This window comes from Rhizorhabdus sp. P4_G5, assembly GCF_056401065.1.
In genome coordinates, this window is record NZ_JBFUKB010000005.1 from 1 (window position 1) to 57,671 (window position 57,671).

Annotated in this window: 42 protein-coding genes, 2 tRNA genes and 1 pseudogene; 28 read left to right on the forward strand and 17 right to left on the reverse strand. The window is 65.3% G+C overall.

The annotated features are described in order from the left end of the window. The 3 genes and pseudogenes from AC1DQK_RS09835 to AC1DQK_RS09845 form a co-directional block, all read left to right on the forward strand. Positions 1-156 (forward strand): annotated as a pseudogene (locus AC1DQK_RS09835) (S-(hydroxymethyl)glutathione dehydrogenase); the annotation flags it as partial. A 17-nt stretch (positions 157-173) separates the two neighbouring features. Continuing rightward, on the forward strand, positions 174-1,010 hold the full coding sequence (gene fghA, locus AC1DQK_RS09840; protein WP_477870835.1) for an S-formylglutathione hydrolase: 837 nt from the start codon (positions 174-176) through the stop codon (positions 1,008-1,010). A 204-nt stretch (positions 1,011-1,214) separates the two neighbouring features. Then, the gene (locus AC1DQK_RS09845) at positions 1,215-4,637 is read left to right on the forward strand and encodes a GAF domain-containing protein (protein ID WP_477869912.1); all 3,423 of its coding nucleotides are present in this window, start codon (positions 1,215-1,217) and stop codon (positions 4,635-4,637) included. A 39-nt stretch (positions 4,638-4,676) separates the two neighbouring features. Here the strand turns inward: AC1DQK_RS09845 and AC1DQK_RS09850 are convergent, their stop codons facing one another. Next, complete coding sequence (locus tag AC1DQK_RS09850) at positions 4,677-5,156, reverse strand: Lrp/AsnC ligand binding domain-containing protein (RefSeq protein WP_477869914.1); 480 nt, start codon at positions 5,154-5,156, stop codon at positions 4,677-4,679. A 106-nt stretch (positions 5,157-5,262) separates the two neighbouring features. Here AC1DQK_RS09850 and putA point away from each other — a divergent pair, with 106 nt between their 5' ends. The 5 genes from putA (at position 5,263) to AC1DQK_RS09875 (ending at position 12,542) form a co-directional block, all read left to right on the forward strand. Then, positions 5,263-8,361 (forward strand): bifunctional proline dehydrogenase/L-glutamate gamma-semialdehyde dehydrogenase PutA, encoded by a 3,099-nt coding sequence (putA, locus tag AC1DQK_RS09855; RefSeq protein ID WP_477869916.1) that lies wholly within the window; start codon positions 5,263-5,265, stop codon positions 8,359-8,361. Positions 8,362-8,535: 174 nt separating this feature from the next. Then, the gene (locus AC1DQK_RS09860) at positions 8,536-9,285 is read left to right on the forward strand and encodes a prepilin peptidase (RefSeq protein ID WP_477869918.1); all 750 of its coding nucleotides are present in this window, start codon (positions 8,536-8,538) and stop codon (positions 9,283-9,285) included. A 105-nt stretch (positions 9,286-9,390) separates the two neighbouring features. Continuing rightward, complete coding sequence (locus AC1DQK_RS09865; protein WP_477869920.1) at positions 9,391-11,406, forward strand: alpha/beta hydrolase family protein; 2,016 nt, start codon at positions 9,391-9,393, stop codon at positions 11,404-11,406. Positions 11,407-11,415: 9 nt separating this feature from the next. Continuing rightward, on the forward strand, positions 11,416-12,060 hold the full coding sequence (locus AC1DQK_RS09870) for a helix-turn-helix domain-containing protein (RefSeq protein WP_477869922.1): 645 nt from the start codon (positions 11,416-11,418) through the stop codon (positions 12,058-12,060). A 32-nt stretch (positions 12,061-12,092) separates the two neighbouring features. Further along, positions 12,093-12,542 (forward strand): SRPBCC family protein, encoded by a 450-nt coding sequence (locus tag AC1DQK_RS09875; protein WP_477869924.1) that lies wholly within the window; start codon positions 12,093-12,095, stop codon positions 12,540-12,542. A 113-nt stretch (positions 12,543-12,655) separates the two neighbouring features. Here AC1DQK_RS09875 and AC1DQK_RS09880 read toward each other — a convergent pair whose 3' ends face one another. The 6 genes from AC1DQK_RS09880 to pstC (AC1DQK_RS09905) form a co-directional block, all read right to left on the reverse strand. After that, complete coding sequence (locus tag AC1DQK_RS09880) at positions 12,656-13,024, reverse strand: hypothetical protein (protein ID WP_477869926.1); 369 nt, start codon at positions 13,022-13,024, stop codon at positions 12,656-12,658. 177 nt (positions 13,025-13,201) lie between these two features. Next, positions 13,202-14,710 carry an OprO/OprP family phosphate-selective porin gene (locus tag AC1DQK_RS09885; RefSeq protein ID WP_477869928.1) on the reverse strand — a complete coding sequence of 503 codons (1,509 nt, stop codon included), beginning with the start codon at positions 14,708-14,710 and terminating at the stop codon, positions 13,202-13,204. A 37-nt stretch (positions 14,711-14,747) separates the two neighbouring features. Continuing rightward, entirely contained in the window at positions 14,748-15,761 is a 1,014-nt protein-coding gene (locus tag AC1DQK_RS09890; protein WP_477870837.1) for a substrate-binding domain-containing protein, read from the reverse strand. Between the two features lie 219 nt (positions 15,762-15,980). Further along, entirely contained in the window at positions 15,981-16,760 is a 780-nt protein-coding gene (gene pstB / locus AC1DQK_RS09895) for a phosphate ABC transporter ATP-binding protein PstB (RefSeq protein ID WP_477869930.1), read from the reverse strand. An 8-nt stretch (positions 16,761-16,768) separates the two neighbouring features. Then, positions 16,769-18,058, reverse strand: coding sequence for a phosphate ABC transporter permease PstA (pstA, locus tag AC1DQK_RS09900; RefSeq protein ID WP_477869932.1), 1,290 nt, complete (start codon positions 18,056-18,058; stop codon positions 16,769-16,771). Then, positions 18,051-19,430 carry a phosphate ABC transporter permease subunit PstC gene (gene pstC / locus AC1DQK_RS09905; protein ID WP_477869934.1) on the reverse strand — a complete coding sequence of 460 codons (1,380 nt, stop codon included), beginning with the start codon at positions 19,428-19,430 and terminating at the stop codon, positions 18,051-18,053. Before pstC (AC1DQK_RS09905) ends, pstA (AC1DQK_RS09900) begins: the two co-directional genes overlap by 8 nt. Positions 19,431-19,692: 262 nt before the next feature. Here pstC (AC1DQK_RS09905) and pstS point away from each other — a divergent pair, with 262 nt between their 5' ends. From pstS to AC1DQK_RS09925, 4 genes are all read left to right on the forward strand, one after another. Continuing rightward, positions 19,693-20,730 (forward strand): phosphate ABC transporter substrate-binding protein PstS, encoded by a 1,038-nt coding sequence (gene pstS, locus AC1DQK_RS09910; RefSeq protein WP_477869936.1) that lies wholly within the window; start codon positions 19,693-19,695, stop codon positions 20,728-20,730. Between the two features lie 75 nt (positions 20,731-20,805). Then, a complete protein-coding gene (pstC, locus tag AC1DQK_RS09915) occupies positions 20,806-21,774 on the forward strand; it encodes a phosphate ABC transporter permease subunit PstC (protein ID WP_477869938.1) in 969 nt (322 codons plus the stop codon). Positions 21,775-21,785: 11 nt separating this feature from the next. Then, positions 21,786-22,625: a phosphate ABC transporter permease PstA gene (pstA, locus tag AC1DQK_RS09920; RefSeq protein ID WP_477869940.1), complete on the forward strand. Its 840-nt coding sequence runs from the start codon at positions 21,786-21,788 to the stop codon at positions 22,623-22,625. After that, positions 22,622-23,494 carry a phosphate ABC transporter ATP-binding protein gene (locus AC1DQK_RS09925; protein ID WP_477869942.1) on the forward strand — a complete coding sequence of 291 codons (873 nt, stop codon included), beginning with the start codon at positions 22,622-22,624 and terminating at the stop codon, positions 23,492-23,494. The genes pstA (AC1DQK_RS09920) and AC1DQK_RS09925 overlap by 4 nt, the downstream gene beginning before the upstream one ends. A 96-nt stretch (positions 23,495-23,590) precedes the next feature. On the opposite strand, the gene AC1DQK_RS09930 is transcribed toward AC1DQK_RS09925, so the two are convergent. From AC1DQK_RS09930 to AC1DQK_RS09945, 4 genes are all read right to left on the reverse strand, one after another. After that, positions 23,591-24,523: a sensor histidine kinase gene (locus AC1DQK_RS09930; protein ID WP_477869944.1), complete on the reverse strand. Its 933-nt coding sequence runs from the start codon at positions 24,521-24,523 to the stop codon at positions 23,591-23,593. A 200-nt stretch (positions 24,524-24,723) separates the two neighbouring features. Next, complete coding sequence (locus AC1DQK_RS09935; protein ID WP_477869946.1) at positions 24,724-26,358, reverse strand: tetratricopeptide repeat protein; 1,635 nt, start codon at positions 26,356-26,358, stop codon at positions 24,724-24,726. Positions 26,359-26,818: 460 nt separating this feature from the next. Then, a complete protein-coding gene (locus tag AC1DQK_RS09940; RefSeq protein ID WP_477869948.1) occupies positions 26,819-27,625 on the reverse strand; it encodes an SDR family oxidoreductase in 807 nt (268 codons plus the stop codon). Between the two features lie 530 nt (positions 27,626-28,155). Beyond that, positions 28,156-28,229, reverse strand: a tRNA-Cys gene (locus AC1DQK_RS09945). A 170-nt stretch (positions 28,230-28,399) separates the two neighbouring features. On the opposite strand from AC1DQK_RS09945, the gene AC1DQK_RS09950 reads away from it, so the two are divergent. The 6 genes from AC1DQK_RS09950 to AC1DQK_RS09975 all read left to right on the forward strand — a co-directional run bounded on the left by AC1DQK_RS09950 (position 28,400) and on the right by AC1DQK_RS09975 (position 37,536). Beyond that, a complete protein-coding gene (locus tag AC1DQK_RS09950; RefSeq protein WP_477869950.1) occupies positions 28,400-29,044 on the forward strand; it encodes a protein-L-isoaspartate O-methyltransferase family protein in 645 nt (214 codons plus the stop codon). Between the two features lie 5 nt (positions 29,045-29,049). Continuing rightward, positions 29,050-30,546: a TolC family outer membrane protein gene (locus tag AC1DQK_RS09955; protein WP_477869952.1), complete on the forward strand. Its 1,497-nt coding sequence runs from the start codon at positions 29,050-29,052 to the stop codon at positions 30,544-30,546. Positions 30,547-30,587: 41 nt separating this feature from the next. Next, positions 30,588-31,130 carry a DUF2497 domain-containing protein gene (locus AC1DQK_RS09960; protein ID WP_477869954.1) on the forward strand — a complete coding sequence of 181 codons (543 nt, stop codon included), beginning with the start codon at positions 30,588-30,590 and terminating at the stop codon, positions 31,128-31,130. A 68-nt stretch (positions 31,131-31,198) separates the two neighbouring features. Then, positions 31,199-33,229: a dipeptidyl-peptidase 5 gene (locus tag AC1DQK_RS09965; protein ID WP_477869956.1), complete on the forward strand. Its 2,031-nt coding sequence runs from the start codon at positions 31,199-31,201 to the stop codon at positions 33,227-33,229. Positions 33,230-33,396: 167 nt separating this feature from the next. Beyond that, entirely contained in the window at positions 33,397-36,132 is a 2,736-nt protein-coding gene (locus AC1DQK_RS09970) for a valine--tRNA ligase (RefSeq protein WP_477869958.1), read from the forward strand. Between the two features lie 6 nt (positions 36,133-36,138). Beyond that, on the forward strand, positions 36,139-37,536 hold the full coding sequence (locus AC1DQK_RS09975; RefSeq protein ID WP_477869960.1) for an MATE family efflux transporter: 1,398 nt from the start codon (positions 36,139-36,141) through the stop codon (positions 37,534-37,536). Positions 37,537-37,552: 16 nt separating this feature from the next. Here the strand turns inward: AC1DQK_RS09975 and AC1DQK_RS09980 are convergent, their stop codons facing one another. Further along, on the reverse strand, positions 37,553-38,452 hold the full coding sequence (locus AC1DQK_RS09980; protein ID WP_477869962.1) for a diacylglycerol/lipid kinase family protein: 900 nt from the start codon (positions 38,450-38,452) through the stop codon (positions 37,553-37,555). Positions 38,453-38,567: 115 nt separating this feature from the next. Here AC1DQK_RS09980 and hemB point away from each other — a divergent pair, with 115 nt between their 5' ends. The 5 genes from hemB to AC1DQK_RS10005 all read left to right on the forward strand — a co-directional run bounded on the left by hemB (position 38,568) and on the right by AC1DQK_RS10005 (position 43,128). Further along, entirely contained in the window at positions 38,568-39,560 is a 993-nt protein-coding gene (gene hemB / locus AC1DQK_RS09985; RefSeq protein ID WP_477869964.1) for a porphobilinogen synthase, read from the forward strand. Then, positions 39,557-40,090: a GNAT family N-acetyltransferase gene (locus AC1DQK_RS09990; RefSeq protein WP_477869966.1), complete on the forward strand. Its 534-nt coding sequence runs from the start codon at positions 39,557-39,559 to the stop codon at positions 40,088-40,090. Before hemB ends, AC1DQK_RS09990 begins: the two co-directional genes overlap by 4 nt. Further along, positions 40,087-40,620, forward strand: coding sequence for a gamma carbonic anhydrase family protein (locus AC1DQK_RS09995; RefSeq protein ID WP_477869968.1), 534 nt, complete (start codon positions 40,087-40,089; stop codon positions 40,618-40,620). Before AC1DQK_RS09990 ends, AC1DQK_RS09995 begins: the two co-directional genes overlap by 4 nt. A gap of 70 nt (positions 40,621-40,690) precedes the next feature. Beyond that, on the forward strand, positions 40,691-42,496 hold the full coding sequence (locus AC1DQK_RS10000; protein ID WP_477869970.1) for an aminopeptidase P family protein: 1,806 nt from the start codon (positions 40,691-40,693) through the stop codon (positions 42,494-42,496). Positions 42,497-42,606: 110 nt separating this feature from the next. Continuing rightward, a complete protein-coding gene (locus AC1DQK_RS10005; protein WP_477869972.1) occupies positions 42,607-43,128 on the forward strand; it encodes a CAP domain-containing protein in 522 nt (173 codons plus the stop codon). Here AC1DQK_RS10005 and AC1DQK_RS10010 read toward each other — a convergent pair. Beyond that, positions 43,122-43,298, reverse strand: a complete 177-nt coding sequence (locus AC1DQK_RS10010; RefSeq protein WP_477869974.1) for a hypothetical protein — start codon at positions 43,296-43,298, stop codon at positions 43,122-43,124. The two genes, AC1DQK_RS10005 and AC1DQK_RS10010, sit on opposite strands and share 7 nt — an antisense overlap. A gap of 123 nt (positions 43,299-43,421) precedes the next feature. On the opposite strand from AC1DQK_RS10010, the gene AC1DQK_RS10015 reads away from it, so the two are divergent. Beyond that, positions 43,422-43,496 (forward strand) — tRNA-Thr (locus AC1DQK_RS10015). Between the two features lie 279 nt (positions 43,497-43,775). On the opposite strand, the gene AC1DQK_RS10020 is transcribed toward AC1DQK_RS10015, so the two are convergent. Continuing rightward, complete coding sequence (locus AC1DQK_RS10020; RefSeq protein ID WP_477869976.1) at positions 43,776-46,379, reverse strand: TonB-dependent receptor; 2,604 nt, start codon at positions 46,377-46,379, stop codon at positions 43,776-43,778. Positions 46,380-46,669: 290 nt separating this feature from the next. After that, the gene (locus tag AC1DQK_RS10025) at positions 46,670-48,916 is read right to left on the reverse strand and encodes a hypothetical protein (RefSeq protein ID WP_477869978.1); all 2,247 of its coding nucleotides are present in this window, start codon (positions 48,914-48,916) and stop codon (positions 46,670-46,672) included. A 207-nt stretch (positions 48,917-49,123) separates the two neighbouring features. Between AC1DQK_RS10025 and AC1DQK_RS10030 the strand changes: the two genes are divergently transcribed. The 3 genes from AC1DQK_RS10030 (at position 49,124) to AC1DQK_RS10040 (ending at position 54,003) form a co-directional block, all read left to right on the forward strand. Continuing rightward, positions 49,124-50,299, forward strand: a complete 1,176-nt coding sequence (locus AC1DQK_RS10030; RefSeq protein WP_477869980.1) for a sensor histidine kinase — start codon at positions 49,124-49,126, stop codon at positions 50,297-50,299. Positions 50,300-50,448: 149 nt separating this feature from the next. Beyond that, positions 50,449-52,659 (forward strand): TonB-dependent receptor, encoded by a 2,211-nt coding sequence (locus AC1DQK_RS10035; protein ID WP_477869982.1) that lies wholly within the window; start codon positions 50,449-50,451, stop codon positions 52,657-52,659. Between the two features lie 81 nt (positions 52,660-52,740). Further along, positions 52,741-54,003: an MFS transporter gene (locus tag AC1DQK_RS10040; protein WP_477869984.1), complete on the forward strand. Its 1,263-nt coding sequence runs from the start codon at positions 52,741-52,743 to the stop codon at positions 54,001-54,003. A gap of 111 nt (positions 54,004-54,114) precedes the next feature. Here the strand turns inward: AC1DQK_RS10040 and AC1DQK_RS10045 are convergent, their stop codons facing one another. Then, the gene (locus tag AC1DQK_RS10045; protein ID WP_477869986.1) at positions 54,115-55,584 is read right to left on the reverse strand and encodes a protein adenylyltransferase SelO; all 1,470 of its coding nucleotides are present in this window, start codon (positions 55,582-55,584) and stop codon (positions 54,115-54,117) included. Positions 55,585-55,797: 213 nt separating this feature from the next. On the opposite strand from AC1DQK_RS10045, the gene AC1DQK_RS10050 reads away from it, so the two are divergent. Next, positions 55,798-56,019 (forward strand): hypothetical protein, encoded by a 222-nt coding sequence (locus AC1DQK_RS10050; protein WP_477869988.1) that lies wholly within the window; start codon positions 55,798-55,800, stop codon positions 56,017-56,019. Here AC1DQK_RS10050 and AC1DQK_RS10055 read toward each other — a convergent pair. Then, complete coding sequence (locus AC1DQK_RS10055; protein WP_477869990.1) at positions 56,016-56,996, reverse strand: YihY/virulence factor BrkB family protein; 981 nt, start codon at positions 56,994-56,996, stop codon at positions 56,016-56,018. The two genes, AC1DQK_RS10050 and AC1DQK_RS10055, sit on opposite strands and share 4 nt — an antisense overlap. Positions 56,997-57,671: the final 675 nt, after the last annotated feature.

The following is a 57,671-nucleotide window of genomic DNA, read 5'->3' on the forward strand; positions in this document are numbered from 1 at the left end:
GGCCGGACCGATGTGCCGAAGATCGTCGACATGTACATGGCCGGCAAGATCGAGATCGACCCGATGATCACACACGTCATGGGTCTCGAGGACATCAACAAGGGCTTCGACCTCATGCACGCCGGCGAAAGCATCCGCAGCGTGGTGGTGTTCTGAGCCGCGCCGACATGAGCCTGGAAACCGTCAGCACCGCACGTGCCTTCGACGGCGTGCAGGGCGTCTATCGGCATGCTAGCGCCGCGACCGGAACGCCGATGACCTTCAGCGTTTTTGTGCCGCCGCACGCCGAGGGCGCCAGGCTACCAGTGGTCTTCTACCTGTCGGGGCTCACCTGCACCCATGCCAACGTCACCGAGAAGGGCGAGTATCGCCGCGCCTGTGCCGAACTCGGCCTGATCTTCGTCGCGCCCGATACCAGCCCGCGCGGCGACGGCGTGGCCGACGATCCGGACGGCGCCTATGATTTCGGCCTCGGCGCAGGCTTCTATGTCGACGCGACACAAGACCCCTATGCCCGGCACTACAAGATGTGGAGCTATGTCACCGACGAGCTGCCGGCGCTGATCGCCGCGCATTTTCCCGCCGACATGGGCCGGCAGTCGATCATGGGCCATTCTATGGGCGGCCATGGTGCGCTGACCATCGGGCTGACCTTCCCCGACCGCTACCGCGCTATTTCCGCCTTCGCGCCGATCGTCGCGCCGGGTCAGGTGCCCTGGGGCCACAAGGCGTTGGCGGGCTACCTCGGCGAGGACCGCGCGGTCTGGCGCAGGCATGACGCGGTCGCGCTGATCGAGGATGGCGCGCGGGTGAAGGATCTGCTGGTCGACCAGGGCGACGCCGACAGCTTTCTGGCCGAACAGCTGCGGCCCGAACTGCTGGCGACGGCGTGCTCAGCGGCGGGGATCGACCTGACCCTGCGGCTGCAGCCGGGCTATGATCACAGCTATTATTTCATCTCGACGTTCATGGAAGATCATCTGCGCTGGCATGCGGAACGGCTGGGGTAGCGGACGGCGCATCCCGACGAGTGTACTCTGCGCCGATCTCAGGCGCATATGGATTGTGCTGAAGGCCGGGCTGCCGTCGTCCTTTAGTGCCGCTTCATCCTTTTCGGGCGTCGTCCGGATTGACGATGGCATAGTGAACCCGATCGGTGCATTCTGCACGAACGAGCGATCGAGATGTCCGCCCGAAACAAGTGCGGGACGCGCATGATGAACGAGTGGCTAGATGGTGGCGGCGAGATGGGGGAACTCATCCGCGCTCGCGACTGGACGGAAACGTCGCTCGGGCCGATGGAGGACTGGCCGCAGAGCCTCAAGACGGCATTGAGCATGCTGCTCGCCATCGACCGTCCGGCGGCGCTTGCATGGGGGCCGGAACTCTTCCTGTTCAACAACGATGCGTGGCTCCGCCTGTTCGGCCCAGACATACGCTCTTCGCTTCTCGCGCCCCTGGCAGCGCAGCCTTCCGGGATTTGGAGCGCCCTCCGCCCGGGCTGTGAGCAGATCATGGCCGGCAGCGCTCCGAAACGATGCGAAAGCCGGCTGATCTCGATCGAGCGACACGGGCGCGTGGAGGATGTCCACTGGACCTACAGCCAAAGCGCTATAGCTGACGCGGGCACGGCAAATGGCGTCGGCGGGGTGCTCACACTTATCTCGCAAGCTGACGATATGGTCGCGACGCTGCGCGTGGCCGATGAGCGGCAGCTGTTCTTGTCGAAGCTCAATGACACGCTGCGGCCGCTGAATGATCCGCGCGAAATCATGTTCACTGCCGCCGAAGCGATAGGCCGCCATCTTGGGGTCGTACAGGTAGGTTATGCCGAAGTTGATCCTTCGGTCGAGTTCCTGACCGTTCAAAGAGAGTGGAATGATGGCTCCATCCCGAGCAACGTTGGACGGTATCGGCTTGCAGAGTTCGGGCACCGCTTTAGCGCGGATCTGAAGCGGGGTTGCACAGTTGCCATCGACGACGTGGCGCATGACGTGCGGACATCGTCGACGAAGGCGCTCGCATCCTTCGCGCGCATCTCGATCGCCGCGCTCATCGACGTTCCGCTCATCAAGTCAGGTCACCTCGCGGCGGCGCTTGTAATCCACAGCCATGTCCCACGCCTCTGGTCGGCGGATGACATCGAACTGGCTGAAGAGGTGGCCGAGCGCACCTGGGCGGCGGTGGAGCGCGCGAGGGCGGAAACGGCGCTACGTGAAAGCGAGGCTCGGTTCCGGCTGATGGCGGACGCCGTGCCCCAATTCGTCTGGATCACCGACGCGAAGGGCGGGCTCGAATTCGTCAACCGGCAGTGGATGACCTATGCCGGCTGGTCCTGCCCGTCCACGACGGTGAGCGATGTCGTGACAGACTATATTCATCCCGATGACCTTGAGCGCACCATGGATGTGTTCCAGGCGGCACGGGTGACCGGTAGCGTTTCTGCCGTAGAGAGCCGACTTCGCGACAACGATGGTAATTATCGATGGTTTCTCCTTCGCGCTGAACCTTATCTAGATGAGGTGACCGGCAAGATCGTCCGTTGGTTCGGCACCTCCACCGATATCGAGGATCGCAAGCGCGAAGAAGCGCTCATGCTCGAGAGGGAAGAGCGACAGGCGCTCGTTCTGGAGCTCAGTGACGTGCTGCGGTCGCTCGGCGATGCGGGACAGATCACGTTCGCGGCATGCCAGGCACTCGGGCGCTACCTGGACGCCGGACAGGTCGGCTACGCGGAGATCGACGCGTCGGGCGAGTTCGTGACGGGCTTGGCGGGATGGACGAATGGAAAAGTGCCCAACTTGGCCGGGGGGCGTTTTCGAATAGAGGATTTCGGCAATTATGGTTTCGATTTTCGGGAGACCGCAGCCGTCGTGATCGACGATGTCGCGCTGGATGAACGCACGTCTTCACCCCATCACCGGGCCGCTCTCGCACGGAAAGGGATAGCCGCCAGCGTTGCGGTGCCCCTGATCAAGGCACGGGGTTTTCCGGCCCTTCTCTACGTCACCAATTCCACCCCACGTCACTGGCGGGAAACTGACGTCGAACTGATCCGTAATGTTGCCGAACGCACCTGGGCCGCGGTGGAACAGAGCCGGGTGGAGGCAGCGCTAAGCGCGAGCGAGAAACGCTGGCACGGCTTGTTCGAGCGCATGCACGAAGGCTTCCTGCACTGTGAAATGGTATTCGGGCCGGACGGCGAGCCCGTCGACTATGTGGTCCTGGAAACCAACACGGCGTGGCGGCGAATGGTCGGCCGGCCGAACGAAGAAGTTCGAGGGCTGCGCGCCAGCGAACTCTTTCCTGGTCGGGAGTCTTATTGGGTCGAAATGTTCGCTCTGGTGGTCAAGACCGGAGAGGCGATCCATTTCGAGCGCGAGGTCCCCGCCCTCGGGAACTGGCTCGAAGCGATAGCATATCCTACCGAACCGGGTCGCTTTGCCGCGCTCTTCCTGAACATCACGAAGCGGAAGCAGGCTGAGCAGCGCCACGCCTTTTTGCTGAAACTCAGCGATGCCTTGCGACCATTGACCGATCCGATCGCAATTGAGGGCGAGGCCTGCCACCTTCTGGCGCAACGACTTGGCGTGAGCAAGGCCTTCTATGCCGAGAAGGGCGCGAACGATAGCCTTGTCTTTACGACCGAGGAGTCTGTCGACGGTCAGCGGCTCTCGGTGGTCGGCGAGCGTTCGACGTCCGACCTTGACTGGATAATGCACGACCTCGATCGCGGGCGGCACGTCATTCTCTCCGATGCAGGAACCTCCGAATTGGTATCCGCGGCCCTGAGGGAGCGCCTCGCCGCCTCGCAGGTTGTCTCCTTTTGTGCTTTCCCTCTGGTCAAGGACGGGAGGTGGGTCGGAGTGCTGGCAGCAGCCGACGACGCCCCCAAGGTGTGGACCGAGGCGGATATCCAGCTGGTGCAAGAGACTGCCGAGCGCGTCTGGGATTCGGTCGAACGCGCGCGGGCCGAGGCGGCGCTGCGGGAAAGCGAGAGTCGTCTGCAGGTGCTCGTCCACGAGCTGCAACACCGCACCCGCAACCTGATGGGGGTAGTGCGATCGACGGCGTCGAAGACACTGAAGACGAGCTCGGACCTGGCGGATTTCGACATCCGATTCCAATCCAGGATCGATGCCCTGGCCCGCGTGCAGGGGCTACTCTCCCGACTCGACGAATATGAGCGGGTCACCTTCGACGAGTTGATCCGTACCGAACTGCAAGCGATGGGCGCTCCCGGCGACGCGGTCATGCTTGACGGCCCTTCGAAGGTCAGGCTGCGCTCCAGTGCCGTTCAGATACTTGCCATGGCGATGCACGAGCTGGCCACCAACGCACTGAAATACGGAGCACTCGGCCAGCCGGGAGCCCAGCTGTCGATTCTCTGGCGGGTGGAGCAGGAACCGGAGAGCGGCGCTTCTTGGCTGCGCATCGAGTGGAAGGAGACGGGCGTCGAGATGCCCGAGCCGAGTTCGATCGTCGGTCGGCGCGGCCAAGGCCGTGAGTTGATCGAGCGGGCTATGCCATATCAGCTGAGCGCAAGGACCAGCTTCGAACTGGGTGACGATGGCATCTGCTGTACCATCGAGTTGCCGGTCTCGACCATGGACGAGAAGGGCGTCACCCGTGGGTAGCCAGAGGCTTGTGGGCCGCTGGATCCTGTTCGTCCTGCTTCACACCGCCAGCTTCGTCGTCAGCTTGACCTCCTCCAGCACTGCATAGGTGCGCGTCTCGCGGACGCCGGGCATGGCCGTCAGGATGTCGCCCAGGAAGCTGCGATAGGCGGCCATGTCGGACACGCGGACCTTGAGGAGATAATCGAAGCCGCCTGCGACCATGTGGCATTCCATCACCTGCGGCACGCGGCGGACATGTTCGGAAAAGGCGGTGAAGACATCGTCCGTGGTGCGGTCGAGCAGCACCTCGATGAAGATCATCAGCGCCTGGTCGAGCTTCTCCGGATCGAGCAGCGCGGTGTAGCCGGTGATCACCCCGCGCTCGCGCAGCCGCTTGACCCGGTCGAAGCAGGCGGCTGGCGAAAGGCTGCAGCGCTGGGCGAGCGCCTGGTTCGTGATTCGGCCATCCTCCTGCAGCACGCGCAGCAGCCGGCGATCGGTTTCGTCGATTGGAACATGCTTCGGTGCGGTTGCCATGATTTATCCATCCCTTCGGATATCAGGTCATTAATATGAAGCACCTTCGGCCTGATCCGCAATATCATCTAGATTGCTCGGGTATTTCGGCGGCGATGGAGAATATATGGCAAGCGTGCTTTCGAACTGGGACATCATCGACGCCGGCAAATATGCCGATGAAGGTGACGTCGTGCGCGGGCTGCTCGATCGCCAGCCGCTGGGGGCTCAGGACCGGGCCGATATCGTCGCCGAGGCGGTCGCGCTGGTCGAGGAGGCGCGGCGCTCCACCCGCAAGCAGGGCGTCGTCGAGAGTTTCCTCCAGCAATTCTCGCTCGGCACGCGCGAGGGGCTCGCGCTGATGTGCCTGGCCGAGGCGCTCCTGCGCACCCCCGACGCCGAGACGCGCGACCGGCTGATCGCGGAGAAGATCGGCTCGGCCGACTGGGCGAGTCATCTGGGCCAATCCGACAGCCTGTTCGTCAACGCCTCGACCTGGGGGCTGATGCTCACCGGCCGGTTGATCGATGTCGACGACGAGGCGAAACACGACCTCGGCGGTTTTCTCAAGCGGATGACCGCGCGGCTGGGCGAACCGGTGATCCGCCAGGCGGTCGCGGCCGCGGTTCGCATGATGGGCGAGCAGTTCGTGCTCGGCCGCACCATCGGCGATGCGCTCGGCCGCGCCCGGCGCGAGAATTATCTCTGCTCGTTCGACATGCTCGGCGAAGGCGCCCGCACCGCCGCCGATGCCGCGCGTTACGAGACGATTTATGCCAACGCGATCGAGGCGGTTGGCACGGCGTCGAACCGCGCGGGGCCGGAGCTCGGGCACGGCGTGTCGGTCAAGCTGTCGGCGCTGTCGCCCCGCTATGAGGCGGTGCAGGAAGCGCGCGTCTGGGACGAGCTCTATCCGCGCGTGAAGCGGCTCGCCCTGATCGCGGCCCGCCACGACCTGAACTTCGCGATCGACGCCGAGGAGGCCGATCGGCTGGTTGTCTCGCTGAAGATGATCGAGCGGCTGGTCAAGGAGCCGGAACTGGGCGGCTGGACCGGCCTCGGCGTCGTCGTCCAGGCCTATCAGAAGCGCGGCTTGGCGGTGATCGAGGCGCTTCGCGCGCTAGCGGAAAGCAGCGGGCGGCGGATCATGGTGCGGCTGGTCAAGGGCGCCTATTGGGACAGCGAGATCAAGAAGGCCCAGGTCGCCGGCCGGCCGGATTATCCGGTCTTCACCACCAAGGCGGCAACCGACCTGTCCTATCTGGTCTGCGCAAAGGCGCTGATCGACGCCAGCCCGGCGCTTTACCCGCAATTCGCCAGTCATAATGCCCATACCCTCGCAGCGGTGCGCGGCATGGCCGACGGCGCCGGGGTGACGATCGAGCACCAGCGGCTGCATGGCATGGGCGAGGCGCTCTATGCGGCCGCGGCCAATCGCTACGGGCCGCTGCGTCTGCGCGCCTATGCGCCGGTCGGCGGGCATGAGGAGCTGCTACCCTATCTGGTGCGCCGCTTGCTGGAAAATGGCGCGAACACCAGCTTCGTCCACGCCCTGCTCGACGAGCAGGTGCCCGCCGAACTGGTGGTGGCCGACCCCATCGCGACGGCCGCCGCGCATCCGGCGCGCCATGCGCGGATCGCGCTGCCCGCCGACATCTATGGCGCCGCGCGCAAGAATCCGCTCGGCCGCGACTATACGCTGGTGGACGCGCGCGAACGGGCTGCACGGGCGGCGCGGCTGATCGCCGGCGAGCGCGAGACGGCCGGCGCGATCGTCGAGGGACGACTGGTCGCCGCACATCCCGGGCCAGTCACCAGCCCCGCAGATCGCGGCCGCGTGATCGGCTATGCGTCGGAGGCAGGCATTGCCGACATCGACCGCGCGATGATCGCGGCGCGCAAGGCGCAGCCGCGCTGGAATGCGCTGCGCGGCAGCGGCCGGGCGGCGATCCTGCGCGCGATGGGCGATGCGCTCGAAGCGGAGATGGACGCGCTGGTCGCCCTTCTGTCGCTGGAAGCGGGCAAGACGCTCAACGACGGCGTCGCGGAGGTGCGCGAGGCGGTCGACTTCTGCCGCTATTATGCCGAGCAGGCGGAGCGGCTGTTCGGCGCGCCGACGATACTTCCCGGCCCGGTCGGCGAGATCAACCAGATGGAGCTGGCCGGGCGTGGCGTGTTCGCCTGCATCAGTCCCTGGAACTTCCCCCTCGCGATCTTCACCGGCCAGATCGCTGCGGCGCTGGCCGCCGGCAATGCCGTGCTCGCCAAGCCCGCCGAGCAGACCCCGCTGATTGCCGCGCGCGCCGTCCGCCTGTTCCACAAGGCGGGGCTCGATCCCGCGCTGCTGGCGCTGCTGCCCGGCGATGGCGCGGCGATCGGCGGCGCGATCGTCAACCACCCCGGCATCGACGGCGTCGCGTTCACCGGTGGCACCGAGACGGCCTGGGCGATCAATCGCCAGCTCGCCGCGCGCAATGGACCGATCATCCCCTTTATCGCCGAGACGGGCGGCCTGAACGGCATGTTCGTCGATACGACCGCGCTCAGGGAACAGGTGGTCGACGATGTGATCCTGTCGGCCTTCGGATCGGCCGGGCAGCGCTGCTCGGCGCTGCGCCTGCTGTTCGTGCCGAACGACAGCGCCGACGAGCTGATCGCGACGATCAGGGGCGCGATGGAGGCGCTGGTCATCGGCGACCCTGCTGATCCGGCGACCGATGTCGGCCCGGTGATCGATGCCGACGCCAAGGCCGCGCTTGCGGCGCACCGCGAGCGGCTGAAGCGCGAGGCGATTATCCTGCACGCCTGCGCCGGACCGGAGGCCGGCGATTTCTTCGCACCGCTGCTGGCGGAGATTCCGTCGGCTGGCTTCCTCGAACGCGAGGTGTTCGGCCCGATCCTGCACGTCGTGCGCTATGATCCGGCCGATCTGCCGGCGGTAGCCGGGGAGCTCGCGGCGCGCCGCTATGGGCTGACCCTGGGCATCCACAGCCGGCTCGAACGCTTCGCCGAAGAGGTGCGGGCGCTGGTGGCGGCGGGCAATGTCTATGTGAACCGCTCGATCATTGGCGCGGTGGTGGGCGTCCAGCCGTTCGGCGGCGAAGGGCTTTCCGGTACCGGCCCGAAGGCCGGCGGCCCGCATGCGCTGCTGCGCTATGCGACCGAGCGGGCGCTGTCGGTCAACATCACCGCGCAGGGCGGCGATCCGGCCTTGCTCAATCTTTGAGGAGGGGCCGACCGGACCGCGTTGCGGGTCGCGAAGATCAGCAGTCGCCCGAGCAGGCCGCAGCCGCAGGTTCCGATATTGCGCATCACGATCCCCACTATTCTTGCCCCCCGGGCTATTGCATGAGTGCGTGACGCCCTCATGACAGGGGGCCGGACAGGGATGGCACCAGCGATGCTGATTTGGGCCGGCGCGGTGCTGGGGGCGATCATCGGCAGTTTCCTCGCCACGCTGGTCGTTCGATGGCCGCAAGGGCGCTCGATAGCGCGAGGCCGCTCCAGCTGTGACCTTTGCGGCGTGCCGATCGGGGCCGCGCGGCTGATCCCGATCCTCAGCTTTGCCTTGCAGCGTGGGCGCGCCGCCTGTTGCGGCAGCCGGATCAACGGCCTCCATCCCCTTGCCGAGATCGCCGCGGCCGGCATCGGCGCGCTGAGCTTCGCCATTGCCGCGGATCCGGCCGAGGCGCTGGCCGGTGCGTTGTTCGGCTGGCTGCTGCTCGCGCTTGCCTTGTGCGATGCCCGCCATCTCTGGCTCCCCGATCGGCTGACGGGAGCGTTGGCGCTGGGAGGGCTCGCAGTGGGCGTCGCTGGCATTGCACCGCCGTTGGCGGACCGCCTGATCGGCGGCGCTGCGGCGTTCGCCGCTTTCGCGACGATCCGCCACGGCTACCGCCTGCTCCGCCACCGCGAGGGCATGGGCGGCGGCGACGTGAAGCTGTTCGCGGCGATCGGGCTGTGGCTCGGCTGGCGGATGCTGCCACTGGTGCTGCTGGGCGCGGCGCTGACAGGGCTGCTATGGTGCATCGTCGAACTCGCGCGCCGCCGGCCTCTGGGCGCTGGATCGAGTGTCCCCTTCGGGATGTTCCTGGCCTTGGCCGCGTGGGCCGCATGGATTGCGAACGCGATGGATTTGATGCCTCTGTAGGGTAGGCCACCGCGCCGAATCGCCGCTAAAATGGACAGGATCGCGCTTGCAGGCCTCCTGCGGCGGCATAGAAGAGACCCCGAATGCATTTCGGGGATAGAGACTATGCTGGCAAGGATCGCGGCGGCTGCGGCAATGACATTGCTGATCGCGGCCGGTACGCCGCCACCCAAGGAAGCTGAAGCTCTGGTCTTCGGCGCCCGCGAAACGCTTGCAGACGTAAGCCTTTCGCCCGACGGAACGCATATCGCCTTTGTCGGGCCAACCGGAGGCGCGACGTCAACGCTCTTTACGACATCGCTCGAACCGGGGGCGCAGCCCGTTGCGGTGCTTCAGTCGAGCGGCGATCCCGAGCGGCTTTTCGGTTGCGACTGGGTTTCGAACGACCGTCTCGTCTGCACGATCTACGCCGTGACGCGAGACACTGAGTACACCAATGCGCTGCTGCCGCTGAGCCGAGTGATCGCGGTTGATGCGAAAGGTGGCAATGTCACGATGCTGAGCAAGCCGCTCAATAGCCGGACGCGCGGCTATTATCTTGGAGGCGGTGAGGTCATTGACTGGCTGCCGGAACAGGATGGAAAGGTCCTCATGACTCGGCAGAAGCTGCCGGACTCGAAAACGGGCTCGCATCTGGGCAGCGAGGAGGAGGGGTTATCGGTCGAGCTGCTCGATACGCGAACGCTATCGGCTGCGACTGTCGAGCGGCCCCGCGCCGATATCGCCGAATATATCAGTGACGGTCATGGCACCGTGCGGATCATGGGGATAAATCTCAACCGCGGAGGAACGGGGCAGCTCAGCGGGGTCATACGCTATTCATATCGCCCGCGGGACCAGCGGGAATGGAAGGAGCTTGGCGACTTCAACTATATAAGCAGGGAAGGCTTCAATCCCTATGCGATCGATTACGAGCGCAACGCGGTTTATGGATTGCGCAAGAAGGACGGACGCACGGCCCTGTATCGGATCTCGCTTGATGGATCGATGAAGGAGGAACTGATTTTCTCCCGCCCCGACGTCGACGTAGATGGATTGATCTATCTCGGGCGGCGGCATCGAGTGATTGGCGTGAGTTACGTAACGGACGTCCGGCAAAGAATATATTTCGATGCGGACATCGCCAAACTGGTGTCGTCGCTCGGCAAGGCGCTTCCAAACCAGCCGTCCGTCGAGATCGTCGATGCTAGTGCGGACGAGAAGAAGCTGCTGATATGGGCTGGCAGCGATGATGATCCTGGCGTCTATTATGTCCTCGACAGGGCTACGCGGCACATGGCGATCTGGCAGGCCGTCCGCCCCGCGCTTGAGGGGCGCAAGCTCGCTACGGTGCGACCGATCACCTATCCAGCTGCGGACGGCACGATGATTCCCGCTTATTTGACAATGCCGCCGGGAGCGGAGGCAAAAAACATACCGGCTATAGTGTTGCCGCATGGCGGCCCGAGCGCCCGCGACGAATGGGGATTCGATTGGCTTTCGCAATTCTACGCGGCGCGTGGCTTCGCTGTACTACAGCCACAGTTCAGGGGCTCTGCTGGCTTCGGCGACGCATGGTTTCAGCAAAATGGGTTTCGCTCGTGGAAGGCGGCGATAGGTGACGTGCTCGATGCCGGGCGATGGCTCGTCTCGCAGGGCATTGCTGCTCCATCGAAGCTCGGCATCGTTGGCTGGAGCTATGGCGGATATGCAGCATTGCAGTCCTCGGTTGTCGACCCGAACCTGTTCAAGGCGGTTGTCGCGATCGCGCCGGTAACGGATCTCGCCGCTCTCAAGGAAGAAAGTCGCGGGTGGACGAACTTCGCCAATGTCAGGGATTTCATCGGAACGGGGCCGCATATCCGCGAGGGATCACCAGCCCAAAATGCAGCAAGGATGAAAGCGCCGATATTGTTGTTCCACGCCGAACTGGATCGAAACGTCTCGATAGCGGAATCGCGGCTGATGGACCGCAAGCTCCGGGAAGCCGGCGTGCCACATGAGCTGGTGACCTGGGACAAGCTGGATCATTATCTGGAAGACAGCTCGGTCCGTGCCGAGATGCTGAGCAGGAGCGATGCATTCCTGCGCAAATCGATGGACATCAGCACGCCGCTTTTGGAAAGCACGAAAACCCATTAGAGTCACCGCATGGCCAAAATGCTGCCCACCGCCGACGATGGCGGTCTCGCGACCGGGTCCAGCGCGCCGCAGGTGGCGGAGCGCAGCCTGGAGCGGGCGCTCGGCACGCAGATCCGGCAGCTGCGGCGGAAGAACGACCTCTCGATGTCCGATCTCGCCTCGGCCGCAGGCATCTCGAACGGCATGCTTTCGAAGATCGAGAATGGCGGCATATCCGCTTCGCTGTCGACCTTGCAGGGCATCGCCGGCGCGTTGAACGTGCCGCTGTCATCGCTGTTCGCATCGTTCGAGGAGCGGCAGGACTGTTCCTATGTCCCGGCCGGGCAGGGGCTCACCATCGAGCGGCGCGGCACCAAGGCGGGGCATGTCTATCAGCTGCTTGGGCATGTCCTGCGCGGGGACGTGGTGGTCGAGCCCTATCTGATCGTGCTGCGCGAGAACGCCGTGCCGCATACCAGCTTCAGCCACGGCGGCGTGGAGTTCATCTTCATGCTCGAAGGCGAAGTGATCTATCGCCATGGCAGCGAGCGCTACACGCTCAGCCCGGGCGACACGCTGCTGTTCGATTCGGGCGCGCTGCACGGTCCCGAGGCGCTGGTCAGCCCGACCAGTCGCTATCTGTCGATCATCATCTACCCGCGCGGCGAAGCCTGAGTGTTTCGCGGCGAGACAAGGAGGATTCCCGGATGTACGAATTGACCCTCACCCGGCTGATCGACGCGCCGCGCGACAAGCTGTTCCGGGCCTGGACGGACCCGGAGATCATCCCGCGCTGGTTCTGCCCGCCGCCCTGGAGCGTAGCGGAGGCGCAAACCGATGTCCGCGCCGGCGGCTCCAGCCTGATCGTCATGCGCGGCCCCAATGGCGAGGAGATGCCAAATCGCGGCGTCTATCTGGAGGTGATTCCGAACGAGAAGCTGGTGTTCACCGATGCCTTCACCAGCGCGTGGGAGCCGTCGGCAAAGCCGTTCATGACCGTGATTCTCACCTTCGAGGATGAGAACGGCAAGACGCGCTATACCGCGCGGGTGCGCCATTGGACCGCCGAGGATCTCGCACAGCATGAAGCGATGGGCTTCGAGCAGGGCTGGGGCATCGCGACCGACCAGCTCGAGGCGGTGGTGAAGACGTTCTAAGCAGGATTATCGGGGTGGGCCGGCGATCGACGGCTTGGGGGCTGCCGGATCGCCACCGCGGGGGGACGGTGCCCACCCCCGGCCCCGCCGCAGGGAACGGCGGGGTGTTCGGATCAGTGCAGGGCCCCGCGCCTCCGCCGCCCGAGATAGCCGAGCAGGCCATAGGCCTGGCTTTGCGAGTAGCCGGCTTCGACAAGGCGCTGCACATGCTCCTCGGAGACCTCTCCGGCATGGTGCCGCGCCAGCGAGGCGAAGCGGCGCAGCGCTTCGAGGCGAGGATCGGCGAGCGGACGGGCAAGCCGGACGCCGAGCGCCCATTCGACGAAGCGGCCCAGATGGCTGCGGGGATCGATTTCCTCCGTCGCGTCGATCCGTTCGGCGAGATCGATCACGCGCAGTTCCGTCGACGAAAACTGCCCTGCGTCGATCGCGGAAGCGGTTCTGGATTGGCCGTGCAGCGGCGAAAGATCGAGATAGGCCATCTCAACTGTCCTGTGATGATGTTACAGATCGGTACGTCAGGGAGATGCGAGTACCGATCTGTAACATGTTCGTCAAGGACGCTGCGTCCGGCGGCATGAAAGATATTCTGCCGCGGACACAAAAAAACGCACCGCCGGATCGACCGGCGGTGCGCGAGTGGGGGGTGTGGTACCGGTTTAGAAGTCGAGCTGCGACCGCAGGGTAACCGCATCGACGCCATATTTGTGCTGGAAGCCCGCAGGGGCCGCCGTGGTGAAACCCGAGAAGGCGCGTGCCGAGGGGCCACCGGAAATGTCCGAATGGGCATATTGAAGCATGAACTTCACATAATCCATCGGCAGCCAGATCAGGCTGGCTTCATAGCCCTTCGAGACGCCACCGTTGATGTAGGTGATACCGTTGCCGGTCAGCACCGTTGCCGGGCCGCCGACCCTGTCGTTGAGATCGGTGAAGTCGGCGCGGGCATTGATCTGGAACGCACCCATGCCGCCTTCGGTGACGGGGTGGAGCACCTTGGTGCGATCCCACTTGCCGCCCTTGTAGCCGCGGGTTTCGCCGGTCAGATAATAGCCAACCTCGACATAGCCGGAGCGGAACTGCGGATCGTCGATCGAGAAGTTGGTGGTGCCGGCGGCATTGTTGATGCCGAACACGGAACCCGGCTTGATGCTGCGAACCCAGACATGCTGATATTCGCTGGCGAAGTGGAACGACTTGTAGATTGCCGCCAGTTCGCCGCCGAGGATGTCGTCGCCCTTCGCCGCAATCGCGCCGGTATCGATGAAGCGCTCACCCGAAACCTGGGTGTAGGGCCGCTGGCGATAACGGATGTTCTGGGCGTCGGTCGGCGCGACGCGGTGCTGGAACTGGAAGCCGAGATGGCCCTGAACCTGCCCGATCATCGGCGAATAATAGCCGCGGACGCTGGCTTGCCAGCCGGTGCGGGCGACGTTCGCGTTGGCGACGTCTTCCGAGTAGATGCCGCCGGCGAGGCCGAAGCGGCCGGCCGGGTCGGTATAGGCGATGGTGCTGCCGAGGCGGCGGCCATAGCCCAGCGCGTCGGTCATGCCGGCGCGCTCCATGAAGGTGGTGAAGCGGTTGCTGGTCAGCAGCTCGAGGCTCGACAGCGGATATTGATGGCCGATCGTGATGCTCCACGGGCTACCGGGCTTCTGGTAGCTGATCACCATGTCTTCATAGTTGACGCCGCCCTGTGACAGTTCGAGCTCGAACTTGTAGCCGAAGCCGCCGGGCATGCTGCCCTCGGCGCCGACGATCAGGCGGCGAGCGCGGGTGTTCCAGCCGAGATTGTTGGTATTGACGCCCGATCCGGCGCTGGTGCCGGCGACGCCGACGGTGCCGGCGATCTTCCTCGGCAGCGAGACATAGCCCGCATCGAACTGGAGCACGCCCTTGGGCTTGAAGCTCCAGCCGGCGGTGTCGACCCACTGGGGTGCGCCCTTCCAGCTCGGCTCGGCCTTGGCGGCGCGGGCGGTGAGCTGCTGGACCTGCGCCTGCAGCGCTTCGACCTGCGCCTTCAGGAACTCCATGTCGGCGGCCGATGCGGGCTGCTCCTCGACGGTTTCGACGGGCGCGTCGGCGGCCGGCGTGTCCTGCGCCTGGGCGGCACTGGCGAACGCCAGCGCGCTTGCCGCGACCAGCAGCATGTGCACGTTATTCTTCACGATATTTCCCCTTTTCGAAATCGATGTTCGCACGCGGTTACTTGATCTCGGCGGCGTTGAGCGGCGTCAGCGCGCGCGCGGCTGCGGCGCTCTTGGCGCGGATCGGGGCGGGCGCCGCGATCATGCCGCGCTTGACCAGATAGCCGCCCGGGCCCCAGGCGGTTTCCTTGGTGAACTCCGCGATATAGGCCTTGATTGCCGGAATGGCGCGAACGTGCGCGTTCTTCACATACATGTAGAGCGGGCGCGAACCGGGATATTTGAACGCTGCGATCGAGTCATAGGTCGGCACGACGCCGTTGATCGCGATGCCCTTCAGCTTGTCGGCATTTTCCTCGAGATAGGAATAGCCGAAGATGCCGATGGTGCCGGGATTGCTCTCGAGCTTCTGGACGATCAGATTGTCGTTCTCGCCGGTCTCGACGAAGGCGCCATCTTCGCGCATGCCGGTGCAGATCGCCTTGAACTTGTTTTCATCGGACTTCTTGAGCGCGAGCATCGCCGGGCTGGTGCTGCAGCCTGCCGTCATGATCAGCTCGCCGAAGGCGTCGCGGGTGCCCGAGGTCGGCGGTGGACCGAACACGCGGATCGGCGTGGCGGGCAGGTTGCCGTTGACGTCTTTCCATGTCCTGGCCTTGTTGGCCTTGCCGAACGGAGTCTTGGCCAACGCCTTGTAGATGTCGAGCGGCGTCAGGTTGCTCATCGCAGTGGCCTTGCCGGTGGCGAAGGCGATGCCGTCGATGCCGACCTGGATCTCGGTGATGTCGGTGACGCCGTTTTCGCGGCAGCTCTTGAGCTCCGAAGCCTTGATGCGGCGCGAGGCATTCTCGATGTCGGGATGCTGTTCGCCGACACCGGCGCAGAACAGCTTCATGCCACCGCCGGTGCCGGTCGATTCAATGACCGGCGGCTTCATGTTCGGATTGGCCCGCGCGAGCCGCTCGGCGACCGCGGTCGCGAACGGATAGACGGTCGAGGAGCCGACGGCGCGGATCTGGGTGCGGGCAGCGGCCATGCTCGGAATGCAGGCCAGACCGACGACACCGATCATCAGCGCCTTGTGACGAATATACATTATCTTCCCCCTTAGGTGGATGAGGCGAATGGCGACTCGCCTCATGGGCGGAGTCACTAGGCAGGGCCTGTGAAGCTGTCGTGACGGCCGTGTTGCAATCACGTGACAGGCAGGATGCGGAGGAGCCTGGAATCGCGCAGCGCGACCGGGGGCCCGGCCGCGCGCTGCTCCAATGTTACAATTGGCGGTGGCAGATCAGCCGTAGCGGCCGGTGATGTAATCCTGGGTGCGGGTCTGGACCGGGTTGGTGAAGATATCCCCGGTGCCGCCATATTCGACCAGCTCGCCGAGGTGGAAGAAGGCGGTGCGCTGCGAGATGCGTGCGGCCTGCTGCATGTTGTGGGTGACGATGACGATCGCGAAGCGGCCGCGCAGTTCGGTGATCAGCTCCTCGATCTTGGCGGTCGCGATCGGATCGAGCGCCGAGCAGGGCTCGTCCATCAGGATCACCTCTGGATCGACGGCGATGGCGCGGGCGATGCACAGCCGCTGCTGCTGGCCACCCGACAATGCGGTGCCGCTTTCCTGGAGGCGGTCCTTGACCTCGTTCCACAGGCCGGCGCGCTGCAGCGAGCGCTCGACGATGTGATCCATCTCGCTCTTACTGGATGCGAGGCCGTGGATGCGCGGCCCATAGGCGATGTTTTCGTAGATCGACTTGGGGAAGGGGTTCGGCTTCTGGAACACCATGCCGACGCGGGCGCGCAGCAGCACGACGTCCATGCCCGAAGCATAGATGTCCTCTCCGTCGAGCGCGATGCGGCCCTCGACGCGGCAGCCCGCGACGGTGTCGTTCATGCGGTTGAGCGTGCGCAGGAAGGTCGACTTGCCGCAGCCCGACGGGCCGATGAAGGCGGTGACATTGTCCTTGTCGACGTCGATCGACACGTTCCTGATGGCCTGTTTCTCGCCATAGAAGACGTTGACGGCCTGGGCCGTCATCTTCAGCGAGGCCGTGATAGCTGCTTCTTGCATGGTCGGGTTTACCACCGTCGTTCGAAATGGTTGCGGAGATAGATGGCCGTGGCGTTCATCGTCATCAGGAAGGCCAGAAGGACGATGATCGCTGCAGAGGTCTTTTCGACGAAGCCGCGGCTGACCTCGTCCGACCAGAGGAATATCTGCACCGGTAGCACCGTCGCCGGCTCGGTCAGGCCGGTCGGCGGCGAGGAGATGAAGGCGCGCATGCCGATCATGATCAGCGGTGCGGTTTCGCCCAGCGCGCGCGCCATGCCGATGATCGTGCCGGTGAGGATGCCGGGCATCGCCAGCGGCAGGACATGGTGGAAGACGACCTGGACCGGCGAAGCGCCCATGGCCAGCGCCGCATCGCGGATCGAGGGCGGCACCGCCTTGATCGCGTTGCGCGAGGCGATGACGATGACCGGCATCGTCATCAGCGCCAGGGTCAGCCCGCCGACGATCGGCGCCGATCGCGGCATGTTCATGAAGTTCAGGAACACCGCGAGGCCGAGCAATCCGAAGATGATCGACGGCACGGCCGCGAGATTGTTGATCGAAACCTCGATCAGGTCGGTCCAGCGGTTGCGCGGCGCATATTCCTCGAGATAGAGCGCGGCGAGCATGCCGACCGGAAAGGCCAGCAGCGCGGTCACCGCCATTGTCAGCAGCGTTCCCTTGAACGCGCCCCAGATGCCGACGACGGTCGGGTCGGTCGAGTCCGAAGCGGTGAAGAAGGTCGTGCTGAACCCGGTCTGGACGTTGCCCTTGGCCTTCAGCGCTGCGAGCTGGCGATTTGCATCGGGCTCGCCAGCACCTTTGGCGGCGGAGTCGATGTTGACCGACGCGGGCACCCAGATTTCGGCCTTGCGCGTGATCAGCGACGGATCGCTCTTGAGCGCCGACCGCAGCGATAGCCAGGCTCCGTCCGACAGGAGCAGCGACCCGGTCTCGCCATAGGCTGCCGCTGCCGATGTCGCCGCAAGGCTTTCCAGATCGAGCGCCGCCAGCGCATCGTCGGCGCCCTTGCCCTCGAGTGCCTTGGGCGTCACGCCCGCGGCGACGCTGGGAAAGTCGACCGTCAGCCGTATCTCGGTCTGGGTGAAGCCGCCCAGTCCGTCGTACAGCATCTTGATCAGCAGGAAGGCGAGGAAGCCCGCCGACAGGGTGACCGCGAACATGCCGATCGCGCGGAAGCGCCGCTCGGATGCATAGCGCTTCGCAACGCGACGCTGCATCGCGTCGGATTTCCAGCCGCTCGCGTCGATCGTAACCGATATCTCTCCGCCCGGCAGGGCTGCGGCGCTACTCATAGGCTTCCCGATATTTTTTCACCACGCGCAGGGCGATGATGTTGAGGATGAGGGTCACGATCAGCAGCGTCAGCCCGAGCGCGAAGGCCGCCAGCGTCTTGGCGCTGTCGAACTCCTGGTCGCCGGTGAGCAGCTGGACGATCTGGGTGGTCACGGTGGTGACGCTGGCGAAGGGATTGGCGGTCAGGTTGGCGGCAAGGCCGGCGGCCATCACCACGATCATGGTCTCGCCGATCGCGCGGCTGACCGCGAGCAGCACCCCGCCGACCACGCCGGGCAGGGCGGCGGGAACAAGCACCTTGCGGATCGTCTCCGACGGCGTGGCGCCCAGCGCGAAGGAGCCGTCGCGCATCGCCTGGGGCACTGCTGCGAGCGAATCGTCGGCCATCGAGGATACGAACGGGATGATCATCACGCCCATCACCAGACCGGCGGCGAGCGCCGATTCGGAAGAGGCGCCGGGAATATGCGCCCAGGCCGCGAAGTCCCGGATCGCGGGTGCCACCGTGAGCGCGGCGAAATAGCCATAGACCACGGTGGGGACGCCGGCGAGCATCTCGAGCGCGGGCTTCATCCAGCGGCGCAGCCCGGGCTTGGCATATTGGGTGAGATAGATCGCGCTCATCAGCCCCAGCGGGATCGCGACGACCATGGCGATGATCGCGCCGATGAAGATCGTTCCCCAGAACAGCGGCACCGCGCCGAACGCGCCCGACGAGCCGACCTGGTCGGCCCGCATGGCCGTCTGCGGACTCCACTCGAGGCCGAACAGGAACTCGATCGGCGAAACCTTCTGGAAGAAACGAAGCGACTCGAACAGCAGCGACACGACGATGCCGAAGGTGGTGAAGATCGCGATCAGCGATGCCACGAGCAGTACCAGCATTATCACCCGCTCGACCCGGTTCCGTGCGCGGAAATCCCGATGCAGCCGCGTCCATGCATAGCCGCCGCCGGCGAGCGCGAGCAGCGCGGCCGCGATCCCGCCCAGCATCGCATAATGATCGGCCGCGCCGCGGTAGACCGGCGCCAGCTGCTCCGCGGCGGGATTGAAACTCGCCTCGATCGAGCCATCGACGAGGCCGCGCATCTCGGCGAGCACCGCGTCGCGCTCGATGCCGGCTGGCGGCAACTGGGCCGCGGCGGGGGTGTCGAGCACCGCCTGCGTCACCAGCCTCGGCGATACGAAGCTCCAGATCGCGAGAAACAGAAGCGCGGGCAGTGCGACCCACAGCAGCATGTGCGCGCCATGATAATTCGGGCGCGAATGAAGGCGCTGGCCCGCTGCCGGCTTGAACTGATTCGCCCGCGACCGCGCAGCGACGAACGCTGCCGCTCCCAGCGCGAAAATAAGCAGGACCATGATCGACATCGGCATAGGGTTCACTTCGCGGGAGGCGCAGGAAAGGAGGCCGATCTCGGCGTCCGGTCGTTACATGGCCGTAGGACGTTACGCTTTCCGGTCGGAATTATTGCAGTTTCGTGACGAGCCTGGCGCGCGCGCTTGCCCACGCGAGCGTGAGCGGCCGCGCGGACGGATTTTCCCGGCTCTGCCGGGAAGTGTCACAATGTTGTAACAGGCGGGGGCTAGGCGGGCGCCGCCGCCGGAGAAACTCCGGCTTCGGAGATCTTTGATGCTGAAGAGATTTGTAGCCACGCTGAGCGCGGGCCTGTTGTGTGCCGCTTCTGCCCATGCCGCGGATATTTCCGGCGCGGGTGCAACCTTTCCGGCGCCCCTTTATGCGAAATGGGCGGAGACCTACAAAGCCACCACCGGCGTCGGCCTCAACTATCAGGCGATCGGCTCGGGCGGCGGCATCAAGCAGATCAAGGCGAAGACCGTCGATTTCGGCGCGACGGACAAGCCGCTGAAGCCCGAGGAGCTCGCCGCGTCGGGGCTGTACCAGTTCCCGACCGTGATGGGCGGCGTCGTGCCGATCGTGAACCTGCCGGGCGTCCGGCCCGGCCAGGTCAAGCTCTCGGGCGCGCTGCTCGGCGACATCTTCCTGGGTAAGGTGCTGAAGTGGAGCGATCCGCGCATTGCCGCGCTCAACCGCGGCGTCCGGCTGCCCAACCTGCCGATCACCGTCGTCCACCGTTCGGACGGCTCGGGCACGTCCTTCCTGTTCACCTCCTACCTGGCGATGAAAAATCCGGCCTGGGCCTCGAAGGTCGGCGCCAGCGACGCGGTGTCCTGGCCGACCGGCATCGGCGGCAAGGGCAATGACGGCGTCTCGGCCTTCGTCAAGCAGACGATGGGTTCGATCGGCTATGTCGAATATGCCTATGCCAAGCAGAACAAGGCGACCTTCGTTCTGCTGCAGAACAAGGCGGGCCAGTTCCCGGCGCCTGCCGCGGCCAATTTCGCCGCCGCCGCCGCCGGCGCGCAATGGTCGAAAGCACCCGGCAACTACATCCTGCTGCTCGACCAGCCGGGTCCGAAGGCCTGGCCGATCACCGGCGCAACCTTCATCCTGGTCTACCGGAACCAGGTCAACGCCGCGACCGGCGCCAGCGTGCTGAAGTTCTTCGACTGGGCCTATAAGGGTGGCGACGCTTCGGCGGTGGCGCTCGATTATGTGCCGCTGCCCGCCGCCGTGAAGGGGCTGGTCCGCAAGCAGTGGCTTGCCAGCGTAAAGTCGGGCGGCAAGCCGGTCTACACTTCGCGTTGATCCGGTAGCGATCTTTGGGCTGAAGAGGGCGGTGCGCGAGAGATTCGCGTTCCGCCCTTTCACTGGATGAGAAACATGGCCAGCGCCGCACTTCCCACAGATGAACCACCTGCCGCCTCCCGATTCGCGGCGGGCAAGTCGATGGGCGAGACGATCTTCCACGCGGCCTGCCTCGCGTCGGCGACGCTGCTGCTGGCGACGCTGAGCGGCGTCGTCATCAGCCTTGCCATCGGTGGCTGGCCTGCCTTCCAACAGTTCGGCTTCGGATTCCTGACTTCGAGCGAGTGGAACCCGGTTACCGAAGTCTATGGTGCGGCAGGCCCGATCGTCGGGACGCTGGTAACCGCCTTCATGTCGCTGGTGATCGCGCTGCCGCTGGCGCTGGGGGTGGCGGTGTTCCTCGTCGAGTTCTGTCCCCGGTCGATCTCGCGCCCCATCGCCATCGCCGTCGAGCTGCTCGCCGGCATTCCCTCGATCGTCTACGGCATGTGGGGCCTGTTCGTGCTCGCCCCCTGGTTCGCCGAACATGTCCAGCTGCCGCTGATCATGGAGGCCGAACCCGGCTCCTGGCAGGACAGGCTGTTCGCCGGCGTGCCGAACGGTGCGAACATCTTCACCGCCTCGCTGATCCTGGCCGTGATGATCCTGCCCTATATGGCGGCGGTGTTCCGCGAGCTGTTCCTGACCATCCCGCCGCAGCTGCGCGAAGCGGCCTATGGCCTCGGCTGCACGCCGTTCGAGGTGATCCGCTCGGTCGTCATTCCCTATGTGAAGCGCGGCATCGTCGGCGTGGTGATGCTCGGCCTCGGACGCGCGTTGGGCGAAACGATGGCCGTCACATTCATCATCGGCAACGCGCACACATTCCCGGACTCATTGTTCGCATCGGGCTCCACCATCGCCTCGACGATCGCCAACGAGTTTGCGGAGGCAACCAGCGACATGCACAGCGCCGCGCTGGTGGCGCTTGGGCTCGTCCTCTTCCTGATCACCTTCGGGGTGCTCGCGATCGCTCGCGCGCTCCTCGGCGGCCAGAAATATTGAGGAGCGGACCGATGGATCGCACCCTGTACCGCCGCATATCCAACATCGTGTTCCTCGTACTGACGGCTGCGGCGACGCTTGTCGCGCTGACCGCGCTGGTGCTGATCCTCTGGTCGCTGGTCAGCAAGGGCATCGGCGGGATCGACAGCAAGATCTTCACCATGACCCAGCCCGCGCCGGGGTCCGAGGGCGGGCTGTCGAACGCGATCATGGGGTCTCTGATCATGTGCGGCCTCGGCATGGCGATGGCGCTGGTGGTCGGCATATTGGCGGGCACCTGGCTGTCCGAATATGGCGGCAACACGCCCTATGGCCATGTCGTCCGCTTCCTGAACGACGTGCTGCTGTCCGCTCCGTCGATCCTGATCGGCCTGTTCGTCTACGAGCTGCTGGTCCGTCCTTTCCACGGTTTTTCGGCCTGGGCCGGCGGCGTCGCGCTGGCGATCATCGCCACGCCGATCGTGACCAGGACGACCGAGGATATCCTTAACCTGCAACCAAGCGCGCTGCGCGAGGCGGGCATGGCGCTCGGGGCGGCCCGCTCCTTCGTGATCCGCAAGATCATCTGGAAGGCGGCGCGCGCGGGCCTCGTCACCGGGGGCCTGCTCGGCTTCGCGCGGATCAGCGGCGAGACCGCGCCGCTGCTGTTCACGGCCCTCGGCAACCAGTTCTTCTCCACCAGCCTCACCCAGCCGATGGCGAGCCTGCCGACCACCATCTTCCAGTTCGCGCTGTCCGCCTATGAGGACTGGCAGCGCCTGGCCTGGGTCGGCGCGTTGCTGATCGCCATCGCCGTCCTGTCCATCAATATCATCGGGCGGATCATCGCTCGGGAGGCTCGCCGCTCATGAATGCCCTTTCGCACCTGACCGAGGATGTTCATCTGGCGTTCCCGCCGCGCGACAATCTCGCGATCGAGGCGCGCAACCTCGATTTCTTCTATGGCAAGACCCAGGCGCTGCACGGCGTCGACCTGCCGGTCGAGCGCAACAAGATCACGGCGCTGATCGGACCGTCGGGCTGCGGCAAGTCCACGCTGCTGCGGGCGCTCAACCGGATCTACGATCTCTATCCCCGGCAGCAGGCGGTCGGCCGAATCCTGCTCGATGGCCACGACGTGCTCGCCGATCGCAAGAGCCTGCAGCGGCTGCGCGAGCGCGATGGCGGCGGCGACGCGGAGATGGTCCGCTCGCCGGTCGATGTCGCGGGCCTGCGCGCCCGGGTGGGGATGGTGTTCCAGAAACCGACGCCGTTCCCGATGTCGATCTACGACAATGTCGCCTTCGGCGTGCGGCTCTATCGCCGCGTGAACCGTGCGGAGATGGACGTGATCGTCGAGAAGGCGCTGCGCCGCGCCGCGCTGTGGGACGAGGTGAAGGACAAGCTTGGCACCTCCGGCCTCGGTCTTTCGGGCGGTCAGCAGCAGCGCCTGTGCGTGGCTCGGGGCATCGCCGTCGAGCCAGATGTGCTGCTGCTCGATGAACCCGCCTCGGCACTCGACCCGGTGTCGACCGCCAAGCTCGAGGAGACGCTGGTCGAACTGCGCCAGGATTTCACGATCGTGATCGTGACGCACAACCTGCAGCAGGCGGCGCGCATCTCCAACTATACCGGCTTCATGTATCTGGGGCGGATGATGGAGTTCCAGTCCACCGAGGAATTGTTTGCCAACCCCCGCGGCCAGCGCACGCGCGACTATGTAACGGGGCGATTCGGCTGACGGGGAGGGTGGCCGCGCCTGGCGCGCCGTCCTAGGGCCTGATCGTTTGAGGTGGGAGCGCGTGGCGCTTCCACCGACAGCGTGAATCATGCTCTGTCAATGATTTAGCTGCAACAGCGGCACCCTTAGCTCGCACCGCGTTCCGCGATCGGTGGTCGCTCCGCTGCTCGTGTGAAACTCGCCCTTCAAGGAGCGCGCCAGCACATCGATCAGCTTCGTACCCGTCCCTGCGGCGCGTTCATCGGTCAGGCCGATCCCGTCATCCTCGATCGTTATCAACACGTCGTCGCCTTCGGGGCGCAGCCACACAGCGACGGCGCCAATGCCGTCCGGGAACGCGTGCTTGGCGGTATTGGTCAGGCATTCGTTGACGATCAGTGCGATCGCCACCGCGCTCTGCGCCGGCATCTGTACGGGTTCCGCGTCGAAGCTGAGCGACACGCCGGCCGGAAGCATGCCTTCGCAGACGCGGTCGCATATCTCGCGAAGATGCTCGTGGAGCAGCACGGTCGAAAGGTCGGCGCTGCTCAGCGCGAGATTCGAATAGGCTGCTGCAAGGGACTGCAGCCGGCCGGCCGCCTGCTTCAATTCGTCGCGCAGCCGGGCATCGGCTTCGCCCGCCGCCCGCGACAGCAGCAGCGAGGAGGCGATCTGGAAGTTGTTGCGCGTGCGGTGATCGACCTCGCGCAGCGCGAGTGACAGCAGCTCGACATGCCGCTGCTTCTCCTCCTGAAGCCGCATCGACGTCGCGCGAAACGAGGCTACCGCCCACACCGTCAGCACCAGCGAGGCAGTGGCGACGAAAAGGCCGATCGCATCCGGAACACTGATCGCGAAATCCCGGCGCGGCGGGATGACGAAATACCAGATCAGCAGCTGGCAGCCTGCCGCCGCCATCCAGCCCGAACGCGCGCCGGCGATCAGGCTGGCAAAGATCACCGCCGGAAAGACAAAGGCATAGGCGACCACGCCGGGCGCGAAAAGATCGACCAGCGCCCGTCCTATGACGGCAAGTCCGATGGCCGCCATCGCGACGACAATGTCGGTCGACAGCTTTGCATTCCGCCCGGCAAGGCCGTGCGGGAGATTCCCGATAAGCGTTATAGTCCCTGCTCCTCAGTGCCTTGCGGTTGCCCGCCCGGCGGTGCCGTTGCCCTAATACGGCAGCAGGATGTTATCCCGCTATCGGCTGCAGCGGAAGCCGTTCCGGTCGCGCGGTCGATTTTTCGTCAGGACGCGATAAGCCCTGCCTTGTGGAGATGTGCTATCGCCTTGGCTCGGATGGCAGCTGCATAACCCAGCCGCGCGAGATAGCCTTGGGGGTCACGGGCGATCGGGGCGCCGATCTTCTCGAGCTGGGACCATGAGGCGCGGGCTCGCGGCAGATCTCCGATCATCGCATAGCCCGCCGCGCTCACCAGATAGAAGCGGCCATGCCGTCCGAACAGCGGCGGCGACATGTGCGACAAGGCTTCGTGGGCGATCCTGTGATCGTTACGGCCGATCGCGAGCAGCAGCAGCGGGGCGTAGAATCGACCGTCCGGATTGTCGTCCAGCGCGATGGCACGGCGGATGAACTGCTCTGCCCGTGGATCGCCGCAGTCGAGCAGATAGACTCCGGCATCCGACAGAAGGGCTGGATCATAAGGCTGCTGCGACGCCGCCCGCAGCGCGAAGGCCACCGCCTGAGAACATGCCCGGCGAACCACCGCGATCCGCGCGCGCGCCGCGTTGCTCCATGGGTTGAGCGGGTCGATGGAGCCGGAAATCTGGGCGTGGCGCTGGGCGGTAAGCAGCAGCGCGGGCCGGTCGCGCGGATCGGTTTCGGAACTCACCATCTTTTCGACGGCCAGCTGCGCCGCCGCCGCCTGCAGTTCGGCGTTGTTCGGATCCCGGTTGGTGCTGCGCTCCACGCATGTGCTCACATGCTCGAGGTCGTCGTCGGTGCGCTCCTTGCGGTAGCGGTGATAGAGCAGCAGGCAGCTATAGCCGGTTGCTTCCTGCCCGCCATGCTCCTGGAGTTCGTGTGCGGCGACGACCCCGGTGACACGGCCAATCGTAGCGATGGCGGGCGCCAGCGCCCGGTCGAGCGCTTCGCTATCGACGCCCTGTTCGGTCGGAATGTTGAAATCGCCCGACCAGATCAATCGATCCGGCGAGAGCCGTGTCAGGCGCAGGAACAGGCGCGGGCGCTCACCGCCGATCAGGTCGGTCGCAAGATGGTAGCGCGCGGGAACGGCAAGCGGATCCGTCGTGCCCGAGCGACGCTGGGCACGGAGGTCATACATCCCGCTCCGGCCGAGACCGTTGATCAGGGTCGCCCGGGCAAGGGTGCCGAGCTCGCCGCTTTTCGCCATGTCGGTAGCGCCGAGTTCGAGCACCGGGCGTTCATGCCCGATGGTCGGCGCGCTGATGTCCATCGGCAGGATCCGGATCAGCGCGGCGGTGCTCAGCAACAGCAGGAGGATGAGCAGTCCGGCCTGGAAGCTGAATGCCAGCGGCGGGATCGGCGGCACCGGCGGCGGTGCAACGGCCGCCTCTTCGGCCGTCGCCTCCACAGGCTGCAGCGTCACCCGATAGCGTCCGCTGGGGATGGTCAGCCGTAGCCCGGAACTAGGGGGCGTCACGCTGTAATAGCTGTCCAGCATCCGGCGGAGCCGGCCGACCTGCACGCGAGGATAGCTGTCTGCCCGCGCGTCATAGTCGGGGGCCCGGCCCAGCCCGTCAACCGCCACGGAATAGGCCTTGAGCTGGTCGCCACGGCCCGCCGCCGTTTCGCCGACCAGGAAGGACAGCAGGCGCTTCATGATCGGGGCACGCGCGAAGTCCGACGAGGCGATCACCGACTGCAGCTCGCGCATCATTTCCGCGCAATGTGTGTCTGAGTCAGGCAGAGGCGTATCCCCACCTAAGCGATCGGTCGCGAGTTCACCCATGTCGCTCATGTCGATGACGGCAGGTAGCGCGAATTCCCGCTGGTGTCACCGGCGATCTCAGCCGAGGCCAGTGCGACGGTGTAACGGTAACAGAGACGGCTAGTCACTGCCCAGCCGCGCGTCTTGGTTGCAGCAGGGATTTAGCAGCGTCATGCTGTCAGCCGTCGGATGGCAGGGCATTCCCCTCCAATAGGATGCCGGCCATCCATATCTGGCGAATTGGCCGATCGCCCTTTTTGGCCCCCACCACCGGGGCGGTCGGCCTTTTCGCGGTCCGGCGCGATGCCGTTATCCAGTGTCAGCCGACGGTGCGGGCAACGGCGAGCCGGCCGGGACGAGATTGACCATCGTACCGGCGATATCCGGCCTGGCGGGTAGCGGTGATCGCTCAGGCGGCCGGATTCGCGGCCTGGCCATGCGCTTGGATCGAGGCGGTGATCTCCTCGCGCGTGGGATTGCGGCGCAATGTCAGGCCGCCGTTCACCTGCAGATTCTCGCCGGTCATGAAGCATTCGTCGGATGCGACGAAAACGCAGGCTGCCGCAATATCTTCGGCCGTGCCGACGCGGCCTAGCGGGTAGCCCGGCAGGAAGGCTTCGGCGAGACCCGGAATGGCCATGGCATCGGCCGTCATGGGTGTCGCGGTGAGGCCTGGCGAGATCGAGTTTACCCGGATGCCGCGCGATCCGAATTCGTGCGCGGCGACGCGGACGATGTGATCCGTGCCCGCCTTCGCGCCCATATAGGCGGCGTGGTCGTTGAGCATGATCTTCGCCGTCGCGGAGCTGATCTGGATGATCGATCCGCCCTGGTCCATCGCGCCGATCATCGCCTGCATGAACAGGAACGGCCCCTTGAACTGAAGCGCGCTCATCTGATCGAACTCTTCCTCGGTGGTTTCGAGGAAGCCGGTCAGGAGACCCCATCCGGTGGCGTTGATGGCTATGTCCAGTCGCCCGAGCCTTTCCTTCGCCTCGGCCGCCAATGCGAAGACCTCGTCACGCCGCGTAATGTCGCAGCGCATGGCATGCCCGCCGATCTCGGATGCAAAACGCTCGAGCTCATCCATCTTGCGGCCGGCGACGGCGACGGCGGCGCCTTCCTGGACGAGGCGGCGGGCGATCACCTGCGCCATGTTGTCGCGATTGGCAGCGCCGAGAATGATCGCGCTCTTACCCTGTAGTCTTCCAGCCATGCCGATATCTGCCTTTCAAACCATGTGGCCGGCGTTGCGCCGGCGTCTTCTGTCGCGGATCGGCGAAGCGCAATCTTGAGCCTTGGCGATGAGCAGTAGAAGTTCTGCCATCCGCGTCCTGCCTGGTCGCGGCATGAGGCGCACGGAAGCGGATTTATTTCACAGTAGGATATGGGCCGCTCCGACGGGAACTGATGATTTGCACAGGTGCGCTGTGCGGAATGTCGCCAACTTCACTCCGAAAAGTGAACATGCAGACTGCGCGGCGAGCCCATCGTTCGGGGCCTGCCGCTGGTCGCTATTTGTTGCCCGTACAGGCTGGCAGGCCGGCTTTCGCCCCGAACGAGTGGCGGCCGACCATGCGCCGAGCGGCCATGGCTGACGTGCAATGGCGATGGCGCCCCTTCCGACCATTCGGAGGATCGGTGGGCGATAAACGCTACGGATCAGCTGAATTACAGATGTCCCAGACCGGCAGCATCGAGATGTTGATGCCGACAAGCCGACATATAGGTCAGCGGTTCAGGAGGTGGAGGCCCGAGCCGGAATCGAACCGGCGTGCAAGGATTTGCAGTCCTCTGCGTAACCACTCCGCCATCGGGCCAGCGGAGCGCGGCAATGGCGGTAGGGGGCTGGAATGTCAACCATGATCGGCGCGATCGTCGCGATCCAGCGGGAGCTAATCGCGCTTGGCGGTGATGCAGTGACGCGGTAAAGCCTTGAACCTCGCCCTGCTGTATTGTAGGGATAAGACACTAATATCGGGAAAGCCCAGTGACCGAGCAGAATTTCGAGCAGATGCGCCGAGCCATGGTGGCCAGCCAGCTCCGGACGACCGGAGTCAACGATCCGCGCGTGGTCGCGGCGATGGGCGAGGTGCCGCGCGAGCGTTTCGTGCCGGCGGACAAGGCGGTGCTCGCTTATGCCGATCTGGCGCTGCCGATCGGTGCCGGGCGCGAGCTTAGCCCGCCGATGGTCACCGGGCGGCTGTTGACCCAGGCCGACGTGTCCCCGGGCGATAAGGCGCTCGTGGTCGGCGCGGCGACGGGCTATACGGCGGCGCTGCTCGAGAAGCTGGGTGCGGAGGTCGTCGCGGTCGAGGAAGACGCCGAACTGCTCGCGCTGGGCAAGAAGAACGTGCCGGGCGCGACCTGGGTCAAGGCCGCGCTTCCGGCCGGCAGCAAGAAGGGCGCTCCCTATTCGCTGATCCTGCTCGACGGCGCTGTCGAGGAGGTGCCGCAGGCGTTGATCGACCAGCTGGCCGATGGCGGCCGGCTGGTGGGTGCGCTGATCGATCAGGGCGTCACGCGGCTCGTCTCCGGCGTCCGCGCCGGCCGCGGCTTCGGCACGACTTCCTTCGCGGATGCCGATGCCGCTCATCTGCCCGGCTTCGCCAAGCCTGCCGCCTTCAGTTTCTGACAGGGATGTATTCGGTGAAGTTCACGTTGGGGGGCGCGGTGCCAGTGGCCCGCTGGAGTGTTTCGATCGCTGCGATGATGATCGCCGGCCTTCCCGCAATGGCCTCCGCCGACACGCTGCGCGACGCGCTCAGCCAGGCTTACGCGTCCAACCCGACATTGACCGGCGCGCGCGCCGGGCTGCGCGCAGTCGACGAGAATGTCGCGATTGCCCGCGCCCAGGGCCTGCCCGATGTCAGCGCGACCGCGAGCTACAACAAATTCGTCAAGCGCTCGGCCAACAGCTTCACTTCGCCCAAGGAGGCGCTCGGCGGCTCGGCGACCGTTACCGTGCCGCTCTATGAGGGAGGGTTCGTGCGCAATTCGGTGCGCGCGGCCAAGGCGCGGGTTCAGCAGGGCCGCGCAAGCCTGCAGGCCACAGAGGGCGACGTGTTCACCAACGCCGTTGCCGCTTATATGGACGTGATCCGCGACACCGCGATCGTCGATCTCAACGCGGGCAATGTAAAGGTGCTCGAAACCGACCTTCAGGCGAGCCGCGATCGTTTCCAGGTTGGCGACCTGACCCGCACCGACGTCGCCCAATCGCAGGCGCGGCTGGCTGGCGCGCGGAGCAGCCTCCAATCTGCGCAGGCGCAGCTCGACGCCAGCCGCCAGGCCTATCTCGAAGTGGTCGGCAAGTTCCCCGACAATCTGGAGCCGCCGCCGCCGCTGCCCGGCCTTCCGGCGATGTCCGAGGAAGCGGTCGATGTGGCGGTGGCCAACAATCCCGATCTGGCCGCAGCGCGCCAGGCGTCCCGCGCCGCCGATTACGACGTCGGCATCGCCCAGTCTTTGAGGATGCCGCGCCTGTCGGCATTTGGAACCGGCGACTATACCGACTATCGCGGTACGCTGGCCGGCGGTGCCGCGGGCGTGAAGCAGATCGACAAGACCGCGACGCTGGGCGTGCAGGCGCAGATCCCGATCTTCCAGGGCGGGGAGCCCGGCGCGCGCGTTCGCCAGGCGCAGGCGCGCAAGAGCCAGGCGATCGAGGCGCAGACCGCGGCCGAACGCGCGGTGATCGCCGACGCGCGCACCGCCTTCTCGCGCTATCAGGCGTCGCTGGGCGTGATCGACTCATCGCTGGCCGCGGTGTCGGCCAACGAACTCGCGCTCGAAGGCGTTCGCGCCGAGCAGGGGGTCGGCACCCGCAACGTGCTCGACGTGCTGAACGCCGAGCAGGAATTGCTCAATGCACGGTCCACGCTCGTCTCGGCCAAGCGCGACGCCTATGTGGCCGGTTTCGCCCTGCTGGCGGCGATGGGGCGTGCGCAGGCCAAGGATCTCGGGCTCGACGGCGGCTCGCTGTACGATCCCGTCGCCAACTATACGCGGGTCCATAACCGCATCTGGGATTGGGACAGCGATCCCAAGCCGAAGCCGGTCGCGACATCGACGCTCGGCCAGCCGAGCTTTTCCGCGGTCCCACCGCACAGCCCGGTGGCAAGCCCCGAGAAATAGCTTATATCGGGCGCATGGCCGATCCGCGTTCCGAACCCTCGATGGAAGATATACTGGCTTCCATCAAACGCATCATAGCCGACGATCCGCCGGCGCCCCAGCCGCAGGCGGCTCCGGCGGCGCCCCAGCGCGCGGCGCCAGTGCCGCAGGCGGGGCCGGCTCCGTCGATGGGGCCCGGCCAACCGGCCCCCGCGCCGCTTCCCTCCTGGCCCAGGCGCAGCGAGCCTCCGTCCGCCGATTCGATCCTGGAACTGACCGATCGTGCGCCCGAGCCCTTCGCGCCGCCGCTCGAGCCACTGCCCCAGCCGTCGGCCCAGCCATCGCCCCAGCCGGTGCAGCGCGCTGTCGACCGCCTGCGCCGCGCCGAGGCCGAGATGCCGCAGCCGGCGCCGCGCCCGGTCCCGCGCGACCTGATGCCGCGCACCCCGGCTCCCCGGCCCAGCGGGGGCGATGTGACGCTCGACGCCTTGGTGCGGGAGATGCTGCAGCCCCTGCTCTCCGAGTGGATCGACAGGAACCTGCCCGACATGGTCGAGCGGCTGGTGCAGGCCGAGATCCGGCGGATGACCGAAAAGGACGGATAGCCCGGCCAGTGTACCACCTCGCTGACACGGCGCTTGGCGCTGCGCGGCAACTGGTTTAGTCCCTGTCCATGCAGAAACTCCCGCTCCTGGCCCTTGGCCTCGCCGCGGGCATTGGCGCAGCCGCGCATGCCCGCCCGCTCACGATCAACGACGTGGCATCCTTCTCGCGCATCGGCGGCGCCGACGTGTCGCCGGACGGACGCTGGCTGGTCTGGGACCAGCGCGAGACCGATCTCGCCGCGAACAAGGGCCGAACCGATCTATGGCGGCTCGATCTGTCGAAGAAAGGCGCCCTTCCCGAAAGGCTCGCCGCCGATCCGGCGGTCAATGAGGCTTCGCCGGCATTCTCGCCGGACGGGCGCTGGGTGTTTTTCACCGCCGACAAGGGCGGGAAGGGCGGCATCTGGCGGGTTGCCATCGCAGGCGGCGAGCCCGAGCTGGTCGCTGGCCAGGACGTCGACGGCTTCAGGATCGCGCCGACCGGCGACAGGCTGCTGGTGTGGGCGGCGCGGCCGGTCGGCGCGAAGTCGCTGGCTGACACCAAGCCCGCCGCGACCGGTGGCAGCGCGCGCACCTATGATGGTTATTTCATCCGCCATTGGGACACATGGAGCGATGGCCAGCGTTCGCAGATCTTCGTGCTGCCGCTGGCCGGCGGCAAAGCCTCGGGCAACGGCGTGGCGATCGAAGGCGGGCTGGTCGGCGACACGCCCTCCAGGCCCTTTGGCGATGGCAGCGAGATCGCCTGGAGCCGCGACGGAAGGACCGTCTATTTCGCGCTTCGCGAGGCGGGCACGACCGAGCCGCTGTCGACCAACCTCGATATCTTCGCGGCTCCGGCCGATGGCTCGACGCCGCCCGTCAACCTGACCGATGCCAATGACGCGACCGATACGCTGCCGACCGTGTCGCCCGACGGAAAATGGCTCGCTTATGCGGCGATGAAGCGGCCTGGCTATGAGTCCGACCGGCTGGTGATCCAGCTGCGCAATCTTGCGACCGGCGAGGTCAAGCCGCTGACCGAGGGCTGGGACCAGTCACCCGCAAGCCTGACCTGGAGCCATGACGGCACGTCGCTCTACGTGACCGCGCTCGATACCGGCGACGAGCCGCTATTCGCGGTGTCGGTCGCGAACGGCAAGGTGACGAGGCTCACCGGCGCCGGCACCGCCGGCGGCGTGCTCGCGACGCCGAAGGGTTATGTCTATACATTAAACAGCCTGACCGCGCCGGCCGACCTCTACGCCGCGATCGGCAAGGGCAAGCCAGTGCGGCTGACCTCGGTCAACAAGGACAGGCTCGCCGGCATCGACATGCCCGGCATCGAGCATTTCAGCTTCAAGGGCGCCAATGGCGACATCGTCTGGGCCTATGCGGTCAAGCCGGCCGGATTGGCAGCGGGAGCGAAGGCGCCGATCGCCTTCCTGATCCATGGCGGACCGCAGGGCTCGTTCGGCAATGGCTGGTCCTATCGCTGGAATCCCGCGGTGTTCGCGGGGGCCGGCTATGGCGCGGTGATGGTCGATTTCCATGGCTCGAACGGCTACGGCCAGGCCTTCACCGACGCGATCAACCAGGACTGGGGCGGCAAGCCGCTGGAGGATCTGAAGCTCGGCCTCGCCGCGGCGACCGCCCGTTACAGCTGGCTCGACGGCGGCAACGCCTGCGCGGCGGGCGGCTCCTATGGCGGCTATATGACCAACTGGATCGCCGGCAACTGGCCCGATGGGTTCAAATGCCTGGTGACGCATGCCGGCGTGTTCGACGCCCGCGCCATGGCCTATGAAACGGAGGAGCTGTGGTTCGACGAATGGGAGCATGGCGGCCCCTATTACGAGGTCCCGCAGAGCTATGAGAAGTGGAACCCGGTCAATCATGTCACTACGTGGAAGACGCCGATGCTGTTTATCCATGGCGAGAAGGATTTCCGCATCCCCTATACCCAGGGCATCGCCGGCTTCACCGCCGCCCAGCGCCGAGGCGTGGAATCGCGGCTCGTGATATTCCCGGACGAGAACCACTGGATCCTCAAGCCCCGGAACAGCATCCAGTGGTATGACGAGGTGCTCGGCTGGATGGACAAGCATGTGAAAAAATAGAGCGGTTCTGTTCGAGCGATGTCGCGGACGCATGTCGAGCGGAGCCGGAAGCCCTCACTTCGTTCGGGCGTGCTCCTCGACTTCGCTCAAAGCGAGCGGCAGGGGATAGGAAAATAGGATTATGGGGTGGCGCGGTGCAGCATTCCCCCGCTAAAGCCACTGCCATCATGACGATAGACAAGACGTTCGACCCCGCAGCCATCGAGGCGCGCTGGTATGCCTACTGGGAAGAGCAGGGGCTGTTCCGCCCGGAGCGCCCCGATTCAGAGCCTTATACGATCGTCATCCCGCCGCCCAACGTCACCGGCAGCCTGCACATCGGCCATGCGCTCGACGATACGCTGCAGGACGTGCTGATCCGCCACGCCCGGTTGAAGGGCAAGGACGCGCTGTGGGTGGTCGGGACCGATCATGCCGGCATTGCCACCCAGATGGTGGTCGAGCGGCAGCTCAACGCCGCCGGCCAGAAGCGCACCGATTTCAGCCGCGACGATTTCATCGCCAAGGTCTGGGAATGGAAGGAAGAGAGCGGCGGCACGATCACCCGCCAGCTTCGCCGGCTCGGGGCGTCGTGCGACTGGGCCAATGAACGCTTCACCATGGACGAGGGTTTTTCCAAGGCCGTCCTCAAGGTGTTCGTCGATCTCTACAACCAGAAGCTGCTCTATCGCGACAAGCGGCTGGTGAACTGGGATCCGGGCCTCAAGACCGCGATCTCCGATCTCGAGGTCGAGACGCGCGAGATCGCCGGCAAATTCTGGCATTTCAGCTATCCGCTCGCCGATGGCAGCGGCGCGATCTCGGTCGCGACGACACGGCCCGAGACGATGCTCGCCGACATGGCCGTTGCGGTGAACCCTGAGGACGAGCGCTACAAGGCGCTGATCGGCCGACAGGTCAGGCTGCCGATCACCGGCCGGCTCATCCCGATCGTCGCCGATGAGCATGCCGATCCCGAGCTTGGCTCGGGTGCGGTGAAGATCACGCCGGGGCACGACTTCAACGACTTCGAGGTGGGCAAGCGCGCGGGCTTCAAGGCCGGCGAGATGCTCAACATGCTCGATGGCGAGGCAAAGGTCGTCCAGACCAGCGACGGGCTTATCCCGGCCGGCTATCTTGGCCTTGACCGGTTCGAGGCGCGCAAGCAGGTCGTCGAGGCCATCGACGCGGCCGGCCTGCTCGAGAAGATCGAGGATCGCACCATCCAGACGCCTTATGGCGACCGCTCGGGCGTGGTGATCGAGCCGTGGCTGACCGACCAATGGTATGTCGATGCGGAGACGCTGGCGAAGCCGGCGATCGAGGCGGTGCGCTCGGGCGCGATCCGCGTGGTGCCCGAAAGCTGGACCAAGACCTATTATAACTGGCTCGAGAATATCCAGCCCTGGTGCGTGTCGCGCCAGCTTTGGTGGGGCCACCAGATCCCGGCCTGGTATGACGAGGATGGCCAGGTCTATGTCGCCGAAGACGAGGCTGGGGCGCAGGCCCAGGCTGGCGGTCGGAAGCTGACCCGCGACGGTGACGTGCTCGATACCTGGTTCTCGTCGGCGCTGTGGCCGTTCGGAACGCTCGGCTGGCCTGACGCGCCGCTCCAGAGAGAACCGTTCGTGCCGAGCGAAGTCGAGACACGGTCTTCGAGCGAAGGTTCCTCGACGTCGCTCGGGACGAACGGAGCGGGGAAGTCTCTCCTGAGCCGCCACTACCCGAACGACGTGCTGATCTCGGGCTTCGACATCCTGTTCTTCTGGGACGCGCGGATGATCATGCAGGGGCTGCACTTCATGGGTGAGGTGCCGTTCAAGACGCTGTACCTGCATGGCCTGGTGCGCGCCGCCGACGGCTCGAAAATGTCGAAGTCGAAGGGCAACACCGTCGACCCGCTCGGCCTGATCGACAAGTACGGCGCGGATGCGCTGCGCTTCACGCTGACCGCGATGGAAAGCCAGGGGCGCGACATCAAGCTGGATGAGAAGCGCGTCGAAGGCTATCGCAACTTCGCGACCAAGCTGTGGAACGCCGCGCGCTTCGCGCAGGGCAACGGCATCGGCGCGTCGACCAGCCTCGAAGCGCCCAGAGCCGAGCTCGCGGTCAACCGCTGGATCATCGCCGAGACCGTCAAGACGGTGCAGGCGCTCGATCTCGCCATCGCCGACCTGCGCTATGACGAGGCGGCGAATACCATCTATCACTTCGTCTGGGCGAGCTTCTGCGACTGGTATATCGAGCTGACCAAGCCGCTGCTGGCCGAGGGCGCGGACGAGGCGCAGGCCACCGAGACCCGCGCGGTCGCCGGCTGGGCGCTCGACCAGATCCTCGTCATGCTCCACCCGTTCATGCCGTTCATCACCGAGGAGCTGTGGCATGCTCTTGGCGAGCGGCCCTACGACATCATCGTCGCGAAGTGGCCGATGGCTGACGCGCGGGCGATCGATCCGGCGGCGCAGCAGGAAATCGACTGGCTGATCCGGCTGGTGAGCGAGATCCGCACTGCGCGCACCGGGCTGAACGTGCCGCCCGGCGCCAGGCTCAAGGGCTATGCCCGTGGGGCGAGCGATGCGACAAGGGCGCGCCTTGCCGCCAACAGCGCGGCGATCGCCCGCCTCGCGCGCATCGAGGTCGCCGAGGGCGAGGCGCCCACCGGCGGTGCTGCCCAGGTCGTCGTCGACGAGGCGACCTATGTGCTGCCGCTCGAAGGCGTGATCGACCTCGAAGCCGAGCGCGCGCGCCTGGCCAAGGGGATCGCGGCGGCCGAGAAGGAGCGCGACGGCCTCGCCGGACGCCTTGGCAACCCCGCCTTCGTCGAGAAGGCGAAGCCCGAGGCGGTCGAGAAGGCGCGCGCGGACCATGCCGAGAAAAGCCTCGAGGCCGAACAGCTGGCCGCCGCCCTGGCGCGGCTGGGATAGGCGGAGATGGCGGCCCCCAAACGTGATCTGATCGAGGGGCCGATCGGCAAGACCCTGCTGCTGTTCGCCATCCCGACCTTGGTGGGCAATGTCCTCCAGTCGCTCAACGCCTCGATCAACATGGTGTGGATCGGGCGCTTCCTGGGCGAGGACGCGCTGGCGGCGACATCCAATGCCACCAACATCGTGTTTCTCGCCTTCTCGCTGTTCTTCGGCTTCGGCATGGCGGCGACCGTGCTGGTCGGCCAGCATGTCGGCCGCAAGGATATCGATGGCGCACGGCGTGCCGTGGGTGCGGCGGCGGCGCTGTTCCTGGCGATCACGATCATCATCGTAGCGCTGGGCACCGGTTTCACCGACAGGCTCCTGCACGCGATGGGGACGCCGCCCGAGGCGGCAGCACTGGCCTCAGCCTATCTCAAGATGATGCTGCTCACCATGCCGTTCAGCTCGCTCAACATATTGCTGATGATGACGCTGCGCGGCGCCGGCGACGCCATGACGCCGCTGTGGTTCATGGTTCTGGCCATCGCCATCGATGCCGGCCTCAACCCCTTCTTCATCGCGGGAATCGGGCCATTTCCCGAACTTGGAATTGTCGGCTCGGCGGTTGCCACGCTCATCGCCAATGTCGTGTCGCTGCTGGGCATGCTGATCGTCGTTTATTGGCGCGACCTTCCGATCCGGCTCCGGGGCGCCGAGTTCCGCTATCTCCTGCCGCAGCCGGCGCTGCTGCGCCTGATCCTGGGCAAGGGCGCGCTGATGGGGATGCAGATGCTGGTGATGACGCTGAGCGCGCTGGTGATGGTCGGGCTGGTCAACCGCGCCGGCGTCTATGCAACCGCGGCCTATGGCGTCGCCTTCCAGCTCTGGAATTACATCCAGATGCCGGCGATGGCGATGGGCGCCGCGGTCAGCGCGATGGCTGCCCAGAATATCGGCGCCGGGCGCTGGGATCGGGTGGGCGCGATCACGCGCGGCGGGTTGGTCTATAATCTCCTGCTGACCGGCATACTCGTCGTACTCGTCAGCTGGTTCGACCGTCCCATACTGAGCCTGTTCCTCGGCGCGGACAGCCCGGCGATGGCGATCGCACAGCATATCCAGCATCTTGCGGGCTGGAGCTTCCTCTTCTCGGGCATGACGCTGGTGCTGTTCGGCACCGCGCGCGCCAATGGCGCGGTGGTGGGGCCGCTGGTCATATTCTTCCTCGGCCTGTTCGTCTGCCGGATCGGCTTCGCGCTCGCGGCCCACCAATGGCTGGGGTTCGATGCCCTGTGGTGGGCGTTTCCCTTCGGTTCGGTCCTCACCTGCACCATGGCGTGGGCATATTATGCGCGCGGCAGCTGGAAGAAGGGCGTGCTCGCCGATAGGGCGGAGAAGGCGGAACTGGTGGCCGTCTGATCGGTCGGCAGCGCGATCAATCGCGCCGCGGCGCGATGACGGAGACCGCCTTCGCCGCCACCCGAGCGGTGCACGGTGTCCTGGCGACCACTTCGCCATCGATCGAGACCTTCATCGGCGGCACCGTTTCGATATGGATCTTCTTGCCGCGATATTCGATCGTCGTGTCCTTGCGGGCCTGCAGCCTGAGATAGCTGGTGAACCAGCTCCAGCCGAGGCGTGCAGCGGAGCTTCCTGTCACCGCCTGCACGACGATCTCCCCGCTTTCCGGATCGGCCTCGTCGACCAGTTCGACACCGCCATGATAAGGGCCGTTGGCGATCCTGACCTCAAGCGCTTCTATCTCCTCGCGCACGCCGTCATGGGTGACGATCAACCGAAACGACTTGAACCTCATCGACTGGTAGGTGGCCCATAGCAGATAGCCGACCCGGCCGAGCGCCTTCTTCAGCAGCGGCGGGATATGATCGCCGATCTTGGTCGACAGGCCGATCGCCGCGCAATTGCAGTAATAATCGCCATCGATCACGCCGAGATCGATGCGGCGCGGCTCGCCCGCGGTGATGACGTCGATCGCGCCGTCGATATCGAGCGGGATTTCGAGCGACCGGGCGAAGCTGTTGGCGGTGCCGAACGGCAGCACCGCGAAGGTCGTGTCGGTGCCCACCAGATGATCTATGGCCGAGGACAGAGTGCCGTCGCCGCCGCCCATGATCAGCATCGGCGGCTTCCTGGCCATCGCGTTGCGGACGATCTCCGAAAGCGTGCCCGGCTTGTCCACCGCGATGGCTTCGATCAGGTCGATGCCGGCTTCGCCAAGCCGCGCACAGGCGGTCTCGAACTGTTTGCGGCCCTGGCGAGAGAGGGCATTGACGATGAGGATCGCCGAGCGTGGCGTAGCTATCTGGTCGGTCATGCGGCTGTGGAACGCGCCACATGTTGTTTCGGGCGCAGTTCTCTCCCCGGAAGATGAATAGGCGGCGGACTCAGCGTGCTTTGCGCCCGTCGCGCGCAGCCGCTAAAGCACGCGCATGACTCACGCTTCCTATCCCGCGCTTCGCCTGCGCCGCCCGCGCCGCCACGGCTGGAGCCGCGCCATGTTTGCCGAGAACGTCCTCACGCCCGCCGATCTGATCTGGCCGCTGTTTATCGCCAATGGCGATGCGGAGGAGCCGATCGCCTCGCTGCCAGGCGTTTCGCGCTGGCCGCTCGGGCAGGTTGCCGAACGCGCCCGTGAAGCGAAAGCGGCGGGCATCCCCTGCCTGGCGCTGTTTCCCAATACGCCGCGCGCGCTGCGCAGCGACGATGGCCGCGAGGCGTTCAACCCGGATAATCTGATGTGTCGCGCGATCCGCACGATCAAGGACGCAGTCCCGGATGTCGGCGTGCTCACCGATGTCGCGCTGGATCCCTATACCAGCCATGGCCATGACGGGCTGGTCGACGCGGGCGGCCATGTCCTCAACGATCCCACCAGCGAGGTGCTGGTCGCCCAGGCGCTGGTGCAGGCGGAGGCGGGCAGCGATATCGTTGCGCCTTCCGACATGATGGACGGGCGGGTCGGCGCGATCCGCGGCGCGCTGGAGAGCGGCGGGCATGTCGACGTCCAGATCATGTCCTATGCCGCCAAATATGCATCCGCCTTCTACGGCCCGTTCCGCGACGCGGTCGATACGCGCGGGCTGCTGAAGGGCGACAAGAAGGGCTATCAGATGAGCCCGGCCAATGCCGAGGAGGCGCTGCGCGAAGTGGCGCTCGATCTGGCCGAAGGCGCCGACAGCGTGATGGTCAAGCCCGGGCTGCCCTATCTCGACATCGTCCGGCTGGTGAAGGAACGGTTCGAGGTGCCGGTGTTCGCCTACCAGGTGTCGGGCGAATATGCGATGATCGAGCATGCGGTGGCGGCCGGCGCGGCGGATCGCGACGCGATGGTGCTGGAGACGCTGATGGCGTTCAAGCGGGCGGGCGCCTCGGGCGTGCTGACCTATCATGCGCTGCATGCGGCGCGCCTGCTCGGCGCATGATCGAAACCGGCCGGCTGGTGTTGCGCGGCTGGAAAGAGGCCGACAAGGCCCCGTTCCATGCCATGTGCAATGACCCGGCGGTGATGGAATATCTGGGCGCACCGCTGTCGCATGCCGAGATCGATGCGGCGACCGCGCGGCAGAATGCGCTGCAGGCCGAACGCGGCTATTGTTTCTGGGCGGTGGAACGCAAGGCCGGCCGAGACCTTCTCGGCTTCTGCGGGCTCAAGCCGGGGCCGCCGGGTACGCCGCTGGAGGGGCGGATCGAGATCGGCTGGCGCCTGGCCGCCGAACATTGGGGCATGGGCTATGCGCGCGAAGCGGCGGAGGCGAGCCTGGCCTGGGGCTGGGCCAATCTTGCCGACGACAGCATCTGGGCGATCACCAATATCGGCAACGTCCGATCCTGGGGCCTGATGGAGCGACTCGGCATGCGGCGGCACGCGGATCTAGATTTCGACCTTGACCGGCCGACGCTCGAAGCGCGGCTGAGGCCCCATATTACCTACAGCATCGGAAGGCCCACATGAGCGACGGCGCGACTATCCTGACCTTTGGCGGCATCAGCCCGACGATCGACCCCAGCGCCTTCGTCGCGCCTGGAGCGCGGGTGATCGGCGATGTCCACATCGGTGAGGGCGCCAGCCTCTGGTATAACGTCGTCGTGCGTGGCGACGTGAATCATATCCGGATCGGCGCGCGCACCAACATCCAGGACGGCAGCGTCGTCCATGTCTCGACCGCTACCCACCCGACGATCATCGGCGATGACGTGCTGATCGGCCATCTCGCTATGGTGCATGGCTGTACCTTGCATGACCGCGCCTTCGTCGGCTTGGGTGCGATCGTGATGGACGGCTGCGTGATCGAATCCGACGGGATGCTCGCGGCCGGCTCGATGCTGACGCCGGGCAAGCGCATCCCGAGCGGCCAGCTGTGGAGCGGCCGGCCGGCTCGATATATGCGCGACCTCACCCCGGAGGAGATCGCCGGACACCGGAAAGGCGTGGCCGGCTATGTCGAGACGGCGCAGGCGCATCACGCGGCGCTGGAGGCCTAGCTCGTGGTGCCGTTGCCGCGCTTCTTGCGCGGGCCTATCTATGCACGATGACTTTTGAGGGCGCATTTCCATGTCGAGTTACGAAGATCGCCTGAAGGCACTCCGCGAGGAACTGGCGCGGCGCAGGCTCGACGGCTTCGTCGTGCCGCTGACCGACGAGCATATGAGCGAATATGTCGGCGCCTATGCGCAGCGGCTGGCGTGGCTGACCGGTTTCCAGGGCTCGGCGGGTTCGGCGGTGGTGCTGCCGGCTGAGGCCGCGATCTTCGTCGACGGGCGTTATACGCTGCAGGTGCGCGAGCAGGTCGACGGGAAGCATTGGAGCTATGAGTCGGTCCCGCAGACCAGCATTGCCGCCTGGCTGGAAGCCCACGCCACCACGGGCGGCCGCATCGGTTATGATCCATGGCTTCATACCAAGGGCTGGGTGATGGCGGCGCAGAAGGCGCTCGCGACCAGGGGCGCCGAGCTGGTCGCCGTCGACACCAACCCGGTCGATGCGATCTGGCCGGATCGGCCGTCGCCATCGGCCGCGCGGCTCGTGGTTCAGCCGGATGCGCTGACCGGCAAGGCCTCGGCCGCGAAGCGCGCGGACATAGCAGACTGGCTCACCGCGAAGAAAGCGGACAGTGCGGTCCTGTCGGCGCTCGATTCGATCGCCTGGGCGTTCAACATCCGCGGGCAGGATGTCGATCGCACGCCGGTGGCGCTGGCCTATGCCATCGTCCATGCCGACGCGACCGCCGACCTCTACGTCGCGCCCGACAAGATCGATGACGATGTCCGCCAGCACCTTGGCAACGGCGTGCGCCTCCACGCCCGCAAGCAGTTCGAACCTGCGCTGCGGGCGCTGACGGGCAAGACGGTGGCGGCCGATCCGGAGCGGGCGGTGGCCGCGATCTTCGAGGCGCTCGAGGCGGGCGGCGCGGCGTTGATCGAAGAGCGCGATCCGGTCGTGCTGCCCAAGGCGATCAAGAACGAGGTCGAGATCGCAGGGCACAAGGCGGCGCAGGCACGCGACGGCGCGGCGCTCAGCCGCTTCCTGCACTGGCTGTCCGTCGAGGCGGCCAAGGGCGGGCTCGACGAGCTGACTGCCTCCGATCGGCTGCAGGCGTTCCGCGCCGAAACCGGACTGCTCAAGGATCTGTCGTTCGACACCATCTCGGGCGCAGGTCCGAACGGCGCGGTGGTCCATTATCGCGCGAGCGAGGCTACCAACCGCCGGCTCGAGCCGGGCTCGCTCTACCTGGTCGATTCGGGCGGGCAATATCAGGACGGTACCACCGACGTGACCCGCACCGTGGCGATCGGCACGCCGACCGCGGAGATGCGCGATCGCTATACCCGCGTATTGAAGGGCCATATCGCCGTGGCGAGGGCGATCTTCCCCAAGGGTACGCGGGGCGGGCAGCTCGACATCCTGGCGCGGCAGTTCCTGTGGGCGGCGGGGCTCGATTATGCGCATGGCACGGGCCATGGCGTCGGCGCCTATCTGTCGGTCCATGAAGGGCCGCAGCGCATCGCCACCTTCGGTGGCGGCGACGAGCCGCTGCAGCCGGGAATGATCCTCTCGGACGAGCCGGGTTACTACAAGGCCGGCGAATATGGCATCCGGATCGAGAATCTGATCCTGACGGTCGAGCAGGACATCGAAGGCGCCGAGAAGGACATGCTCGGCTTCGAGACGCTCACCTTCGCGCCCTATGAGCGCGCCCTGATCGACGAGGGCATGCTCGATCGGCACGAGATCGCCTGGGTCGACGCCTATCACGCCAGGGTGCGCGAGATCGTGGCGCCGCAGCTGACGGGCGACGCCGCGGCGTGGCTGCACGAGGCGACATCACCGCTGCTTGAAAGCCCCGCCTGGCAGGCATAAAAATTACGCGGCAGGCGCGGCGAGTCGTTGTACGAGATCGATGGCCCGCGCGTCCAGTTGCGTAGCATGGAGATGGGTCTGACGAGCGAATGAAGCCGTGGCGCGGGAAGATGGCTCGCCTGCTGATCGCGCCGATGGCTTTGCTGGCCGTTGGCGCCGCCGCGCCGCTATGGACGCCGCAGGACGTCGATGCCCGTCTGCTTGCGGCGCATAATGCCGAACGGGTCCGGCTCGGCATCCCGCCGCTGAAATGGAGCGACAAGCTCGCCAGGCAGTCGCTCGAATGGGCGCGGCAGCTGACGCTGATCGACGGGCTCGAGCATAGCGACACCGCCGACTATGAGGATCCCATCGATGGCGAGGAGGGGGAGAATCTCTGGCGCGGTACCAAGGGCTATTACTCGCCCGAACAGATGGTCAACCTGTGGGTCGACGAGCGGCGGATCTTCGTCAACGGGCCGTTCCCGCGCAACAGCACCACCGGCCAGTGGCGCGACGTCGGCCATTATACGCAGCTGGTATGGCGATCGACCACGGAGGTAGGCTGCGCCATCGCCAGCAGCGACGATGACGATGTGCTGGTGTGCCGCTATCTGGAAGGCGGCAATGTGATCGGCGAAAAGCCCTACTGATCCGGATCGTTGCCCGATGCGCCGCCCTTCGCGTCGTCTTGCGCGTTGCGCTCGCCGGTGGCGCGCGCCTGGGCCTTGCGGCGGCGCAGATTGGTGCGCAATGCTTCTGCCAGCCGCGCCGCACGCTCATCCGCGGCAGACGCACCTGATGGAGGAGCAGGCTTCTTCATCGCCGATCGATAGCCATATTCAAAGACAATCGGCAAGCCGCCTTGACGCAGGCCCCGCCATTGTCCATAGGCCCCCGACACCGCCGGGGGAGACCACCCGGCCGCCCGCTTTTCGCAGGCAATGCTGCCGTAGCTCAGTGGTAGAGCGCATCCTTGGTAAGGCTGAGGTCGTGAGTTCAATCCTCACCGGCAGCACCATTTTTTCAATGACTTAGCGACATGTCCCATATTGGGGGCCGCGCCAGGCGGACCGGGGCGGCCGCAATTCCGGTTGCAACGGGTGGTGCCGCGAAGGCGGGACCGGCGACGACCGCCAAGAGGGAAATCGGGAATGAAATCCAACGCATGACCGAGACTGACAGATCTTACCGGTGCGACCAATCTCGGCGCGACCGGTCTGTCCAGGAAGGATCGGTCCTTCAGATAGACAATGGCCCCGTCCGCTTCCGGACAGGGCCATTGGTAGACTTGTCTTTATCAGAACTTGATTGAACCGGTCACACCGTAGGTTCGTGGGTCGCCCCACTTGCAAGCTGCATAACCGATAGAATTGAGGTTATCGGAGCATCCCAACCTATACGCCTTGTCCGTCAGGTTTTGCACCCAGAACGACAGTGCGAACGGGGACGCAAACAGGTCATTGAACGACAGACGTCCACCGAGAACTCCAAATCCGGGTGCGCCATATACGCCCGCTGACTTAAGACCTTTGGTCTTGGTCCGGTAGGCGTAGTTCATGCTGAGAGCCACCTTCGCGAAGCTCTCCGGGATGAACGGCATGTCGAGGTTGCCGGCCACGCTGTAGGTCGTGCGTGGCACACCGGGAAATTCAATTCCCTTCAGGTTCACACCCGAAGTGAAATCGATGGGGTTGCTGATGCCGATCGGCCCGACGCTCTGAGGCTGCGGGATGACTGAGCCCTTGCCATAGCGTCCGACCTGGTGGGAGAAGCCGAAATCCAGGGTCAGTTCCGGTATCGGCTTGATGGTGCCTTCGACTTCGACGCCCTTGATCGTCGCCTTGCCGACGTTGAAGATCAGAAGGTCGGTGTAGTTCGGTGACGCAACCCCCCCGGGGCAGCTCGGATTCACGCAGAACGCCAGAATGTCCTGAGTCTGAATGTTCCTATATTTGCCGATGAAGCCCGCGATGTTGAGGCGGAACGGAACGGTTCCGATCAATCCCTGATGCTTCAAACCCAGTTCGACGTCGGTGATTTTCTCAGGGTCGAAGAAATTATAGTCAGTATTGACGGACGAGGTGGGCGTGACGCCACCCGCCTTGTAGCCACGCCTGGTCGCCAGATAGGTGAGCGTCTGTGGAGCAATCTGATATTCGAGCGAAGCGGTCCAGGTCAGCGCCTTCCACGAGTGGCTGCCGGTGAGGCTGCACTGAGCGCCGTTGTTCACACCGACCGAAGCCAGCCCGGTACGGTTTTCCTCTGCGCAAAGTGTGGTTGCCGGATTATAGTTCTGGCGAAAAGCGATCGACGGCGAATAGAAATCCTCACCCACCAGGGACTTTTTATCCCAGTTGTAGCGCGCGCCCAAGGTAAGGCGGAGACCTTCCGCTCCCATGCTGGAGAAATCATAGGTGCCTTGCGCGAAGAGGGCCTTGCTGGTGGTCTTGACGTTACCCTCGCGATAATGGCTTCCGACAGGGTAAAGCGAAAGAAACGCGATGGTGAAGAAGGAGTTGACCGATGACTGCTCTTTCTGATGGGAATAAAAACCACCTGCGATGAGCTTGAGGTTGGGGAGCTCAACGATGAACTGGAGTTCTTCGCTCAAAGCCTTGCGTGTGTTCACGTAATGGGTGGTATTGTTGACCAGGGTGCTCGGGAAAACCGGTGGCAGGCCCGGTACGCCAAGTGCAGTCAGCACTGGCGCGACATTGACCTGAAAACCGCCGATGCCGCCGGGATCCTGCTGGTCGATCGCCTTTTCGTGCCGATATCCCAGGATGTTCCTGATGCTGAGTACGTCGCTGAGTTTGTAGGTTGAGGTGTTCGCGGCTCCGTATGATGTCAAGCGCGACGCCAGCGTATTGTACGGATTGACGTTGATGGAAGCGCCAGTGGCGTCGGCGAGAGCCGGCCCGCTGGTCTTGCCAATGCCAGTCTGCGTTGCGAAGTGGAAAGGACTCCCCTGCCGGACGAGCAAGCCGTTGCGCAAGATCGGCGTGGCGCCGGCCAGCGCGCTTTGCTGCCTGACGCCGTCCTGGGTCAGAATGGAGATCAGTCCTGCGAAGCCTGGGGCCGCCGTGGGCGCCGCCTCGATCACGGAGGGCGACGGAACCTCGTTACGATGCAGATAGTCGACGGTCGTGATGCTCTCTAAGCGATCCGTCGGCTGCAGCAGCAGCGTGCCGCGTATGCTTTCATTGCGCCGGTTGCCTGGGTCCTTCTGGCCCGCCAGCGGGTTCTCGAACACCCCGTCCCGCCGCTCGATATTTCCGGCGAGGCGGAGGGCGGCCATGTCGGCCACGATCGGGAGGTTGAGGACCGCAGTCGCGGCCTTGCGGTCGTAATTGCCGTATTCAAGTTCCACCGAGCCGCCCAGGTCGTATGTCGGGCGGGCGGTGGTGAAAACCATCGCGCCACCGAGCGAACTCTTCCCGAACAAGGTACCCTGCGGCCCCTTCAGGGCCTGGACGCTGTCGAGATCATAAAGGGTCAGGCCGCGCGTACTCTGCGGCACGCCATTCACATAGGTGACGACATTTTCGTCGGTATAGAGCTGCTGGCGCTGACCGCGAATGATGAATTCCGGCTGCCCGGGGTAAAGATTGCTCGGCTTGATCTGGAGGTTGGGTACACTGAACTGAATATCAGTGACCGCCCTGACGTTCTTCTGTTTGAGTGCGTCCGCAGAAAGCGCGGTGACGGCGACAGGAACGCGCTGAAGATTTTCGTTGACCCTGCGCGCGGTGACGATGATTTCGCCCAGGCCGCTATCGGCATCGGCCGTTTCCGCTGGCGCACCAGAGGTCGGACCGGCTTCCTGGGCGCTCGCCTGACACAAACCGGCTGTCGCAAAGGCGATCGCTGATGCAGTCGCTAATATTCTGAATTTCGGCATAATGCCTCCCTCTCCCAAAATTACGAGGCCGACAGCATTGTTTTTTTTCTTGGCGCGTGGCTCGTCCGCGATCCTCCACGGTCGCTTCTGCGCCCACCTCGTCCATTCAGACTATGGCTCAACACGGGCATGCATGGCCCGACGCTGAAAATTCCCCCGCCTTAGCTTGCCGCCCGATATGTTCGAGGATGTTTTCGGGCCCGAAACCATAGCGTTCAAGCGCATTCTCGTGGTTGACCCTGCAGGAGGACTGGGTTGACCAGCCTTCTGCGCGGAGCAGTTGTCGCGCCTTACGGCTGCTCCGAAAGCACATCGGTATCGTTCGGCGGGCGAAGCTTGACCACCGCCTTGGGGCGTGGGCTCGTCGCGCGGCCGTTGACGAAGTCGATTCCGCGCCACGCTGGATCACCGGCAAGCGTGCACAGCGCCACATAGGCTTTCACCATTTCATGGGCGAGGTCGGCTTGCTCCGCGTTGCGGAACGGATAGCCGGTTCTGGGGAGCGCCGTGTCGCCGGAGCGCGCTCCATCGGTCATCTGTTCGATGCTCGGATAGACGTGGCGTGGATCGTCGGAAGGATATTCCGCTCGGAGGCGGTCCTGGGTCCAGTTGGTCGAAAAGCGGGACGCGGCCACTTCCAGTCCGGCGAGAAACGACCGGAACCGCACGAAGCGGTGATTGGCCCAGCCGAGCACGAGCCGCTCGCCGGGATGGAGCGGATCGTCGGCCGTGTCGGGACGAAAGCGCTTGGCGATCACCGTCCCCCCACGCGCGCCGCGCGCTTGCAGAAGATCGATCCTGTCCTTGCCCATGTCGAAGTTGAGCCCGCCTTCGTCGGGCAGCATGCGGATATGCACGATACGGTCGCGATAGCCGGGGATATCGATCAATTGATTGTCGCCCCATTGCCGTGCGGTGGTCAGCACGCGGCCGCCGAAGCGGACCAGCCGCCCGAATGCCGCGCCCGGCGTGAAGCGGGTATAGGCCGACAGGCGGCCGCTGTTGGTGCGCAGCATATAGACCAGCTCGTCCGGCGCGGCGCTGCCGCCTTCGGCTGGGACGGTGGGCAGGCCAGTGTCATCGGCCGGTGCCGCGGTGCGGTGGTCGCCATCGCCGCGCGCTCTGGACGGGGGAGCGTCGGGTTCCAGCTCGTCGTCATGGTAGAGCAGGTTCAGGCAGAAGGTCGGCCGCCCGGGAATGGGTGCGTCGAACAGATGGATCGGGAAGTTCGAGGTGATCCCGCCATCGGCGAGCCAGACCTCGGCGAGTTCCTGGCATCCCGGCGCCTGGCCGTTGCGGCGCACGACATAGAGCCGGACCGCGCGGAACAGGAATGGGAAGCTGAGCGACATGCGGACGGCGATCAGCACGGGCAGGTCTTCGGGGCGAGGCAGGCGGATGAAGTCCGCGCGGGCTTCGGCTTCGGGAACCAGCGCCTCGAGTTCGGCATCGATCTCGGCGCTCGTCCGCCGGTGCTTCACCATCCAGGTGACGATCGTTTCGGGAAACAGCGCCCGCAGATCGCTGATCCGCGCATAGAGCCGGTCCTCGCGGCGCATGAAAGGCAATTGCACCGATTGGGCGCGGTTGATGTCCGATGCGACCAGCGCGAGCTCGATGTCGCGCGCAATGCCGTCGAGGCGCGGCGCGGGGTTCGGTGCGGTCGCGCTCTCGCGGGCCGGTCGTTCGCGCGCGACGGCGGCAGCCTGTTCCATCGCGATCGCGAACGCCGCTTCGCGCGGTCGGCCCGCCACGCGGTGCGATGCCGCCCACAGGTCGCCGAAGCAGAGCGGTTCGTCCTCGTCCAGGCCGGCAAGCGCCTGGAACTGCTCGTGCAGCCACTCCGACAGCGAGGGCGCTTCGGCCGCCGTCGGCGGGCGCTGCCACGGCCAGCGCCACCGCAGGGCCGGCGTCCTGTAGCGCGCCATTCCGGAGCAGAAGCCGAAGCCATTGTCGGCGGTCGCCGCCAGGCCGCCCTTGATCCGCGGCAACCAGTAGGCGGCGGCGAACAGCACGGTCAGCACGACCGCACCGCACAGCAGCGACAGCATCGCCAAGGCGATGCCCGCGGCGGCGCGCGGCTCGGGGAGGCGCCAGACGAGCACCCCGACCACCGCACCGGCAACCAGCAGCGCGATCATCGCCGGCACCAGCAGGAACAGGCGAAGGACCGTGCCGGTGCCTCGCCGCCTAGCCTCCGACACCCGCATCAACAGTCGAAACAGCGGCGCCGTCGAAGCATCGGGTTCGAACAGGCGCAGCAGCAGCGGGCGTCCGTCGCTAGGCGCGCCAAGGCGGGATGCCAGCGAGGCCATCATTGCCGGAGCGTCGCCATTGCGCCCGGATCGCCGACCGAACTCCATCGCCGCGGCGGCCGCGGCGCCGATCGCGCCCGCGGACGTGCCGCCGACCGCGCGCAGCCGATAATCGCGCGCAATGGCGGCGATGGCACTCGGATATATGATGCCGCTGGTGACGCCGCCCTTCATCACGAGGTCGCATTCGAGCGCGAGCGGGCCGCCGGTAACAGGGCTCATCGGGGGCGGCCGCTCCTCGCGGACCTGTGGGATATCGGACGGTTCCAGCTACGGGTCATGCGGCACTCGATTCCGTTCCCTATTCTAGCCGATCCGCCGTGGCTTAGGTAGCCCATTGGCCCCGCAGCTGGCCTAGCCCAGGCTCCGGGAGCCGTTGGATGATCCATTTCGGGGCTCGCGCGTTGGCGGCAGGAGGGAAGAAGAGCTATGGCACGGAAATCCGCTGGCTCCGACATCGCCGACGCCGAGAAGTTGAGGTCGCATCTGCGGATCATCGTCGATGTCGGCCTGCTGGCTTCGCAATCGCTGTCGCTGGACGCCTTTTTCGACCATGTCGTGTCGCAGCTTGCGCTGGCTCTCGAAGTTTCGAACACCAAGATCATGCGCTATCGGCCGGCGGAAGGCGATCTGCTGCTCATCAACGGGGTGGGCTGGCGTGAAGGGGTGGTCGGCAAGGTGACGTTCGGGATCGATCTCGCGTCGCCGCCGGGCAGGGTGGTGCAGACCGGACAAGCCACGGCGATCGACGACATCACCCGATCGGCGGAGTATGTGGCGTCTCCGATCCTCAGGTCGCACGGCATCATATCGGTCGCGAATGTGCCGATCCTGGTCGATAACGCGGTGTGGGGCGTGCTCGAGGTCGACAGCAACGAACGCCGCGACTTCCGCGAAGATACGATCGAGTTCGTGCTTGCGATCTCCTACATCGTCGCCGGCGTGGTCAAGCGACATGAGGTGCAGGGCCAGCATGGCCGCGCGCTGGAGCAGGTCGCCCGCGAGGTTCAGCACCGCAACCTTTGGCTCAGCGAGATGCAGCATCGCGTCAAAAATTATTTCCAGCTCATCCTCTCCATGGTGACGGTGCACGCGCGGAAGGCGCCTTCCGAGGAGGACCGGCTGATTATCAACCAGATTGCGGAACAGATCACGGCCGTCGCGCTGGCGAACGACCAATTGAGGCTCGACCAGCGAAACCACGCCATCAGCATGCCCGCCTATCTCCAGGCGCTGTGCAGTGGCATCATCCGGCAGCAGGAGAAGATCACCCTGAGCGTGAATGCGGATGACATCATGCTGCCGTCGGAACGCGCCGTGCCGATCGGTCTGATCGTCAACGAACTGGTCACCAACAGCTTGAAATATGCTTTCGAGGGACGAAAGGCGGGCGGCATTGCCGTGGAACTCTCCGCGGCTCCCGGCAATGGGCAGGCGGCGCTCACGGTCTGGGACAACGGGATAGGCTATGATCCGGCCAAGGCGGACGGCAGCGGCCTCAAGCTCGTACAGGGGCTTGCGCGTCAGATCGCCGGCCAGATCGAGCATCGCACCTCGGCCGAAGGCACATCCACCCGCATCACGTTCATCGACGGGAATTGGTAGCCAGCTAGGCCCCGGTCGCTACGGAACCGACGGCATTCCCTCCCCAAACATTCATGGATGTGATCGAATCCCCACCGGCTTGAGAAGCATTTTCCGGGGCCATAGTCATTGGCCGAAGCTTAAAAAAGCAAAATAAAGGGGAGAGAAACATGCGCCTGATCGACAGTCTGTCAGCAGCCTCAGCGGTGGCAGTGCTGGCACTTTCCAGCGTCGCTGCGGCCCAGCCGGTTTCCACGGCCGGCGCCGAGACTTCGGCAGGTTCCGAGGCGATCGGCGATATCGTCGTCACGGCGCAGCGCCGCGTCGAGAAGCAGAGCCAGGTTCCTTTCTCGATCACCGCCTTCACCACCGAAACGCTCGCCCGCACCGGCATCGCCGATGCCCGCTCGATGACCCAGATCACGCCGGGCCTGAACTTTCAATCGGTCGGCTCGTCGGCGCAGCCGGTGATCCGCGGCATCGGTTCGAGCGGCAGTTCGGTCGGCGACAGTTCGAACGTCGCCATCTATATCGACGGCGTCTATCAGCCGTTCCAGGCGGGTAATTTCCTGCGCTTCGTCGATCTTCAGCGGATCGAGGTGCTGAAGGGGCCGCAGGGAACGCTGTTCGGCCGCAACGCCGCCGGCGGCGCGATCAGCATCACCACGCGCGATCCCAAGCTGGGCGAGACCACCGGAAAGCTGGCGGTGAGCTATGGCCGCTTCGATGAATTCCAGGCCAATTTCTTCGCGTCCACGCCGTTGTCCGACACGGTCGCGGTCAGCCTCTCCGGCGACTATCTGACCAATGACGGCTTCCGCCGCGACATCTATCTGAACAAACGCCTGGGATATCTGCATTCGAAGAGTCTTCGCGGCAAGATGCTCTTCGAGCCGAACGACCAGCTGCGGGTCAAGTTGACGGGCTATTATAATCGGGCCAACGACCTGACGACCTTCGGCAACCAGCCGCTGAACGGCGATGCCCAGCTCCGCGCGACGGTGCCCGGCATCCTGATTGCGCGCAAGCCCAACACGTCAGCGCTCAACCTGGTGCCGATCAACCGGGTCACGACCTGGGGCGGCAGCACGCTCATCGAATATGATTTCGGCTTCGCGACGCTGACCTCGCTGAGCGCCTTCACGAAGGCGCGCCAGTTCGTCTTCACCGACTCCGACCTCACGCCGGCGGCCTTCTCCCAGTCGCGCATCGGTTTCGGCGACGACACCATTTCGCAGGATCTCACGCTCGTCTCCAACGGCACGGGCCCGCTGTCCTGGCTTGCCGGCGCCACCTATTATGAGGAGGACGGCTTCTTCCATCTTCGTTCCTTCGGCGGCCTCACCACCGACGGCAGACCTCCGCTGACGTCGGGCGTGAACGTGAACGACATCAAGATCACGGCCGTCGCGGTCTTCGGCGAGCTGACCTACAAGCTCAATGACCGGCTCACCATGATCGGCGGCCTGCGCTACAGCAAGGACAAGCCGAAATTCCGCGGTGCCCGCATCGTTCCGGCGACCGGACAGGAAAACCCGGCGACGCTAACCGCTGCCCGCGACAGTTTCGACAGCTTCACGCCGCGCCTGTCGCTGCGCTACGCGGTCACCCCGACGGTCAATGCCTATGCGAGCTACAGCAAGGGCTTCAAATCAGGGGTTTTCAACGCCAACGGCCTGCAGGGCGTGGCGGTCAAGCCGGAAACGGTGGATGCATTCGAAATCGGCATGAAGGGATCGCCCTCACGCGCGCTGAGCTTCGATGCGGCTTCCTATTTCTACAAGTACAAGAACCTGCAGGTCTCGGCCTTCGGCGCGACCGCGGTATCCCCGACGCTGCGCAACGCGGCCAAGGCCGAGATCTACGGCTTCGAAGCCAATGCCACGGTAGCGCCGGCGAAGGGGCTGTCGATCCGCGGCGGCGTCGCCTACACGCATGGCGAATATACCGAATTCGAGCGAGCGCAGGGTTTCCGGCCGACGACCAACGCGGCCGGGGTGCCGATCGGCGGGAACACCAGCTACATCATCGCCGATGCAAGCGGAAACCGCCTGGTCCGGACGCCGCGGCTGCAGCTCAACGGAACGATCGCCTATGAGACGATGGTCGCTGGCGGCGCCGGCCTGCTCTTCAACCTCACCGGCTCGTACACCGGGCGGATGAACCATGATATCGAGGGCAATATCCGCCAGCCGAGCTTCACGGTGTTCAACGCCAATGTCGCCTATACCACGGCCGATGAACGCTGGCGGGCCACCCTGTTCGGCAACAACATCTTCGACGAGAAATATATTGCCGGCATCCTGGTTTCGGGCATCGCCACCTCGGTGACCTACGCGAAGCCGGCCACCTATGGGGTGAAGCTCGAATATTTCTTCTGATCGCGGTGCAGGCCCGGCCGCGCGAGGGTCCGGGCCCGCATCCTGGCATCCCGGTATCGAACTGGAAACTCGGGAGAGAATATGCGCGGATCCGAACCGGAATGTCCTCAGCCGGCGGCCACAGCTGCCAAGGGCAGCGGGATATATCCCGGCTGGTATGCCGTCGGCCTCGGCTTCCTGCTGCAGCTGTTCGCTTCCGGCCCCATCTACTATGCCTATGGCAATTATTCCGCCGCCTTCGAACAAGAGTTCCAGGCGCCGCGCACGGTGATCAACTTCGCCTATTCGCTGGTCGTGCTGATCGGGGCGCTGGGTTCGGCACCGGTTGGCTGGCTTGCCGATCGCTGGCCGATCCGCAGGCTGGCGCTGATCGGCGTGGTCGGCACAGCCGTCGGGCTGGCGCTGGTCGGCGCGACCACCGCGATGTGGCAGATCGTGCTGCTGTTCGGCACGCTGATCGCCACGGCGGACATCTTCATCGGCAATGTGACCAGCAATTATCTGATCTCGCACTGGTTCGAACGCCGCCGCGGGCTGGCGCTGGGCCTCTCGATCATCGGCGCCTCGGTCGCAGCGATGGTCTTTCCGCCGTTGTCGAGCGCGCTGATCGACATGGCCGGCTGGCGCGCGACCTTCGCCATCTACGGGCTGGCGATGCTGTTGCTCATAGGGCCGATCTGGTTGTTCGCCACGGTGCCGCCGACCATGCCCGAGCGGGAGCGCAAGCTCCAGCCCGCCTTCCCGGTGGGGCGGAAGGTGATGGGCTTCCGCGCGCTCGGCGCCATCCCGGGCTTCTGGATCATCTCCGCCTGCTGCGGCACGATGATCGGCGTGAATGGCGCGATGATGATCTCGCTCGTACCCTATGCGATCGGGCGGGGCTTCACCAGTCTGGAAGGCGCCACGCTTGTATCCATGGTCGGCGGCGGAGCCCTCGCCGGCAAGCTTGCCTTCGGTCTGGTGGCGGATCGGGTCGACCTGCGCTGGGCGCAGCGTCTGGGCCTGTTGCTGATGGCGGCCGCGATGGTCCTGCTGATCGCCGAGGGCGGCTATGCGACCCTGGCCTGCGCCGCCATCATATTCGGCCTGGGACTTGGCGGCATGATGCCGGTATGGGCCGCGCTCGTCTCCCACATCTTCGGGCTCGCCAGCTGCGGCAGCGCGCTGGGCGGAACGCGGGCGGCGATGACCCCGCTGGCCATGGGCGGTCCGATGCTGGCCGGATGGGCATTTGACATGACCGGCGATTATCGCATGGCGTGGCAGGTTTTCCTGGCCGTGCTCCTTGCCGCCACCGCTCTCACCTTCATCCGCCGCGACTGGGCCCGATCGCTTTCGGAATAGCCAAGGCGGGCGCGGGCGAAGAATCTTTGCGCCCAGGCCGGCCGTTACGGCAGATGACGCATCGGAACCGCTGGTCTAGCTAGAGGCGCAGGGGCCAGGGCGGCTATGGCGTCACGTGCCGCAGAAAGTCGCTGCAACCCGCTCATGGGCCAGCGGCGGTTCGGCATAGCGTTCGAAGTCGGGCTGATCATCATAGGGGCGGGATGTGACGGACAGCAGTTCCTCGAATGGCGCGAAATCCTCATCGTCCACCGCAGCGTTTATCATCGCCTCGACATGGTGGTTGCGCGGGATGAAGGCCGGATTGACGGAGTTCATCGCCGCGCGGCGCTCAGCCGCATCCAGCGGCTCGTCGGCCAGGCGCCTCTGCCAGCGTAGCGCCCAGCCGTCATAGGTGGTCGGATCGACGAAGAGCGAGCGGATCGGCTCGCCATCGCCCAGGACGGCGTCGCCCAATCGGCGGAAGAACAGGGTGAAGTCGACCTGGTTCTCCGTCATGGCGCCGAGGATGGCGCTGATAAGATCTACGTCGTCCTCGTGCCTGCCCGACAGGCCGAGCTTGCGCATCAGGCCGCTGTGATAGGCCGCCTCGAAGGCCGGCGCGAACGTCGTCAGCGCCTCCTGCGCGTCGGCGAGCGCCGCGTCTTCATCGTCGGCGAGCAGCGGTAGCACCGCCTCTGCCAGCCGCGCGAGGTTCCAGTGGGCGATGCGCGGCTGGTTGCCATAGGCATAGCGCCCCATCCGGTCGATCGAGCTGAACACCGTCGCCGGATCATAATGGTCCATGAAGGCGCAGGGGCCATAGTCGATCGTCTCGCCCGAAATCGCCATATTGTCGGTATTCATCACGCCATGGATGAACCCGACCAGCAGCCAGCGCGCAACCAGATCCGCCTGAGCGGCGATCACCGCGTCCAGAAAGGCGCGATAGGGCCGGGCTGCTGCGGCTGCCGCCGGATAATGCCGCGATATGGCATGATCGGCGAGCAGACCAAGCGCCTCCCGGTCGCCGCGGGCCGCGAAGAACTGGAAGGTTCCGACCCTGATATGGCTGGCTGCGACGCGCGTGAGGACCGCGCCCGGCAGCATGGTGTCGCGCATGACGGGTTCCCCGGTGGTCACGGCTGCGAGGGCGCGCGTGGTGGGGATGCCTAGCGCGGCCATAGCTTCGCTGACGAGATATTCGCGCAGCACCGGGCCCAGCACGGCGCGTCCGTCGCCCGAGCGGGAGAAGGGCGTCCGCCCGGCGCCCTTGAGCTGAATATCACGTCGCCTGCCCTGGGTGTCGACCACTTCCCCAAGCAGGATCGCGCGCCCGTCGCCAAGCTGTGGCACGAAACTGCCGAACTGGTGCCCGGCATAGGCCAGCGCGATCGGGTCGGAGCCGTCCGCAATCTCTCGTCCCGACAGGATTTCCAGGCCGTCCGGCCGGCGCAGCCATGCGGCGTCGATGCCGAGCTCGCCGGCGAGCGCATCGTTGACCCGCACCAGCGCCGGCGCCGGGGCCCTGGCGGGCGCTACGCGGGCGAAGAAGCGGTCGGGCAGGCGCGCATAGCTATTGTCGAAGGGAATGGGCATCATCTTGTAACTCCCTTGCGACGGTCGAAGTTCATCGGCTCTAGAGCGATTTCACCTCGGGTGGAATCACCAATGGCCCGGAGAGCCGCGGGGATACCGCCAGCCCGATTCCGCTGGAATGAGGGCGGCTAGAGGATTTTTCGGTACATATTTCCACCCAGGTAAATGACCTGCACGTGCAGCGGCGGCAAAGTGCTCGGCGATCGGAGACTTTCCATGACTCACGGTGATCGCGAATATCATGTTCGACGCGCCAGAGCGGAGTTGGACATGGCGCATCGAGCGTCGAGCAGTGTCGCTGCTGACGCCCATATGAAGCTGTCGATGCTGCACATGGAAAAAGCCCGCCACGGCAGCGGACGCAGCGATGCGGTGACCGGTCGATATTGGTCGGGTCGCCCGGTTCGGCAGCACGGCGTGCGCTTGCGCGGTCTTTAGTTCGTAGCGCGCGTGTCGAGCGCGGCGCTCATGTCGGCCATCGTCGCGCCGCGTTCGCCCAGTGGCTGCGGCGGGCCCACGGTACTGTCGACGCAGGTCTGCCGTTCCGCTTCTGCGTTCACCAGCGCGCCGACCAGGATTGCGTAGGCCGAGAGGTACAGCCACATCAGCAGCACCACGATCGCGCTGAGCGATCCATAGGTCACGTCATAGCCGCCGAACCGGGATGCGTAGAAGCCAAAGCCGATCGTCACCAGCAGCCAGGAGATCGTCGCCAGCACGGCTCCCACGCTGAGCCAGCGCCAGCGCGCATCCTCTCGATCCGGCGCGAAGCGATACATTGCCGCGATCGTCGCGCTGGCCAGCAGGCCGGCCAGCACCCAGGTGGCCATCCGGACCAAGGTGGCGCCGATCGCGCTCAGCCCGCCGATGAGGTCCTCGACGAAACCCAGCACCGAGGCAGACAGCACGCCGACGATTCCGATCAGGATGGCGCAGACGATCATGAGCGTAGCGATCCCGGTGCTCCGCAGGATCCCGCGACGGTCCTCCTGTTCGTAGATCACGTTGAGCGCACTCATCATCCCGCCCGCCGCGCGGCTCGCGCCGAAGATCGAGACCGCCATGGCGAGCCCGAGCCCGAGGCCTTTCTTGCTGGCGGCCGCGGTGGTCAGCGAGAGGAGTTGATCGTAGATCAGCTTCGCGGCCTCGGCGGGAACCAGATCGATGATCATCCGCATGTGCTTGGCGACTGTGGACGGGTCGGCAATCAGGCCATAGGTCATAACCAGCGCGCCGAGCAGCGGCACGAAGGACAGGAAGCCATAGAAGGCTACTCCGCCGGCCATCAGTCCGATGTTATGCCGACCGCTATTGATCCACACTCGCCCGAGTATCGCGCGCCAGGCGGGCCAGCCTAATACGCCGGGGCTGCTGGCGGTCGCGCCGAGATCGTCCTGATCCTCCGTGGCTGTCATGTCGCGTGCTCCCGCATATTCAAACGCGTGAGTTGCTCAAAAGTCAGGGAAATTTTCGCGGAAAGGGATCGGGCCTCTGCTGTCCGGAGAAGCCTCCTCTTTTCGGCGGCTCCAAGGATAACCGATCCCGATCAGACAGATGGGATCGCAGACCATGGCACGGCTATTGCGCGGTGCGGTACACCGCCCGGTGTGAAGGGAATGCCCTGACGAGCCGGTCTTTTAGCCATAGTTCGGACGGGTGACGGTCGTGGCGACGCTCCGCGGCCTGGATCGCGTCCGCATCGTTCGCTGCGCTGATCGAGGCGCAGTCCTCGATATGGAGGCCCATGCAGTCCATGATGTAAACCCGGTAAGCTCCCACTTGACCCACTCCCCGATACTGACGCTCATCAACATGCCGAGGCTGAGTGATGTTGGATCCGCCCCGTCATGACAAGTATCGAATAATACCAACGTAGATTCACTTGCTCCGACATGCGCTGTCTGAGTCGAGGGTGTAGGGGAGATTGTTTCTATCCAAATTGGATTAAACTCAGCGGCGCATATGGGGAAATGGCAGCTCGAATCGCCTCTGAAAAGATATAGAGAACAGCGATCATTGCACAGGAGAAGGAGAAAAGTTTACTGCGGTGCAGCGAAGATGGTCGTGGACAATGTAATCCGGAAAACAAA

Bases quoted from the DNA above. Each gene is read 5' to 3' on its own strand.
- AC1DQK_RS09890 (WP_477870837.1), bottom strand. From the start codon at position 15,761: ATGATCGGTGTCGTCGGTCTGGCCTGCATTCCGAGCATGGCCGCTGCC.
- AC1DQK_RS10050 (WP_477869988.1), top strand. From the start codon at position 55,798: ATGACTCACGGTGATCGCGAATATCATGTTCGACGCGCCAGAGCGGAG.
- AC1DQK_RS10055 (WP_477869990.1), bottom strand. From the start codon at position 56,996: ATGACAGCCACGGAGGATCAGGACGATCTCGGCGCGACCGCCAGCAGC.
- AC1DQK_RS09940 (WP_477869948.1), bottom strand. From the start codon at position 27,625: ATGGCTGGAAGACTACAGGGTAAGAGCGCGATCATTCTCGGCGCTGCC.
- AC1DQK_RS10000 (WP_477869970.1), top strand. From the start codon at position 40,691: ATGTCGAGTTACGAAGATCGCCTGAAGGCACTCCGCGAGGAACTGGCG.
- AC1DQK_RS09875 (WP_477869924.1), top strand. From the start codon at position 12,093: ATGTACGAATTGACCCTCACCCGGCTGATCGACGCGCCGCGCGACAAG.
- AC1DQK_RS10020 (WP_477869976.1), bottom strand. From the start codon at position 46,379: ATGCCGAAATTCAGAATATTAGCGACTGCATCAGCGATCGCCTTTGCG.
- hemB (WP_477869964.1), top strand. From the start codon at position 38,568: ATGACTCACGCTTCCTATCCCGCGCTTCGCCTGCGCCGCCCGCGCCGC.
- AC1DQK_RS10010 (WP_477869974.1), bottom strand. From the start codon at position 43,298: ATGAAGAAGCCTGCTCCTCCATCAGGTGCGTCTGCCGCGGATGAGCGT.
- AC1DQK_RS09990 (WP_477869966.1), top strand. From the start codon at position 39,557: ATGATCGAAACCGGCCGGCTGGTGTTGCGCGGCTGGAAAGAGGCCGAC.
- AC1DQK_RS09860 (WP_477869918.1), top strand. From the start codon at position 8,536: ATGCTGATTTGGGCCGGCGCGGTGCTGGGGGCGATCATCGGCAGTTTC.
- AC1DQK_RS09975 (WP_477869960.1), top strand. From the start codon at position 36,139: ATGGCGGCCCCCAAACGTGATCTGATCGAGGGGCCGATCGGCAAGACC.
- AC1DQK_RS10030 (WP_477869980.1), top strand. From the start codon at position 49,124: ATGGCACGGAAATCCGCTGGCTCCGACATCGCCGACGCCGAGAAGTTG.
- pstB (WP_477869930.1), bottom strand. From the start codon at position 16,760: ATGCAAGAAGCAGCTATCACGGCCTCGCTGAAGATGACGGCCCAGGCC.
- AC1DQK_RS09870 (WP_477869922.1), top strand. From the start codon at position 11,416: ATGGCCAAAATGCTGCCCACCGCCGACGATGGCGGTCTCGCGACCGGG.
- AC1DQK_RS10045 (WP_477869986.1), bottom strand. From the start codon at position 55,584: ATGATGCCCATTCCCTTCGACAATAGCTATGCGCGCCTGCCCGACCGC.
- AC1DQK_RS09935 (WP_477869946.1), bottom strand. From the start codon at position 26,358: ATGATGCGCGAGCTGCAGTCGGTGATCGCCTCGTCGGACTTCGCGCGT.
- AC1DQK_RS10035 (WP_477869982.1), top strand. From the start codon at position 50,449: ATGCGCCTGATCGACAGTCTGTCAGCAGCCTCAGCGGTGGCAGTGCTG.
- pstC (WP_477869934.1), bottom strand. From the start codon at position 19,430: ATGTCGATCATGGTCCTGCTTATTTTCGCGCTGGGAGCGGCAGCGTTC.
- AC1DQK_RS10025 (WP_477869978.1), bottom strand. From the start codon at position 48,916: ATGAGCCCTGTTACCGGCGGCCCGCTCGCGCTCGAATGCGACCTCGTG.
- AC1DQK_RS09995 (WP_477869968.1), top strand. From the start codon at position 40,087: ATGAGCGACGGCGCGACTATCCTGACCTTTGGCGGCATCAGCCCGACG.
- putA (WP_477869916.1), top strand. From the start codon at position 5,263: ATGGCAAGCGTGCTTTCGAACTGGGACATCATCGACGCCGGCAAATAT.
- AC1DQK_RS09930 (WP_477869944.1), bottom strand. From the start codon at position 24,523: ATGGCGGCCATCGGACTTGCCGTCATAGGACGGGCGCTGGTCGATCTT.
- AC1DQK_RS10040 (WP_477869984.1), top strand. From the start codon at position 52,741: ATGCGCGGATCCGAACCGGAATGTCCTCAGCCGGCGGCCACAGCTGCC.
- pstS (WP_477869936.1), top strand. From the start codon at position 19,693: ATGCTGAAGAGATTTGTAGCCACGCTGAGCGCGGGCCTGTTGTGTGCC.
- AC1DQK_RS09980 (WP_477869962.1), bottom strand. From the start codon at position 38,452: ATGACCGACCAGATAGCTACGCCACGCTCGGCGATCCTCATCGTCAAT.
- AC1DQK_RS09960 (WP_477869954.1), top strand. From the start codon at position 30,588: ATGGAAGATATACTGGCTTCCATCAAACGCATCATAGCCGACGATCCG.
- AC1DQK_RS09865 (WP_477869920.1), top strand. From the start codon at position 9,391: ATGCTGGCAAGGATCGCGGCGGCTGCGGCAATGACATTGCTGATCGCG.
- AC1DQK_RS09850 (WP_477869914.1), bottom strand. From the start codon at position 5,156: ATGGCAACCGCACCGAAGCATGTTCCAATCGACGAAACCGATCGCCGG.
- AC1DQK_RS09965 (WP_477869956.1), top strand. From the start codon at position 31,199: ATGCAGAAACTCCCGCTCCTGGCCCTTGGCCTCGCCGCGGGCATTGGC.
- AC1DQK_RS09955 (WP_477869952.1), top strand. From the start codon at position 29,050: ATGTATTCGGTGAAGTTCACGTTGGGGGGCGCGGTGCCAGTGGCCCGC.
- pstA (WP_477869932.1), bottom strand. From the start codon at position 18,058: ATGAGTAGCGCCGCAGCCCTGCCGGGCGGAGAGATATCGGTTACGATC.
- AC1DQK_RS09880 (WP_477869926.1), bottom strand. From the start codon at position 13,024: ATGGCCTATCTCGATCTTTCGCCGCTGCACGGCCAATCCAGAACCGCT.
- pstA (WP_477869940.1), top strand. From the start codon at position 21,786: ATGGATCGCACCCTGTACCGCCGCATATCCAACATCGTGTTCCTCGTA.
- AC1DQK_RS10005 (WP_477869972.1), top strand. From the start codon at position 42,607: ATGGCTCGCCTGCTGATCGCGCCGATGGCTTTGCTGGCCGTTGGCGCC.
- AC1DQK_RS09970 (WP_477869958.1), top strand. From the start codon at position 33,397: ATGACGATAGACAAGACGTTCGACCCCGCAGCCATCGAGGCGCGCTGG.
- AC1DQK_RS09845 (WP_477869912.1), top strand. From the start codon at position 1,215: ATGATGAACGAGTGGCTAGATGGTGGCGGCGAGATGGGGGAACTCATC.
- pstC (WP_477869938.1), top strand. From the start codon at position 20,806: ATGGCCAGCGCCGCACTTCCCACAGATGAACCACCTGCCGCCTCCCGA.
- AC1DQK_RS09925 (WP_477869942.1), top strand. From the start codon at position 22,622: ATGAATGCCCTTTCGCACCTGACCGAGGATGTTCATCTGGCGTTCCCG.